Here is a 57,671-nt window from a genome sequence, read left to right on the forward strand (position 1 = left end):
TTTATAATTTTGTTGAAGTATAGAAAATAGAAGTTGATTGGACTTTGTCCGACAACTTCTATTTTTTTGGTCTTATAACACAAAAAAAATATAATTTATGTCTCTTTTTTATCTTACAAGACATATGTTTAGAAAATTCTAACAATTAAAATTGTAGTAATAATAACTTAATTCGAGGTGAGCATTATGAATAAAACAGTCATCGAAAAAATTACGCATATTGTTGGTGAAAAATACGTTAAAAGCTCAACTGCGCAGCTCTTAGCTTATTCCTATGATGCAACAGCAAACTTCCAGCGCTTACCTGATCTTGTTATTTCACCAGGGAATGCAGAGGAAATTGCAGAGGTTTTAAAAGTATGTAGTGAATATAAAATTTCAATTATTCCTCGTGGCTCTGGGACGAACCTTGCTGCAGGAACGGTACCTTATGAGGGGGGGATAGTGATTTTATTTAATAGAATGGATCAAATTTTAAATTTTGATAAGGAAAATTTAACGATTACAGTACAGCCAGGTATTATATCCGAAAATCTTTGTACATTTGTGGAATCACATGGTTTATTTTACCCTCCTGATCCAAGCTCAATGAGAATTTCTACAATTGGTGGCAATGTCAGTGAAAACTCGGGTGGCTTGCGGGGCTTAAAATACGGTGTAACAAAGGATTATGTTAAAGGTCTACAAGTTGTTTTGCCGAACGGGGATATTTTAGAAACAGGTGGCAAACTAGCAAAGGATGTAGCAGGCTATGACCTCACATCATTATTTGTTGGAGCAGAGGGAACATTAGGTGTTGTAACAGCGATTACATTAAAGCTTATCCCGTTGCCACAATATAAAATGACGAGCATTGCATACTTTGAATCTTTGGAGGATGCAGCTCGTACAGTCTCGTCCATTATAGCCAATAAAATTATTCCCGTAACACTAGAATTCCTTGATAAAAAAACCATTATCGCTGTCGAGCAATATATGAGAATAGGTCTTTCAACAGATGTAGAAGCAATGCTATTACTCGAGCAGGATGGTGAAATGTATCAAGTAGAACAGGATGTCAATGAAATGGTACGAATCGCAAAAGACAATGGTGCACTTTTTACACAAATTGCAAAAGATGCGCAGGAGGCGGAGCAAATTAAAATAGCAAGACGTGTAGCTTTATCTGCCTTGGCGAAATTAAAACCGACAGTTATTTTAGAGGATGCAACAGTACCACGATCAGAGCTAGCAAAAATGGTCATGAGTATTAATGATATTTCCGAAAAGTACATGGTCAATATTGCCACATTCGGTCATGCCGGAGACGGAAATTTACACCCTACCTGCTTAACAGACCTACGAGATGAAGATGAAATGCAGCGTGTGGAAGCGGCATTTGAGGAAATTTTTGAGGCAGCATTGACGTTAGGCGGCACGATTACAGGAGAGCACGGTGTAGGTGAAATGAAAGCACCTTATTTAGAATGGAAGATTGGTCCTGTTGGTATCACTGTAATGAAAAACATTAAGCAAGCCTTCGATCCAAACAATATTATGAATCCTGGCAAAGTCTTTGCAAAAGAAACGAAGAAAAGAGTGGTGGTAGATGGTGGTAACTAACATGCAGCAGCAAATGCAACAATCCTTCGAGACAAATGTCGATGAAAATTTATTACTCGACTGTATGAGATGCGGCTTCTGTTTGCCAAGCTGCCCGACATATCTTCATACAGAGCAGGATGAGGCACAATCACCTCGTGGGCGTATTGCTTTAATGAAGGCAGTACGTGATGGAATAGTACCTTTCGATGCATCCGTAGAGAAATCATTCGATTTATGTTTAGGATGTCGCGCATGTGAGCCAGCATGCCCAGCTGGAGTACAGTATGGTGCTTTAATCGAGCAAACTCGTGAGGCGGTACAAGAAGTGAAGCACTCATCCTTCTTAGAAAAAACAACACGCACAATTGTTTTTAATAATCTTTTCGTTAAGCAAAAAAATATGGAGCATGCAGTCAGTCTACTGCATTTTTATCAAAAAACAGGAATGCAAAAAGCTGTTCGAAAAATTGGCTTTTTAAATTTATTCCCAAAGCATTTAAAAACAATGGAGGCATCTTTACCACCTGTTGCAAAAAAGATACAGCCGTTAAAACAGGTAAAAACAGCTGCGATGAAGGTTGCCTTTTTTACAGGTTGTCTAATGGATACACTTTATAAGGAAACAAATGATAAAACTGTATCCTTGCTACAAATGCTTGGTGTGGATGTTATCATTCCAGATAATCAAAATTGCTGTGGGGCTCTGCATGGACATAGTGGAGAGCTAAAGCGTGGTAAGCAAAACTTAATTCTTAATGTTGAGCTATTTGATTCAGATGACTACACTTATATTGTCAATAATGCTGGTGGCTGTGGAGCTTTCTTAAAGGAGTATGAAAAGCATTTACATAGTGATGAACGGTATCGTGAAAAAGCAATTCGATTTTCAAAGAAGACAATTGATATTTCAAGTCTGCTTGTCAAAGCTGGTCTACTAGATTATTTAGCAACCTTGCCACAGCAAGCAAACCAAACGCTTGTGACGTATCAGGATTCCTGCCATTTACGCAATGTCAATAAAGTCTTCAATGAGCCAAGAATGATATTACAGGCGCTACCGAACGTCCACTTTAAAGAGCTACAAAACGCCCATACATGTTGTGGTTCAGCAGGGATATATAATTTGTTGCAGCCTGCATTAGCAGGGGACATTTTGGACGCAAAGATGGCAACGATTAAGGCGCTACAACCGACAGTTATCGTCACAGCCAATCCTGGTTGCTTACTGCAAATTCAAGCGGGTATCCATAAAGCGAAGCTAGAAGTCAGCATGCGAGCCACACATATTGTTGATTTTATCTACAATAGCATAGCAAAATACAGTAAAATATCATGAATATACCGAAAATTCTATATAATCGGTATATTATTCTGCTATGGGGGTGGCACAATGTTTGATTTGCAAATAATTGGAACGAAAATTGTAAGAGAGCTTGGTGAATTGATTGACCAGAATGTTGTTGTAATCGATCATAATGGATTTATTATCGCCAGCACGGACATGTCTAGGGTGAACCAATTTCATGAGGGTGCATTAATAGCCATGAAGAAAAAAGAAGTCATGCATATGACAAAGGAGCTGTCAGTCCAATTAAAGGGTGTGCGTGAGGGGCTTGTTATGCCATTAGTTATTGAAGATACATCGATTGGAGTAATTGGTGTTACTGGACAACCTGTTGAAATAGAAAAGTATGGGAAGCTTGTTCAGAAAATCACACAGTTTTTTGTGGAAGATTTTTTAACGCACCGTAAAAAAGAACGAGAGACCAAAATGTTTGAGCTCTTCCTGCTTGATTTATTAAATGGCCAGGTAAATCAATTGTTGCTAGAACAACGGGCAGAAATGCTAAATATTGATACGGAACTCTACAACCGAATTATTATTATTCAATTGAATAGGAGAATTGATGAGAAGGGGGTGGATTATTTGCGTGCAATTCAAATAATCCATCCTCAATTACATATTTTTCAATGGAGCTTTGATAAGCTAGTGCTGCTTGTCCCGAAAATAACGCGTATTGATTTAGAGCAAACACTTTATTCCTTTAACCGCAAACTTATTAAGCTATATGATGACGATATATTTATAGGCGTCGGCAATTCACATTCCTTCTTTGAGCTAAATGAATCTTATAATGAAGCAAATATAGCGTTAACAGTTGCTATTGAAAATAGACGAATAGTATTTGAAGAGGATTTGAAATTAGAGTTACTATTGTCCGATCTTGATGAACAAAAGGTTGGTAATTTCATCGGAAGAACAATTGGCTCTTTAATAGAGGAAGAAGAATTAATATACAATCTAGAAATGTGGCTAAAAAGTAAAGGGGGCTTACAGGAAATTGCTGATGCCCTTCATATCCATAAAAACACATTAAAATATCGCTTAAAAAAAATAGAAAAGCTTTTAAATATTGATATTAATAATAATGAAAATAAATTGGAATTAATGATTGCTATTTTACTGTTTCGGAAAAGAAAAAGTGTTTAATTAAATAGTTAAAAATGCTGTTATTTGAATAATTTTTATATGTTAGAGACAAAAATCAATCAATTATTTTATAATTTTTTATCCTCTAAGAATATATATTTAGATTTTTCGGAATTATAAAATAATTATTAAGTCTAACATAAAAAGAGTAGGGGGATATTTTATGAAGAAATTTTTTAAAGGGAGAAATCTTCTCTTGGCAATGCTCTTGATAGTTTCAGCAATACTAGCTGCCTGTGGTGGTAGCGGTGGTGGGGATGCTGATGGTAAAGAAAAGTCATATAAATTAAAAATGTCTGTCACTGTATCAGATTCATCAACATGGTATGAGGCAGCAAAAAAACTGGCAGATGATATGGATAAAGAAACAGATGGTCGCATTAAAATTGAAGTATTCACAAATGAACAATTATCTGGGGGAGATTCTGGAAAGGCTGTTGAAGGCTTAGCAAAAGGTTCAATCGATTTAACATTTAACTCTACTATTATTTATTCGATTTTAGATCAACGTTTTGGTGTGGCAAGTGCACCTTTTTTACTTAAGGATCATTCAGAGGTTGATAAAGTGTTTAATGGAGAAGGGGGAGAAAAGCTTAAAGAACTTTTAGCTGAAAAGGGTGTACAAGCTTTAGGCTATGGCGAAAATGGTTTCCGTCAAATAACGAACAGTAAGCATGAAATTAAACTACCAAAAGACTTAAGTGGATTAAAGATTCGTATACCTGGTATTACCATGTACACAGATTTATACCGTTCATTAGGAACAGACCCTGCAACAATGACATTCTCAGAAGTGTTTACAGCGTTACAGCAAGGTACAATTGATGGTCAAGAAAATCCTATTGATGTTATTGCTTCGTCAAAGTTAGAGGAAGTTCAAGATTATTTAACATTGTGGAACTATTCATATGATCCATTAGTGTTAGGTATGAATAAAAAGCTGTATGGTTCTTTAAGTGATGCAGACCGTGAATTATTTGATCGACTAGGAAAAGAGGCAGCTGCTTATCAAGTGAAAATTGCACGCGAAAAAGAAGCATCACAAATTGAAGATTTAAAAGCTAAAGGAATGAATGTTTATATGCCAACAGATGCAGAATTGGGAGCATTTAAAAAAGCTGTTCAGCCTATTTATGATAAATATACTGATATTTGGGGAGAAGATTTACTGAAAGCGTTTACGCCATAAGGGGGAAACATATGAAATTCTTAGACTACTTTGAAGAAATTATATTAAGCGTTTCATTTGCAGCAATTACATTTATAACATTTGTAAACATCGTTTCTCGCAATTTAGTCAATTTATCCCTTTCTTTTACAGAAGAAATCACAGTTAATTTGTTAGTATTGCTGACATTTGTCGGTACAGCCTTAGGTGTGCGTAGATACGCACACCTTGGTTTTACCTTATTGTTCGATAAAGGGAATAAGCTGACAAAAAAGGTGATTGTAATTATTTCATCAGTAGCGAGTGGTGTATTGTTTGCTGTATTACTTTATTACGGCATTGATATGGTATTGTTCCAAATGCAAATTAATCAAACGACACCAGCCTTAGGGATGCCGCAGTGGATTTTATCTTCTGCATTACCACTAGGTGCATTGTTGTGCTTAATTCGTACAGTTCAAGCAATGATAGAAGAATATAAAGCGGTGAGTAAAGAAGGTAATGGAGCGAAAGGAGATGAGGTAGTATGACAGCATTATTACTTTTTGGCTCCTTTATATTGCTCGTATTTTTAAGGGTACCGATCGCTGCTTCCTTAGCAGTAGCTTCAATGGTAGTACTATTTACATCTCAAGGGCTATCAGGGTTTGAGGCATTAACAGATATTATGTATACGAGTGTGGCAAAGTTTACGCTATTAGCGATTCCATTCTTTATTTTAGCTGGTGTCATTATGGATCATATCGGAATCTCTAAGCGTTTAATTGACTTTGCACAAACATTAGTAGGACATCGTAAAGGTGGCATTGTACTTGTAACGGTAATAGTAGCAATTTTCTTTGCTGCTATTTCAGGATCTGGTCCCGCGACAGTTGCAGCAATTGGAGGTATTCTAATTCCGGCAATGGTGAAAAACGGCTACCGCAAAGAAACTGCTGGAGGATTAGTGGCGAGTGCGGGTGCGATAGGCATTATTATTCCCCCATCGATTGCCTTCATTATTTTTGCAGTAGTAGCAGGAGATCAAATCCCGATTACGATTAATCGTCTTTTTATGGCTGGGGTTATACCGGGTATTTTAGTTGGGATCGGTTTATTTATTGCTGGGATGTATGTTCGCAAACGTGACATTAAAAAGGGTATTTTTAACGACTCTGTGGAAGCAGCTAGGCAAAAAAGTACAGGAAAAGAACGTTGGGATGCATTTATTAAGGCACTTCCAGGATTAATGATTCCTGTCATTATTTTAGGTGGAATCTATGGAGGGTTTTTTACACCAACAGAAGCGGCAGTTATTGCGGTTGTATATGGACTGGTTGTAGGACTGTTCATTCATCGAAAAGGCTACATAAAAATGATGTATCGTATTTTTATTGAGTCGGCGTTACAAACAGCTGTTGTTATGATCATCGTAAGTGCGGCATCTGTCTTTGCCTATATTGTAACAACAGAACAAATTGCCTCAACTATTTCAAATACTGTTTTAGGTTTAACTGATAATAAAATCATTATTTTACTACTCGTAAATATTATTTTATTAATTGCGGGTGCATTTATCGATGCCATTTCAGCGTTTTATATTTTCGTACCGATATTACTTCCGATTATGTTAATGCTCGATGTAGACCCAGCTGTATTTGGCGTGTTTATGACGATTAACTTAGCAATCGGCTTATTTACACCACCTGTTGGCTTAAATTTATATGTTGCAGCCAGTATGTCAAAGGCTAATATCATTCAAATTTCAAAAGGGGTTGTACCATTTATTGTTGCTTCTATTATCGTCTTATTACTTGTAACATATATACCTTCTCTATCAACATTTTTACCAGATTTATTAAATATTAAATAGCAAAGGGGAAAACTATTATGACATTAAAAGATGATGTAGCGATTGTTACAGGAGCGGCAAGTGGTATTGGACAAGCAGTTGCGGTCCAGCTTTCAAAGGAAGGGGTACATGTTGTTTTAGTTGACTTAAATTCATGTGAGAAGACAATTGAAAAACTAGCACATGACAGCTATTTAGAGTGCTTAGGAGATATTCGTGATGCAGAGTTTGTGAAAGCAACAGTTAATCGCACAGTTGAAAAATATGGAGAGATTCATATTTTGGTGAATAATGCTGGTACATGTAGTAGAAAAAATATTGAAACGATAACGTTCGACGATTGGTCACGTGATCTTGATACGAACTTAAAAGCAGCATTTATGTTTACACAGGCATGTGTTTACCCACATATGAAGGATGCCCAATATGGTCGGATTATTAATATAAGCTCAGTATCAGGTTTAAACGGTGGTGTTACATCTGGAGAAGATGGTACAGGGCGCTCAGGTCCAGCTTATGCTGCATCAAAAGGAGGGGTAATTGCTCTTACGAAATGGGTAGCAAAAGAGCTTGGCCCATTAAATATTACTTGTAACTCTGTGGCACCAGGTGCAACCTTAACAGGTATTACGACAGGGGTTCCATACAATTTAGATCAGCAGGTCATTAAGCGTATTGGCACACCTGATGATATTGCAAGTGCTGTTTTATACTTTGCATCTAGGGAGGCTAGCTATACAACTGCCCAGGTGTTGAAGGTAGATGGAGGGATTAGTATTGGATAATTCTAGTTGGCAAGCTTTGTATGACCGACCTACGGATAGAATTATCGGGAGATTGAAAGCAGGAACGGATTTATTTACTGGGATTAAAGAGGTTTGTTACCACTTTGGTGTAATGGGAGGGCAATTTCAATGCATGGGATCCTTAAAGCAGGCTACCTATGTCCAAGTTCAAAGAGGTGAAAAGAAAGGGACCATCGTTTATTCCCAAAAACGGCAAACTACCTCCCCGGTTGAACTTATTTCCGGTTTAGGCTTTATTGGGGTAGATATAGAAACGAATGATTTAGATATTCATTTCCACGGATCTTTTGTTGATTGTGATCAAAACTTTTCTGGCGGTCATTTTCTTGAAGGAGAAAATGAAATCGCCATTACAGTCGAATTCATACTCTATCCATTAAAAGAGGCTATACCGAAAAGACGTAAGGATGACCAATTCGGGGTTCTAATTTTTCACTTTGAAGAATAGGGGGAAGATAGATGAGTACAATCGGCCAATTAGCATTGAAATCAGCTCGCGCATATCCAGATAAAATAGCAGTTAAATTTAAAGACCGTACTATTTCCTATGCTCAATTAATAGAGCGTGCCTATGCACTAACAGCCTATTTTAAAAGTCTGAACTTACAAAAGGGAGAACGCGTAGGTATCTTAATGTCTAATCGATTAGAGCATATTGAACTTGATGTAGCCGTTTCTTTATATGGTCTAGTTAAAGTACCACTTAATTACCGCTTGCATCCGAAAGAACATGATTATCAGGTTAATGATTCAGCTATGAGCCTAATTATTGGTGAAAAGCCATTGATAGATCCGCTGCAAATTGACTTCCCAATTATTTATTGCGGAGAACCGTATGAGCAAATGGTTAAACAATTTAAAGGACAGGCCCATGTAAATGAAGTAGACGAGAATGATACGATGGCCATTATGTATACTTCGGGAACGACAGGCAATCCAAAGGGCGTAATGCTATCACATCGCAATATGGTCAGTGGAGCTCTTTCATTAGCAATGGCATGTGAAGTTGACTATAAGGATATGCTCGGTCATGTTGCACCTTTAACGCACGGGGCAAATTTCTTAAGTCATGTGGCATGGCTCTATGGCTTAACACAAGTCGTATACGATAAATTTGAGCCAGAGCACTTTGTTGATTTATTAGAGCGGGACCGTATTTCAATCATTTTCCTAGTACCAACGATGGTTAACTTAATGATTCAGCACGAGCAGTTCAACCCGCAAAAACTAAGTAACATTAAATCGATTAATATGGCAGGCTCACCCATTGCCGCTGCTAAGTTGCAAGAGGCACTAGTCAAAGTAGGCACAAAATTTGTAGAAACATATGGTCAAGTAGAAGGACCCATGTGTATTTCAATAATGCCACGCGAGGATTTGCCATCTCGGCTTGATTCGTGTGGAAGAGTTGGACCATTTGTTGATGTGAAAATTATTGATGCTGAAGGCAATGAATGTTCAGTAGGTGAAATTGGAGAAATCACAGCAAAGGGCCCACTTATTATGCAAGGCTATTGGAATAATGAAAAGGCTACGGCCGAAACATTGCGTGACGGTTGGCTTCATACAGGCGATTTAGGCAGACTAGATGAGCATGGCTACCTTTATATTGTTGACCGTAAAAAGGAGGTCATCATTTCAGGTGGCGTCAATATTTATCCTCGAGAAGTAGAGGAAGTGTTGAACAAGCATGAATTCGTCAAGGAAACATGTGTGATTGGTATTCCAGATGAAAAATGGGGCGAATCCATCGTCGCATATGTAGTGCCAAACGGGCGTGGACAAATTGAGAAGAATGCATTAATCGAGCTTTGTCAGGAACATTTAGCGAGCTTTAAAAAGCCAAAAGAAATTTACGTAGTTGAGGCGCTACCAAAAAGCTCCTATGGGAAAATTTTAAAACGCGAGCTAGTAAAACAGCATATGGAGGTGACACAATGAGTGTATATGTTCATAGTGTAAGTATGACGAAGTTCGGAAACAGTGAAAATACTTCATTAAAGGATTTAATGCTCGCTGCTAGTCGAGAGGCGTTAGAAGAAGCAAGAGAGTTAAAAATCGATGCAGTTTTTGTTGGTAACTATATGGGTGGTAGCTTAGCCAATCAAGAAATTCTAGGCGCGATTGTAGCCAATGACTTGGGGCTCGGTCCTATTCCTACGGCCAAATTAGAGGGAGCCTGTGCATCAGGTGGTATCGCATTACGCCAAGGTATTCTAGGTATTTTAAGTGGTGAATATGAAAGCGTTTTAGTTGTCGGTGTGGAAAAGATGAAGCATGCATCTACGGCTACTGTAACGCAATTTATTAACTCTGCAATGGATCAGACGACTAACGAACGCTATGCTGGTCTAACTTTCCCAGGATTTTTTGGTGTAGTGGCGAATCGCTATTTCTATGAAACAGGTGCAAATAAATCCCATTTAGCGAAATTAGCGTTAAAAAACCGTGAAAATGCATTACAAAATCCACTAGCTCAATTCCGAAAACCAGCAACACTAGAAGAAATTATGAACGCACGCATGATTACAGATCCACTTGGCTTATTCGATTGTTCACCGATTACGGATGGAGCAGCAGCAGTTGTTTTATCTCGTAAGCCATCTGATATTAAAATATTGGCATCAGCGCAGGCTTCAGGTCCGACGATGATGCAGGATGCCATCGATTTATTATCATTACCAGCAATTCGTATATCAGGTCAGCAAGCCTATGAAAAAGCAGGTGTTAGTCCTGAGGATATCGATGTAGTTGAAATTCACGATTGCTTTTCAATGACTGAAATGCTGGCCATTGAAGAGCTCGGTTTTTTCCCGAAATTAGAAGGTTGGCTAGCCATTGAGCAAGGAAAAACGTGCGTGAACGGAGAAAAGCCTGTTAATACAAGCGGAGGTCTTTTATCCAGAGGACATCCTATTGGCGCAACAGGTGTGGCACAGTTTTACCAATTAGTGCTCCAATTGCGTGGACATGCACCAAACCAGCTAGAAAAACAACCACGATTAGCACTTGCACAAAATTTAGGTGGCACTGGTTCATATTCAGTTGTCCACATATTAGAAAGGGTGTAGCAGATGAAGGTTTATGAATGCTGTGGTGTGGAGTCAGTGACGAAAAAAGTGTATTGCAGCACCTGCCGCCAAGAAATCAAAAACGAACGAGAAGTCCCAGATGAGGGAACCGTTTATAGCTATACAGTCATTCATATTGCACCAGCAGATTACGCCCATTTGGCACCGTATACCGTTGCTCTAGTGCAGCTAAAGGATTCAACTGCCAAACTAACGGTGCGCATTCAAGAAAGTGTGCAAATCGGTGACCCCGTACAGCTTGATCAAATTGCAGATGGAACATACATTTATCAAAAGGTTAGGACTGCTTAAAGAAGGGTATGAAGTATGGTAGGCTGTTTGGAAGGCTATATCTTTCCTGACAGCCTACTTTCTTATGAAAAGCCAATGAATCTTTGGAAAGATTTATAAAAGAAGGGGATTTCAATTTAGATCCTGCTCAGGTGCTAGGCTGTTGTCCCGATAGCCAAAAATGCGGAAATCCTGACAGTAGTTTATTTTGCGAGATTTCTTCTTGCGATTGAATAAAACATGAGGTGATGACTTGGCAAATACAAAGGTTTATTCCATTTTAGTATTCGTTATGTTTCTTTGGGGCATGAATGTTACTTGGCTGAAAGTAATTGTTTCCAATGGAGATCCATTAACGATCCAAACAGCACGCATTTTTCTAGCAGCTATTACAATTTTTATTATTTTAAAGCTAACGAAGCAGCCGCTCTATGTAAAAGGAATGCCATTTAAGTACATATTAATCGGTTGCTTTTTCGGCGTCATTTGTCACCATGTCTTTTTAGCGTATGGTATTGTTCGAACAACTGCCATGAAAACAGCCATTATTAGTGGTTTAAGTCCACTCTTCACAGCACTTATTGCAGTATTATTTAAAGACACTGTTATGACGAAAACAAAATTAATTGGCTTTACACTTGGAGGAGTTGGCGTGCTATTCGCAGTTGTGGACGACATTAACGAGCTGACAAATCTACAGCTAGGTGATTTTCTCGTGTTTATGTCATTCTTTTTACAGGCCTTTAGCTTTATCGCAATTCGTCGAGCAACTAAAATCATTTCTCCCATGCTAATGACAGGCTGGATGCTTCTCATTGGTTCATCACTATTACTTGTTTTTACATTTATTACAAGCTTCAGAAGCTACGGAGCATTTTTATCCTTCAGTTCATTCATATGGCTCGTATTTTTCATGTCGGCTATTTTAGCTACTTCTATCGGACATACATTATATAATTTATGTATAAAACACATTGGTGCAGCGGAATCCGCTATTTTTGTGAATTTCAATACCATATTCGCATTAATTGGAGCGGCACTATTTTTACATGAAATCATTACACTGCAGCAATTTATCGGCAGTTTAATTATTACTTTAGGTGTCATCATCGGCACGAGCAATTTAGAAGAAAGATTTCTTCAAAGGAAAAAAATCGCGATAAACAAGAGTGTTTAGAAAAGTAGGGTAGCTCAACATTTACTGGTCGCGTAAGCTTGTAGCGCTCTGCCTCTACGTAGGGCCAACTTTAGTGGGAACAGTCGATGGCGCCATCTGGGTTTCAAGGTTAGCGTACAGGACGCCTGTTTGTCGGCATAATGTTACGTGAATCGTAAATAGGTAAACTACACGCTTAGAAGCTTATGTATTGCCGTCTCCATACATAAAGTGGCTGTAAATGCAGTCATATCAACGATTAACAGACTTGGGATATTTAACGGGAGTTGAACTCTTGGGCAATATCCCTTTTCCTACACACGGTCTCACCTTAAATCCCAAATCTCTCGCAAATTGCGCGTACTTCGTATTCACTTTTCCTGCAAATTGTTCTGTTCGTGCTTCATTCATCACAGTTTTCATATTGTCAGTGATGGGTTCTTCAGGTACACCGCCCATTTTTTCAAACGTGTCGGTTAAGAAAGAAAATAAAGCTGCTTGCGATTTGGAAATACTCATATAAAAGAATCGCATTCGAGAGTGGCTCAGCACTAACACAGATACATTAATTTCCACCTGTTCTCCTTCACTTGTTTCATAAAGAATACTTTCTTTCCAAACTAGCTGTGCTTGTTTTCCCATACGTGTTTCATAACGGATACCGCCATTCAAAGAAGATACGCGCATCTTTCTCAAAGTCAGCCTTAAATTCTGGCGTATTGGCAATATAGTTATGGAATGTAGATTGTCCACACTTTAAACCATGGTTGTCTTTTAAATACTGCCAAAGATTGCGTCGATAATAAAATACCTGCTTAGAATCTTCTGATAAGAGGCTGGCAATAATCAGGTAGAACTCATCAATTTTAGAAGGCTTATTACGCTTTGTTTTTTGTATAAAGCCATTTAAATATTTATCAATTGTTCGTCGGTCTACGCCCATATCCCTCGCTAATTTACTTTTGTTAATTTTAAATCTGTCTCCTCAAACTCTAATTGAATATGTATACTAACACCTCGGTATTAGTATGAAATGGAAGAGCATTTTTGTACATCATTATTCAAGCAGGAATGTACATATTTAAATTAGCATTTATACCAAACCTTTTTGAATAGTGATACCTAATTTGATACTGAAATTCACAAAATAAGTAAAAAAATATAAATAAATTAATCCTTAATATTTAGTTAGTGTTATATTATGGTATTAAAAGAAGGGAGTTTTAATGGTAAAGATTATGGTTAATAAATTAGTTGATACTGACAAAAAAACGTGGGAAAAGAGGATAAATAAATGTTAAATATTGATTTAATGATTGATCACAGCACTTGGATAGGTAAAACGGTTCCTCCACAATTAGCGTCATTATCTAGTTCTTTAAGCTTTAATTTAATAGAATTGTTACTACATGTAGCTGATGCTACAAAGAATCCCAATTACTTAGGACGTTCTTTAAATGATTTTTGGGCATTTTTAAGATATTCAAGGTGTTTCGAGGCTTCAGGTAATTTGAGGCTTGTAAGAGAATTTAATGATATAGACGCACATCAAAAAACTATCTTGAGTGATGATATAGGGATGGGGATATCTTCTTTAGTAATGGATAGAACTTTTGGGGTTAAAGCGTTAACGGATACGAGTTTCTTTTTGAAATATTTAACATCTCTTTCGACAATATCTACAGGTAAGAAAGGGCCAAATAAATCACCAGATTTTTTAGTGTTAGACAGTCGATCTGATATACATATATTAGAGTGTAAAGGAACTCAAAATGGTATTAGTAATAGTGATGCACAAATTGAGAAAGGGAAAAGTCAAAAAAGGAGTCTACAAGATCCTAATTCAATTATTAGTGAAAAGTTAGTTATGGGAACATTTATAGCGAAATCAACAGGGATCAATAATTCTAGGCTTAAGATAATTGACCCTGATTTTAAATATGATTTTTCAAAATTAACAAAAGAAGAAATGAAATATTTACTTTTATTTAGTCAATTAATTAAAGAGCTCAGTTTTGTTGAAAATGAGAATTATTTAACATTTTTCCCTAAAGAAGTTTTACCGCAAAACATCCTAGAAGGAAAGGAATATTTCGAAAAGTTTAAATCGAATTTTTTAGATAATCAATTGACGAGAAGGAATTTTAGAGATGCTGAGAAATATAGAGATATAGAAATCGAGAAAGTTTATAATTTTGATTTTGTGAAAGATAACTTAATACAATCTCGAGATTTAAAAATGTTTTTAGATAATTTTATAGAAGAGGAGAGAAAGATTGATGAGGGAAGGTATAAGGGGGTATTTGGATTAGAGCTAGTGATATCAGGAATCTAATACTCTCTTTATATGATATCACTTTAGCTACCAATTTAAATTTGTTAATAAATAAAACATAAAGAATATTGATACAACAAGTGTTTTAGTTTCAAAAGGTGCCAACTTTCTTGATTTTAACAAGAGTTTGGCACTTTTTTTTGACTAAAAGTATAGTTTAGACGAACGATGCAATGACGTTTGGAGAAGCTGCTAAACGTTATGAAGTTTCAATTGATAGAAAATAACTTTCTCAAACCATCAAAAAGCAGAGGATTCATTCGCTTATACATTCAAAAATATTTAAAAGTATCCTAACAAGTGGTTTATTCTTTCTTTTAAATGAGAATGTTACCTCAAGAGGGCCAGAGTAATTAAAAAAATTTAATGTTTGATTAGGAGACAAATAGGGTAATGGTTAATGGCAAGGATCATCACCATGACGTGTAGTTGATTTCCGTTCTGACTAGGCGCTTTCTTGGCGTTTAGTCGGAACGGAAATCAACTTATATAGGGCATTCATCCGCAACTTTTGGTGATGAGTCAATGACAAAATACGCTTCCAATTGTACAAACATTTATAGGTGTGATTGGTATAGTGAACTTTTTAAGCTAGTACCATAAATATGACTTCATAGATCGAAAGGATGACGCACTATGCTAAAAAACACAAAAAATAATAGAGAAGTTAATGATACTGTAATTATTTTAGAAAAGTACAAGAAAGACATAGAGTTAATTCAAAAATCATTAAAACAACTTGAGATAGAACTTAGTAAATTGCAGGGTGAAGGACTAGTTGAAGTAGAAAAGTTGGTCAATAATGTGAGTATGTTACAGAAGCTTTCAACAAGTGTAGAATTTAAAGCAAAAAATCTTATCTGCAATAATAATACAATTGAGACATCACTGCCTGAAGAATAAATATAAAACTACATAGAAGGTAAGTGACATTAGGTAATAAATTTTTCAGAGAGAAATGAGGTTGGAGATGCATCAATTATATTTGTTATTAAATGAGGCAGGCTTGATGTTTAAGGGTCAATCAGATCAGGGAGAGGTAGATTTCATTCTTCTTGAAACCTATGAAGATGGAACAACACATTCAGTAGATGTACATACATTTGAAACGCTTTTCAAGGATGTGATGGGGAATCCAACCTATGAAGCACTGTCAGGATCTCATACTTTTAAATGGGGAGATACGCAATGCACGATGACTGCTGAGGAAATGGGCTATCAAAAGTATTTTGGGCAATGGAAGGAGCGAGGGTTTATTTAAAACTCAGTTAAGTAATTTTTAACCGTTTTATTGTTTTGGCTTTTAAAACTTATATTAATTTATAAAGAAATCCTCAATGAAAAATGGGTAAAAATCCCGAAATATACAGTATGTTATATTAATTTATAAAAGGATTGTTGGGGGCTTTTTCTGTGGATCATTTGAACGTGTTTAATTCATATAAAAATAAGGCGCATCATCATGAGGATGAACTGACTAGAACGTTTTTGATATTAGTAAAAAATATCCCGTCAGTACAAATTATGTTTTTAGAGTTGGTTCGTCAGGAGTTATTAAATTTTGATTTAAAAAGAGATGAGCAAATAGAGTCGATTGCTACCGGTGATTTAAGTGTTGAGTTAGTAAGTACACAGCTAGGTCATACGAATGAATTATTTAAAGGTACAGCTACTGAAGGTCGTAAAGTAGTTTCAATTATTATTTCTGATGACAAACTTGATATGAAAACTAAAGTCGAAAATGATAGTCGTGGTGCCCGATACGATGGCGTTATTTTTGCTGATCCAGGATGGCTGTTCATCGTTGAAAATAAACCACTTCGCGAAAATATTTGGTTACGTCAGCTTAACCCTTCATTTTTGGAAGAAGTGGGCGTGAAAATAGTAGAGCAAGTTTGTGCTTTATCTTGGCGTACAGTCATAGAGAAACTTAATACGATAGTACAAAATGAGATGGTTTCTGGCCTAGAAAAACAACTTATAGAAGATTTCATCGAGTATATCGATCATGAATTTTCTTATTTAAACCCTTATACGCAATTTGCAGTATGTAAAGGGAATCAATATCTATTAAATAAACGTTGTGTGGCTTTATTAGAAGCGATGAAGATTGACGGGGAAAATGCAATTGTAGACTATCATCGAGGATGGAAGAATTATGCGCAAAGTAAGAAAGATACGGTGAAGCAAATTGCCCTTGATTCTAGTGTTGAAGGAGATAGCTGGAGTATTCATTTATGGCTTTATGCTGGAGATACAATGCATGGTGCTAAGAGTACATATTCAAACTTAGATGTTGAAAAGTTAAATAATTTAATGAATATAGGATTTAAACTTTCAAGTAATTTTCATGTATCTTATCGCTCAAGCAACCTGTTGTGGTTTAAGGGAAAATTAACTTTTGAAGAATATATTCAATATCGCCGACCTTACGTCAGTCGAAAAGAGAAGAATTTGACGATTTATTCCAATCATTCGAAAACAGCGGAATGATTTTACCTGAAGATCAACATCTAATACAAGAAAAGATTTTATGTAAGAATTATGACCGTCTAAATATTTGTCCAGGTTTTGTCATGAAATATACGTGGACAAGTGAAGAAGCTAGTAAACTAGATCAACGAAATCAGTTTTTAGAAGATTTAATAGAAAAAATTAAAATTGCTTTTGAAGCAATTGGTGATGAGATCGATCTTTCGTAGTAAAGTAAATGCTGGTGTTAAATACACTGTATATAACGTCAAAACCATTATAGCTATGGTTTTGGCGTTTTTGTATTGATTGTAGAAACCATTAATAGAGCCTGATTATAAGTGATTCATCATTTTTACCTGTTAATGAATTTTTTGACATTATAGTAATCGTAAATTATAGTGAAAATACAATTTTAAAATAATATTAAATACTAAACGGATAGTTATTGGTCTATTAAGGGTGGATTTATGAGTAATTTTATAGTCATGCAAAATGCTACACATGAAGAAGAAATCAGTGGGGGATATATGTGGTCCCCGCAAAAAGATAAAAGTGGAAATCGTAATCATGCGTATGAACGAATGGCTACAATTAAGGCTGGTAATAAAATTTACAGTTGTTATGATAAAGCAATTCGCGCGGTAGGTATAGCAACTTCAGATTGTTATATGGCAGAACAACCACATGAACTACAGGAGAAAAATCTATGGTCAGATGAAGGGTATAAGGTAGATGTAGAATATACAATTTTAGAACATCCAATTACGATTAGAGATATTTGGGGAGAAATGGAATCTGATCGTCCTAAAAAATATTCAGCCTTTCAAAAAAATGGACGAGGCAATCAAGCTTATTTATTTCCCTGTCCTGAAGCTTGGGCTAGTTTGTTTGATAGCTTTCTTAATGTAGATAGCCTAGAAGCAGAAGCAGAAGCAGAAGAGAAGCAGAAGCAGAAGCAGAAGCAGAAGCAGAAGCAGAAGCAGAAGCAGAAGCAGAACTAATAGAAGATGGCGAAATTAAAGAGGAAACGTTTGCGAGTTCTAGTTACGAGCAGGGAGAGTCTAGGGTTAGTAATAAGGTTGCGGGTAATGCAAACAAACGTGGCCGAGTAGTAAGTCAACAACAGCTACAAAAAGACTTGAAAAAGCGTAAAAAAATTGGTGATCTTGCAGAACAAAAAGTATTTGAATATGTTAAAAAGAAAGTAATAGAAGTATTCGGTGAAGAATACGGGAAACAAGTAGAGCATGTAGCGCAAACACAGGGTGACGGATTAGGATACGATATTACAGCATTTGATTATTTACAGCCACAGTTTCCTCCAAAACCAATAAAAATAGAAGTGAAGGGGACAACATCAACAAGTACAAACGCGATTTATTCAATCTCTTACCCTGAATTAGAAAAATTCATTCAGTATAAGGATGAAATGTGGCTAGTACGTGTATATGGTGTAGGCAAGAATCGAGAAATGAAAATGGAAATAGATAATGACTTTAGTAGTTATGATTCAGTAAGTGATTTATTGACACGTAAGTATGCATATATTCCTTCAACAATTGATGTTTATGGTACACGAGTGGAAAAGAAATAAAATGAATTAAAAATATTAATTCTTTACTTAAGATAAACAGCGGTATTATCGAAATAAGGGGAATTACAAAATTCCATTAAGCAAAACAGACGGTCTAAAAAATGCAGCAATCTTCAAATGAAGCTCGCTGCATTTCTTGTTATCAACCTTCCTCAAAAAAATCTAAATCCATCCGCTTTATCGTAAAGGCTTGAACGTTCGATACACCCACATTGTATAAAAACATTAACTCAGTAAGTTTCATTCCATCCATTAAAATTAATGATTTATCAATGCTTTCGGCATAGGTAATGGCTTCTTTTGTAAAGCGAGAGGTAGTGATAAATATCCCTTTGTTCTGTATTTGGAGAGTTGACAAGATATAGCAAGAAAAGTATATTTCATATATGAAATATTTTTCCGTATCAAGGATATGTTTAAAACCCTATATGTATTATTTAGCGTAAAAAGATTAAAGAGAGGGTGTTTTTCTATGCAAATAGCGGCAAGGGAATTGTACAGTGTTATTAGAGATGTGTATCATCAATTGCAGAACAATCTTGAAACAGAATTAGAACAGTTCAACATTAGCACTGTACAATTTGGGGTAATGCAAATATTATCTGAAACAGAAAAGGCTTCTATGTCTGATCTAAAGCAGAAAATTGGATGCGCTCCTAGTAATGTCACTACTATGATTCAGAGGATGAAGCGGGATGGTTTTGTTGTAACTACTAAAAATCCATCTGATCAAAGAGAGACCTTAGTATATTTAACTGAAAAAGGACAAGAAACTCAAGAAAAAGTGGCTATTCAATATCAAACATTTCTTCAAGAGAATTTTTCCTATTTTGATGAAGAAAGCTTTAATTCTTTATTAGAAATGCTCAATGGCTATAAGCATTTTTTATCAGGTCATAAAAGGGGATAATCAAAATGTAACGACTTGTTACATTTTTGTTTATAAATATACTTCATATATGAAGTAATGTGATTAATTATTTCATATATGAAATAATTTTAAGGAAAAGGGGAGATTGAAGATGAATGACAGAGGAATGAAAACTATGATATTTACACTGGCAATTGTAGCGTTCTTTATTGGGATGGATTCATTAGTAGTATCACCATTGATTCCTGATATTGCAAAAGCAACAGCTACACCAATTGAAAAAGGAGGGTGGCTCATTACCTCTTACGCTTTATTTTATGGACTAACAGCACCGCTGTTCGGACCTATCTCAGATAAAATTGGACGAAAACAAATGATTGTAACTGGAATGTTTATTTTTTCAGTTGGAACATTTTGTACTGGTCTGACACAAGATTTTACTACCGTTTTGATCTTTCGGGCTTTAACTGGTTTATCTGGGGCTATGGTGATGCCAAGTGTTTTTGCATTGATAGGAGATAACGTACCTTATAAAATGCGGGGAATGGCCATGGGGATGATCATGGGGGCAATGGTTGGATCCACTGTATTAGGTGTACCTATAGGAGCATTCTTAACTTCTATTGGAAGTTGGCAATGGACATTTTATGGTATAGGAATTTTATCGCTTTTAGTCACATTGATCACATTAGGTTCCTTACCAAAAACACCGGCCACAAACCAAATACCAGTATCAGCGCCAGTTGCAATGGCTTCCGCTATTAAGACAGCCTTTACTAATCAATCTATATTTTTTGCGTTATTATCTACGTTTTTATGGACAATCGGACTACAAGGTATGTTTTCGTATATCGGAGTATACTACAAAGAAAATTTTGATTACAGTGTAGAAAAAGTTGGGATAGTTATTTTTTTAGCGGGTGTTGGCAGTATTATCGGTAATGTGATTGGCGGTAAATTATCTGACAAAATCGGTAAAAAAGCTGTTGTATCTATAGCAGCGGTTATTGCTGCCATCGGGGTTATTAGTTTTTCATTGCTAACGGAAAATGTTGCACCGGCCATTATTGTTCATGTTTTATGGAGCGCATCTATCGGCTTAGGTCAATCATCGTTAACAGCTTTAATATCAGAATTGAGTCCGAAGATTAGGGGAACCGTAATGGCGCTGAACAGTTCGGCAATGTATATCGGGATGATGTTTGCGTCGGCCGGTGCTTCTTGGCTATTAGTTGGTGAGAAAACATTCTTAGCAATTGGTATACTATGTGCAATCGCTAGTTTCTTAGTCTTACCGATTGTTCATTACTGTATCAAAGAAGAGACTGCTACAACTCTAAATGGGAAATAAGTACATGTAAAATAAGACTTCTATCTTATAAATTTAAAGCTCACTAGACGTGGTAGAGATGACCATGTATTATTGAGCTTTTTGTATTTCAATTACTCTTTTCTAAGATGTATCTTATGTTCTTTATATATTAGATAGAAAGATTGATTTTTTACTAAACAGTATATATTAAGATCGCCCTATAGATTTGGAGAGGTTCTATATCAGTGTCATAGGAATTTTCGTCAGTACAATAGAGGGCTGTTACTAGAACAACGCTTAGGTGTTTTGAACGGCGGGTATTGAGGGATGTGACAATTGGTGTAAAATGGATTTTGAAGTATTGCAGAACGGATAGGTTGTTAGTAAAGTGAATAGAGAGTGGCTCACTTTGAGATTGCTATTAAATTAAGTTTTCAATGAAGAGATGGAGCAAGTGATTATCGCACTTGTATATGAAAGTAGATTAGCCGTAGCTACGTCAGCAACACTATAACAAGTAGAAGATGGAGGTTTTAAATTATGATGCTACAGTTGCATATTGAAAGTAAGGAAAAACCAGAAATATATCGAAAGTTATTGTTACCGAAGAACAGTAGTTTTTCTTTGCTAGATGAAATGATATTCCTAAGTTTTGATTTGGATGGTTCGGACTTTTTTGATTTTGAAATGGTTAAAAAAGATGGGCGAGTATCGAAAGAAAAGATTTGTTTTTTACCTGAAAATGATACGGATTTTGATACCGATGAAGAGTTGGTCGATGAATGGCTTCGAAATCCTGGTGATGAAGCCTTTGCACATATCATTGATCATAGTGAATCATTTATTATTCGATTAGAGAGCAATAAGGATGTATCGATGAACGCTGAAACTCCTGTATGTATTGCTGGAGCAGGCAATATTTATACTGGCACAATGGATCAGATCGATTTGGAGGAAATTAATGAACTGCTACGTGAGAATGTAGAGGTAGATAGTTTACTAGAAGACTTGGAGCCAGATTATTTTTCTTTATTGGAGCTTACGAATGATCTGAAAAAATTAAAGCCATGGCAATATTTAAGGGATGATGAAGTTGTTGTCATTCACTTTGAAGATACCGATCAAAAAGTACTTGTTTCTGTTATGGGAGCAGGCGGTGAAGAGTTTGGATTAATGATTTTTGACATGGAGCTTGGTTATACTAGCTTATCGAAAATTCTTTTTGAGAGAAATGTATCGAGCGATGTTTCCTATAGTTTAAATGCGTTAACTGTGAATTTTGTTGATAGAGAAGAGTTAGACCCTGCAGATTATCAGTTAATTAAAGATTGTGGGCTATCGTATAGAGGGAAGAAGAACTGGATTCAATTCAGGAGCTATTTAGAGGGAACGCATCCCGAAAGACCAGATTATCTAGAGGTAGAGCTATTAATTGATGTTATTAGTAGGATGATTAATATTACTGAAGCTCGAAAGGTTGGCTGGGAGTATCCGGAGGTAGCACCACATCAATATCCAGTATTTAAAGTGCAAATGGATGGTGAGTTACAAGAGATTTATATTTTGCAAATAAATATGACAAAGCCAACGTATGAGTGCTATGAGGAAATTTCGATGTTTGAAAAAGCAAAATATAAGAAAAAGCCTAAAAGCGCGTTACAAGTTGAATATGATTTATTTTACATGCCTTTTGGTGTAGAAGGCGAAGAAACGGACCGCACTGTTTATCCGATTGCAGGTATGCTTGTTGACCGAGGAAGTAATTTTGTTATTGAACATGAAATGCTCCCTATGCATAAAACGGCACAAATTGCACAAAGTCTTTTATGGGCATTTTTGCAAAACCTAGATGTAAGGCCGAGCAAACTATTTGTCTCTAAAGAGTTAAGACCGATTCTTCAGCCACTAGCCAAAATAATAGGGATAGAGCTTGTAGAAAGTGAACTCCCTGCTATTCGAGAAGTGAGAGAGTTTATGAAAACTGCGCCAATGGATTTATTGGATGAATAGGAATAACCAATCATACAAAATCCCACGGAGAGATTGAAGACTTTTCCGTGGGATTTTCTTTTAAAAGATGCCCTATCCTCGATAAACACTTTCACATGTATCAGGTGCTGGCTCATAGAAGCAATGATTTTTAAATTGGCCAGTAAAAGGTTGACCGTACCATGTTGGAGGACATGGTGCGTATGGATTGAAATACCAAAGTGCAAATTTCGCTGGATGTTCTCGCCAATAATCCAGCGTCAGTTTTGCTAATCTTCTTTCGTTAGGTCGTGCTCTTTGGTAAAACATATTCCCTTTTTGCACAGCTTCAAAAGAATAATTTCCTCCCTGTACCTGATAAATGACATCATTAATGGTTCTTAAATCTTTAAAATCGGGACACTCTGCTATAACACGATTCACAATGACATTGCCAACATATAGCATTCCTTGATTTCCTTCACCTACCGCTTCCGCTCTCATCATCCTTGCCACTAAATCAACGTCTGAATTTATATATTTTACTCTTGGCATTTTTTCACCTCCACCATATAGTATGAAAAAGAGCCATCATTATTGTCATTTGAAATTCTAAATGTAACGACAACAAAAAACACACCCTCTATGCTGCTGACAAAACGGCAAGATGGCGTGTTTAGTTTGTATTAAAAGTTCTTTTTGAAGTACGGTGTTTTTTTCATGACGATGCATACTGGAATCGCGATTAGTAAACCGATAACGTTTTGGATGATGTCTCCTGGAATGGATGCCATAGGAGCAACCCAGTTTTTGAACATAATGGCTTGCCCGATATAGTAGACGGCCATCATTACGGGCATAGCAACAACTGCTGCTAAAATGTTTAGTCGGACGTCGTCGCCTCTATGTCCTTTTGACCAAGCGATTTTCCCAACGATGGCGCCTTGTATTGCGCGGGAGATGATTGTAGTTGGCGCCCAAATTAACCAACCACCGACGATATCGAATAAGCCCATTCCGATAGCTCCTGCAAGTGCTCCCTTTTTAGGGCCGAATAAAATCGACGTAATCAAAAGCATGGATGTCCCTAAGTGAATAAGTCCACCTTGCCCGAATGGTAGCCTAAAATTAATAAACATTGTGGCAACGAAAACAAGTGCTGCTAAAATGGATGTCATCACCAAATCAAATGTATTCGTGCGTGGTTTTGTATAGGATTGACGGTGTATATTTTGCATCTGCGTATCCTCACTTAGATGAATTTTTAGATAATTTTAACTTTAACAAAGGACTGACTATTGTAAAAGTGCCAATTTGATAAAAATATTAAAGGTCAGTTTGTTTTTATATAAGAGTACGCATTTTCGCATCTTTCTAAGTATGATACGATGAAGAGAAGACAAGCAAGACAGTTAGGTGGGGAGTTTGATGAAAAAAGTTGCTGTAATTCAGGATATGTCATCCTTTGGGAAGTGCTCGTTAACGGCTGCGATGCCTGTGCTGTCAGTGATGGGGGTTCAGGCGGTACCATTACCAACTGCAATTTTAACGGCGCAAACCGGGTATTCGAGTTTTTATTGTGAGGATTTGACGTCAAAGATGGACTATTTTGTGGATGAGTGGAGCAAACTTGGCGCGACCTTTGATGGCATACATACTGGCTTTGTGACAGGCAAGGAGCAAATCGATAATATTTTTCGATTTTTAAATGTGTTTCATTCGAGTGAAACGACGTTGCTTGTCGATCCGGTCATGGGCGATTTGGGCGAAGTCTATAAAATGTATACAGGCGAGTTGCTTGATCGTATGAAAGCGCTCGTGAAGTGTGCAGATATTATTACACCCAATATTACAGAATGCTGTCTGCTTACAGGTTTGTCCTATGAGAAGCTACAAAGCTATCAAGACGATGCAGATTATATAAAGGCGTTAGAGGAAGCGGGCCATCAGCTACAGCAGACAACTGGTGCGAACGTCATTATTACCGGTTTGAATCCGCCGCCAGCAGATGCAAGCAAGCGTTATGTAGGCAATATGTATGTCGATGCACAACGTTCATTTTCAAGCATTCGGGAATACAACGGCGAGAGCTATTCGGGCACAGGTGATTTGTTTGCATCCGTTATCATGGGTGGCATGATGCGCGGTCAGGATTTAGTTGAATCAATGAAACTTGCGGAAGCATTTTTAGCCGCTTCGATTGAAGCTACATCGAAAGAACAAATTCCACGCGAAGCAGGCGTGAATTTTGAAATGTTTTTACGAATGCTACTTTAGGAATCTTTAACAAGAGTATTCATCCGCTTTTTAAGGATATAATGAACATCATGAATTGGGGAGGTGTATAATGGATTCAATTAGATATTACGTAGTGCAAGTAGATAATCGCTATTACCAGGGAGAAGTTGACCTTCAACCATTCACAGATGATGAAGAACAGGCCTTTGCGTTTACGGATATTGTGACTGCAAACCAATTGGCGAATGAGGTCAATGGAATCGTTCTGGCAAGAGAAGTCAGTTATCAGGAGCTAGAAGACTTTTCGGCACAATATCTGGTTGAGTACGATGCATTGCCAAAAAAAGAGCGTGACACGATAGAATCATTTTGTAGGGAACTCCATTTAGGAATATATGAATAAACACTGAATCGAATCTTTTCGGTTCTTTTTTATGTAGTTTTCGACGCTGCTAAATCAATATTTCTGTGTAGACTCCACACTTCTTCTACAAAATGTCCAACTCCTTGTTATTTTTGTATAATAGAGGTAGATAGAATTTGGAAGTTGGTGAATTATGAAGAACTGTAGTCAGATTAAGCAGGATCGTGCTCGTGAAACGCGTAATACATTGATAGAGGCAGGCAAGAGGGTATTTTTTGAACAGGGCTTTCAGAAGTCGACGATGAAGCAAATTATTAAAGAAGCTGGAGTGGGGCATGGTACGGCCTATGTATATTTTTCGAATAAGGATGCACTTTTAATAGAGATTATCGATTCACTGCTTGAGAAAATGTACAATATTGCGATGCTGAGCTTTGTTCCGAAATCGAAGGAAGAGGCAAGGGAGCAAATTATATATCAGGTAAAGGCTTTCAATAAGCAAGGCATTGAAAATGAAAAACTAATGAGGTTAGTGCTTGAGGCGATTGGTGTTTCAGAGGAGGTTCGAGAAAAATGGTCTCTTGTTCAGCAGCATTTTATTGATCATATTGAGAAGGATATTTTATATGTGCAAAATAATAATATTGCGAAGCACCATCTTAATGCCAAGGATGTTGCACATATGTGGTATCACATTAATGAGAATTTACTATGGCGTTGCCTGCAAGATCCAAACGTTTCCATTGAACAGAATGTAGATTTAATCGTCCATTTTTATATTGAAGGTCTTTATACAGATTAACCTCCTTTGTTGGAGGTTTTTTCTGTTTTGTGCCTCAAAAACTATATTTAGAGTACGGAAATTCTTTTGTTAAAAATATTGACACTGTGTCACTTTTTGATAAGATGGGTATAAGGTAGTAAAAAGTTACGATGCTGCCATCATTTCAAAAGAGGGGTGTTTATAATGGAATTTAATCCAACAAGAGAATACGCAACTTTTTTAGACAAAAATGATGATTTAAAACAATTTAGAGAGCAATTTTATATTCAGCCAGAAAAGATCTATTTCGATGGTAACTCATTAGGGCTATTATCGAAGAGGGCAGAGGCAAGTTTGCTAACACTTTTAGAAACTTGGAAGCAGCATGGCATTGATGGATGGACACAAGGAGAGAATCCTTGGTTTTATTTGTCGGAGCAGGTGGGCGTACAGCTTTCAAAGATCGTTGGTGCGAAGCCCGAAGAGGTCATTGCTACAGGCTCAACTACTGTAAATCTGCATCAAATGATTGCAACGTTTTATAAGCCAACAGGCAAAAAAACGAAAATAGTAATAGATGAATTGAATTTTCCAACAGACTTATATGCAGTGCAAAGTCAGCTGGGGATGCACTATGAAAATATCGAGGATCATATTCAATATGTACGTAGTCAGGACGGGCACTGTTATACGCATGAGGATATTGTTGCAGCGATGACTGATGATGTGGCATTGATCATCCTGCCGGGGGTGTTATATCGTAGTGGTCAAATACTTGATTTGAAAGCGCTAACAAAAGAGGCGCATAAGCGTGGTATTGTAATCGGCTTTGACCTGTGCCACTCAGTTGGTTCAGTTGAGCACTCACTACATGACTGGGATGTTGACTTTGCCTTTTGGTGTAACTATAAGCATTTAAACGGTGGCCCAGGTGCTGTTGCTGGTTTATTCGTGCACGAAAAGCATTTTGGTACGAAGCCAGGGCTAGCAGGTTGGTTCAGCTCTGATAAAGAGAAGCAATTTGATATGGAAACGAGTCTTATACAAGCAAATAATGTGAGCGCCTATCAAATGGGTACACCGCATGTATTAAGCTTAGCACCGCTTCTAGGTGCGCTTGAAGTCTTTAATGAAGCGGGGATTCACCGTATTCGGGAGAAATCGATCCAGCTAACAGGGTACTTCATTCAGCTATACAAGCAATATTTAAGTGAATACGATTTTGAATTAAATTGCCCGGTGAGCAATGAACTACGCGGCGGTCATGTCTTTATTACACATGCGGATTCGGCTCGTATTTGTAAGGCTTTGAAGATGAAGGGAGTTATTCCTGATTTTAGAGCGCCGAATGGCATTCGTATTGCGCCGGTAGCGCTTTATAACACATTTGAGGAAGTATATGAAGTTGTTCAAATTTTAAAAGCAATTATGGATGAAAAATTATATGAGCAATTCAAAAACGAACGTGAAGTGGTAGCATAACGAGAAAGTGTAAAGAAATTAAGGAAGTAAAACGATGTTATTTTAATAGGACGAATCTTTAGGCATGAGTCTTGTGAGGCTCATGCTTTTCCGCGTACAAGAAGTGCTAGCTATGGAAAAGCATTTTTAAGGTTTTCTATCGAGAAGACAGTCGCTAAAAAATACCTTCAAGTTTGACTTAAAGTGTTCAAACTTGAAGGTATTTTTTATCTAAGTCATTTTTACTTGCTCTTCTTCCGGCTCATTAGCCATTAAACGACTCTTCGCTTCGGTTACTCTTTTCCAAACAATGTAGCCGATGGAAATAACGAGGAGACTTGGGAAGCCAACGAGCAGGGTTGGCCTAAAGTCTGGTGAGAACCATGTTGATAGTACAACAGAAGCTAATAGAACGGCACCTAGGATTGTTAAATAAGGATACCCAATCATTCGTACCGGCAGTTTTTCGCCATCGACCGCTTTATATTTTTTACGGAAAAATAGATGAGTAATAAAAATCATAAACCATGCGAACATTGCTCCAAAGCTTGATATAGAAATCATTAGTGACAAGGCTGATTCGGGCTTAAAAATCGAAAATGCAGCGGCGATCACAATACCGATAACTGATGCAAATAATGCCTTCGTGGGTACTTGTCTTTTGTTTAGCTCGCCTAGTTTCTTTGGTGCAAAGCCACCACGTGAGAGCGAGAACACCATACGTGTTGAGATGTACAACTGACTATTCATAGCAGAAAGTGCGGCGATTAAAACGACAAAATTCATGACAGATGCTGCCCCTGGAATATTTAATATTTCCATTACTTTCACGAATGGGCTCTTGTCTGTCCCTGCCATTCCCCAAGGAACGATCATTAGCATAAGTGCAAGCGTAAGGATATAGAACAAAATCAGACGAATGATAGCTGATTTTAACGCGATTGGAACAGCCTTCTTTGGATCTTCAGCTTCACCAGCGCTAACGGCTATCATTTCAATGCTTAAATAACTAAATAAAGAAACAAAAATCCCCATCCACATACCCCAGAAACCATTTGGGAAAAATCCGCGATCATTGACATAGTTTTGGATGCCGATATTTGATGAGGCATCTGCACCGAAAATAACGAAAGAAGCTAATATGATAAAACCAACAATCGCAACGATTTTAACAACAGAGAACCAATATTCTACGACACCAAATAATTTAACAGTGGTAGCGTTTACATAAAGCAGTATAGCAGCAAACAATATAATCCAAACAGCATTTGGTACGCTTGGGAACCAGTAATTCATGTAAAGTGCAACGGCCGTAACCTCTGTTCCAATTGAACAGATTAACGAAAACCAATAAGCATATCGAATAGTAAAGCCAGCCCATGAATTCACATATTTTTCAGCATATGCACCGAAGGATCCTGTTGTAGGATGAGCTACCGTCATTTCTGCAAGACAGCCCATCAATAATAATGCGATAACAGCACCGACTGAATAGCTAAGAATAACACTTGGACCAGCAAGACCAATTGCTAAGCTACTACCTAGAAATAAACCAGTTCCGATTGCTCCACCGATGGCTATCATCGTAATTTGCTTCGTGGATAGTCCTTTATTCAGACCTTGCTCCCGTTCCATGATGTCATCCATATTATGATTGTTATTAACCATTTTTTCAGCCCCTTTGTTTAAATAGTGCGTTCCATCAATCAACTTCTTTCTAGTATTTATAAAACTTTGAATATAAGCCTATACTAAAATAAAAGTGACACTGAGTCAATAATCAATGTCAGAATTTGCTGACAATTGTTATCTTTTTCTGTTTCAGGTAGTTATTCTTTATGTGAGAGTTCCGCGTTCTAAATCATTTATCCTTGATATTTAAGGAGTTTCTTATCGTTTTTAACTAATGTATCGACTTTTGTAGATAACTGACATACTATCAATATTTTGGTGTTGAAATTAGATGTAGATGTTTTCGAGACTAACAAACTATAAAAAGAAAAAACCTTGAAGAAACTAGCTCTTCAAAGGCTTTTTTAAACACTTTATTTAATTAAGGATATGATGAATGAACATATAATTAAAAACTACATGTAGAATTCTTATACGACCCAAAGTATATATGAAAATGCTTACTGCAATTTGGATTAAAAAGAGTATGACAATGCTTACATGTTGAGCTATTTATATATTCATGAATGGTTAAAATATTTTTACATACACCACAAAAAATGGCCTTTTCATCAAAATCCTCTTGCTTCCAGGGCTGAATGTTATGATCTGTATTTTCTTCATGACATTTATAGCAAGGGTAATACTCTCCACAACATTTAAACTTAATGGAAATAGTATCTTGTTTAGTAGAATAGTGTTTACATCTACCTTGATCATCCACAACATTTCCTAAAATAATCATATTTCTAACCTCTTTTCCTAAATAAAATCTTCTAATTGCAATATCGTTTAGATTAAAACTTCGCCAGTGGCAATTAATTCATTATATTGCTCCTCTATTATTCTAAAATGATGCTTTTCGTGAATAGCAAGTAGCTGGATAGATTGTATAAGGTTGGGATAGTGCGCGATAGGATCTGGGAAGACAATATGCCCGGCAATATCCTCCTCGATATTTTTTACTAATTTTTGCATGGCGTTCGTTTCGTTTACTAGTATTTGTTCAATTTCGTCGCTGCTCAGCGTAAAACGTATGTTGGAGGGAGGCACTAATATTCCTGGTGCTCTCATGCCTCGTCCCTTTTTCTTTTTATATTCCTCGTAAATATCATGTATTTCAGTAGCGAATGGTTTGTTTCTTCGCATTTTAGCGTAAGGCGTCAGTAGTAAGGATAACTTTGTTGCATTTTTAAGCATTTTGAGGATTAGATAAAGGTGAAAGAAGTGTTCACCGATAGACCATTTCCCTTCTTTCTCACGATGCCATAGTTGTTCCTGCGAGAGTGAATGAATGCGAGGTAGGTAGTGAGCTCGCTGCTCCTGTAATGTATGAAAATGATGCGCTATACTGTTAGATTTCATATTTTAGATTCTCCTTTATGCTGTTATTCCTATTTTAGGAAACTTTGTGTTGAAAGTACATGAAAGTCTTTTTATAATTGTCTGAAAAGTATTGTAGGGGGGGAATACATGAATAGTAGACTTTTAACAGCTGCAGATGCTGAAGCCTATCGAAATTTAAGATTAGAAGCACTACAAAATAGTCCTGAGGCATTTGGCTCCAGCTTTGAGGAGGTAAAGGATAATCCGATTGAGTTTTTTGCCAGCAGGTTTGAATCTTCTTATACACTAGGGGTATTTGATCATGAAGAATTAGTGGGCGTTGCGACGTTAGTGCAGGAAAGCAAGCTTAAGTTAAAGCACAAAGCCGCCATCTTTGCTGTTTATGTTTCTCCGAAAAAGCGTGGACTTGGCATTGGCAAGCGTTTAATGGTTGAAGCCATTAACAAGGCGAGAGAGTTAAAGGGAGTGGAGCAGCTTACTCTATCGGTTGTATCCACGAATGCTTCAGCAAAAGGTCTGTATTGTTCTTTAGGTTTTGAGGTTTTTGGAACGGAGAAGAGGGCATTAAAAATAGATCAGCAATATTTTGATGAAGATTATATGGTGTTATTTCTTTAAAATGAAAAACTCCAAATAGCATGTTAACCTCTATTTGGAGTCTTGTATTTATGGCGATCGCCACCATCATAAACGTGACGAAGCTATTAGCGTTTGCTCGTTTTATGTTTCAGTAGCTTTACACTCAGGACGATATTGATGATTGATAATGGACATGCTAGCCATAACCCTAAAATACCTAAGCGTTCAATTTGAATGGGTGATTGATTGTAAAAATAATGAAAAGTAATACCTAGAACAAGTAAAATTGACAACACAATATTGGTCGATGCAATTTTATTGCTGCTAGTCATAATTGCCTCCAATCGATCCTTTTATTGATGTATAGTATGCTTGAAATAAAAATTTGATAAAGACCTTAGAAAATGAATGGGATCAATTGGAACAAAGTTCATTTTGATTTGGAATATTCAGTTAATTAAAAGGGTGAATTTTTAATTTCTAGGGCCTATTCTGCCACCTTTCGTTAACCAGCTCCAACATACCTCGAAAAACCTAAACTTTTCTTGTAATAAATAAGGAAAACCAATAAAAAACCAATACAAAAAAGCAAGAATCAATACACCAGTTAATATACTGTTCATCTGTGTGGCAATAAAAATGCTCAAGAACATAATAAGAAAATATAGTACAGCAATTCTCCTGTAGGCTATCATAAAATTTCCCCGTTGCCAAAACCTTATAAAAATCTATAAAGTATGTTTATTTCCCTGTTCTACGTGTCCGATTTTGCCGAAGCTACTCTCGTTTGGTATAACACTCCGAGGGCGTAAATTCCGATACAACGAATCGTACATATTAACAGTGTCTTGAAAATGGTTAAACTGTTAATTTTCCATAGTTTGCTAGATTTAATGATGCATTTAAATCCCTATCCATCACATGACCGCAAGAACACTTATATACTCGGTCAGATAGTTTTAAGTCTTTCTTAATTGTTCCACAACTTGAACATGTTTTAGATGATGGGAAGAAGCGATGCACTTGTACGAACTCAATACCATATTTCTCACATTTATATTTCATTTGGCGAATGAATTCATACAATTTTTGATTAGCAAGAGCTTTGGATAAATGACGATTTTTCAACATACCTCTTACATTTAAATTTTCCATCACAACTTTGCTAGGCTTGGTTTTCACGATAGTGTTAGTTGTTTGATGAATGTGATTTTTACGTATATTTTGTAATCGTCTGTGTAGATGTTGTATCTGACTTTCGATTTTTATAATGTTGCTTGTTTTGACGAAACGGCTTCCCTCCTTATTCATTTGATATTTTCTAGAAACTTGACGCTGCAACCGACGAAGGCGTTTCTCTGCCTTTTTTACTGCTTTTGTTTTGTTAGTATTTTTAAACTTTCTACCATCTGAGCATACCGCTAATTCTTTCACGCCAACATCAATTCCTAGTGAAACATCCGTTAATGCCGTTGTCTTTGTCGCTTCTTCAATCCCCACAGACAGATACCAGTACTTACTATCAGAGGTGATTCTTGGATTGAAGTACTTTACACCCATTGGTATTTGTTCAGATGTTTGAACCCAACCAACTTTTTCAATCAAGACTTCATTCTTTCTAACTTTGAGTTTGACGTGATCATTGTAAAAAGACGGTTTTGATTTCTTCTTGCTTTTAAAACGTGGTTTATCTGCTTGTTTCTTAAAGAATTTCTTATACGCATCACAAGCATCTTTGACCGCTTGCTTTGTAATATTATTTGATACATCATACAACCAAGCATACTCTTCCGTTTGTTTCATAACAGTCAATTCTTTACGAAGGATGCCATCAGATATAAATTTACCGCCGTTTTTGTGATTTTCTTCTTGTTTTCCTAATGTCCAGTTATATGCCCACCGCGCTGTTCCAACAGATTTCCAAAGCTGAGATTCCTGTTCTTTAGTTGGCTTTATCCTCACTTTCTTCGCAAGTATCATTTTCCATCAACTCCTTCATCATCTTCTTGGCTTTATTTGCACTTTTCCCTTGAAGTCTACAACTAAAAACGGTTACGATTTGGATTGATTTTCAACTTCAGAATTAGTAACTTTGTCTATTAGTTTGTTTAATCCTTTTTTATTGTAGTTAATCCCACTGCCAATTTTTGTGATGATTTCAAATTGATAACCTTAGTAAGCATATATATTTTTACGTTATCAATTTGTCTTTCTAAGTCACCTTTTTGCTTGTGTGAACCAACTCTACAATATCCTATTACCATTTTATTTAATTGAGCTTCACTTTTAATGCCTAAGAAGTGATGGAGTTGTTCTTGAGAGTAATATCTATAACCACTATCAGCCACATGATGTGGCTTAAAAACCCTTGTTTATCCCAATTTCTTAAGGTTTGCGTTGTTTTCCCTATCAATTCGGAAAATTCGCCTATTGAATAGTATCTTATATACATCACCTTTTTGTTTTATTATAAAACAAAGAGGTGATGTATATGATAGGGTTTTATAAACTTTTGTAAATATATTCCAACTTTTACTTCTCTCATATATTTACAATCATACTGAAAAGATAAACTTTTTAGCAATAAATTACAACAAAATCACCCACCTTTTTTGAAATGAAGAGATTTTATCACTTCGGATAACTCCATGATGACAGATTCTAATTTATCTATTTTCCGTTCAAATCGAATGAACAGATAAACTGTTAAGGCAATTGGAAACCCAAAATTTCCTATTAAGCTAATCCACATTGAAACATTCTCTGGTACTATCATGTAAATCAACCTCCTCTGATAATCCCTTATTGCTTGGTACGAACACCAACATTTAAACACTATAAAATGTAAAGAGATGTCTTTCTATAGAAACACAACTTAACTGTTAAAAAATATTATTTTGTCCCGGTTTCATGTCTATTGTTGAATCACCTTTTTGTCTATAAAGGTGATTTTTTTATCTTTGAATAGGAACATTTGTTCTTATTTTGGTTTATAATATAGATAGTACATTCACTTTATATAGAAAGAAGGCGGATATATAGGAGGGTTTATTACATGGAGAAAGATAATCAAAAAATAGAGGAATTCTTCTATAGGAATAATGAACAGGTCAATAATCCGATTATTAAAAGCTTTTTGTCGGATTCTAAAAATCTGTATTTGGTGCAAAAGGCGATCTTATGTCCAACTGATAGTAATAAAAAACGCGTTGATGAATCTTTCCAATCTCACTATATAAATGTTAGGAAAATCAAATACGTTAGTAATTTAATTTATTTCTTTAGTTTAGATTTTGATAAAAAAAGGAGAAAGCTGCAAAAGCATACTTTATTAATATTAGATAAGGGCTTATCTGAAGAAGGTGGAACGACTGCAATCGAGCAAATAGAAGATACAAGCCATGAAAAAGAGCTTGATCATATAGTTGGGAAAGGGCTATTAGACCATATTGAGGATGAACAACTTTTAAAATCCTTACAAAAACTAACGGTTAGACAGCTCCAAATTTTAGAGATGATTTATGTAAAAGAGCTTTCTATAAAAGAAATAGCCCAAACATTACAAACAACTCCACAAAATATATCAAACCTTCACAGGAAGGCTTTAAATAAACTCAGGTAATACACTCAAATAAAGGGGGACTAACCTATGGCATATTTAGAAAACCAACATAACGAAGAGACTCTAACAATTATAGAGAATTTCATACCTAAAATTAAACATTGTTTACACAATACAGATTATCAAGAAAGGGAAGACTTGGAGCAGGAAATTAAATTAAAAATTATAGAAAAGCTTGCTACAGTAAAATTTCAAGATGCGCCTAGTTTTTGGGACTTTTTCTCGTGAACTGTCTACGTAGATGAATCGAGCTGGCAACCTAATTAATTAATAGCGAGCCGATCACATTTGCAGCGAACCCGAGCGGATGAAGTAGTGACCCGATCACATTTGCGTCCAACCCGAGCGGATTGAGGCACGACCCGATCACATTCGCGACCAACCCGAGCTGATGAAAAGCCACTCGATCACTTTAAATCGCAACCGATGTCGACACCTTGAAAAAATAAAAAACGATGTACATAGCGAAAACACTATGCACATCGTTTTTTGATTGATTAGCCTTTTAGGAAATCAGGTTTTGCGAAGTTTGGATTTGGATATTTATAGAAGCCTTCACCTGTTGCGCGGCCTAGTTTGCCTTTTTCGATATACTCTGTTTTTAAAAAGTTGGCTAATTTTTTATAGTTTTCTTCACCAGTAGCAGCGGCTTTCGCTTCTATAATGTTGAGAGCAGTAGTAATACCGATAATATCAAGGATGGCAAATGGACCTAGTGGTGCACCTGTTCCGATCATCCATGTTTTGTCGATCGTTTCTGGGTCTGCTACTTCTTTTACTAATAGTGATTCAGCAGCATCTAAAAATGGCACTAGTAATGTATTTAAAATATAGCCTGGTTGTTCTTTATATAATGGAAGTGGAACCATGCCGATTGCACGTGCAAATTCTACGATCTCATCGAAGACTTTCATATCAGTGCCTGGGTGTTTCATAATTTCGGCTGTGTTGTTTTTCCAAATCGTATTTGCAAAGTGAAGTGCTAAAAACTTCTCTGGACGGCCAGTTGCTTCTGCAAATTGGCTTGGTAATAACGTTGATGAGTTTGTCGCAAAGATTGTTTTAGCAGGGGCCACTTTGCCAAGATTTGTGTAAAATTCTGTTTTAATTTTAACAACTTCAGGAATCGCCTCAATCACAAGATCAGCATTTGCAACCGCTTCCGATAAATCACTATTAAATGATAAACGTGCATATGCAGCATCCACTTCTTCTTGAGTCGCACCTAAATCTTGTTGATATAATGGTTTTAAATTTGAAATACGATCTTGTGCATTTTTTAATGCCTCATCATTAATGTCGTAAACGGTTACATTAAATCCTTTAAAAGCTGATTGATAAGCAATTTGACTACCAAGAACACCGCTACCTGCAACTGTAATATTTTGATAATTCATCCTAAATTCCTCCTTTGAAATTGTTACACTAATATAATTATATGGATATTTGATGTATCCCTTATCACAACTCCATACTACTGCTTTCAACATTGGAAAATCAAATGAAAGCCTCAATTATTATAATGCTATAAAAATTTACGCTGATGCAAATTACATAATCATTCAAGTATGGCCTAATAACAATAAAAAAATGCCACTCGAGAAAGTGACATTTCATCCCTTAAAAGATAATTAGTGTTTTGATAGAATCCAAAGGCAAAATCGTAAATGTGGAGTATCCCTATATCCTATGCAAATATGAGTTGTAGAGCATGAATGGGCGTTTGCTAGTATCACTTTATACCTACTAATAGAAAAATAGATTTACTATTTTTCCTAGACAAATAAAGATAGGATGTTTATTCAAAATGAAGAATATTGATACATTTCAGTAGAATTGTTGAGGAAATTAACCGATTCACTGTAGAAATTATGTCATAAATTATTTTAAGTTTACTTGTGATTTAGTAACTTTTTATTTTATGAAAAATAGGACTTTTTTATAATTTTGAATAATTTACATATTTTTATAGATTTACTAATGATTATTTTAGTAAACTGAATTTATGAATTGAAAGGGGAAAGAATGATGAAGAAAACATTTTTAGCTGGAGCGCTTAGTATTGCATGTTTGACAGGAGGTTTTGGGTTACAAGCAAATGCACAAGAAACTGTAGATGTTGCTAGCTTTATCCACCCTAAACAGGCAGTTGCAGCGACTAAACAAGTGCAATCAATGACTTACCAAGATCTTTATAAAACACTAGTAATCGCTAAATTAGCATATGAAGATAAAGAAATGTCAGTAGTCGCGACGAAAAATAGTATAACATTAAAGCTTTCGTTACAAGGACTATTGAAAACGAATAAAATGACTGCACAGGAGCAAAAAGAATTTAAAGAGCTTTTTGGTGAAGTTATTCAAATGAAATTTACTCCATCTGGAAATACATTTAAGGCAGAGGTTTATGCTGAAGGAAAATGGCAAGCTTTAAGTGATAAAGATTTGAATGCATTTGTAGGATCAATGCAGGAAGATGATTTCAAGTTAAAACCAGGCGGTTACTTCACGGATACTATTGGACATTGGGCTGAGGGCTATATCCAATTACTGTTCCAAGCAGACATTATAAAGGGTACAACTTCTTCAACATTTAATCCGAATGGACAAGTAACACGTGGACAATTAGCTTCTATGATTTTCCGTGCTTCTGGGTTAGATGTGAATAAAGATTATGAAGGTCCTGCTACATATAAAGATTTGGCAAAATACCCGGGTGCGAAGGAAGTAGCGATTTTAGAGGAATATGGCTTAATCGATATTTTTGATGGCGCTAAATTTGAACCATATAAACCTGTTACGCGTGAGGAAATGGCATATGTAACAGCAAGTTATTTAGAAGCAATGGAATATGATGTAAGTAAGGTTAGCAAAAATAACCCATTTACAGACAAAAACAAAATGCGTAAGGAAACGGTTGAAGCAATCGGATTATTAAAGCAATTAGGTGTTGTTGATGGAACAAACGGTCAATTTAATCCAAAAGGTAACCTTACACGTGCACAATTCTCTAAAATCCTAACACTAACATTAATGTTAGTTGGTGACGACGAATAATAAAAAAGAAGCAATCCACAATATTGGGTGGATTGCTTTTTTATTCGACCAGCATATGAAATACGTGGCTTAATAAATATCCTAATAAAACGTATGCTATAAGGGATTTCAGCGTAACTGAACGAATATGATGCAAAATAAATTCCGAAATACTGGCGGTTGCGATTAACCCAATTGATACGCCCATTAGTACTCCCTGTGCTTTATCAGATAACTCCCAATATTGGCCGATCTGTATAAAAGTACTAAAGAAAATCGAAAATGCTATAAAATAAATAAAGAGTCTCCAAAGCCTTTCTCCTTGTGATAGTAATGCTGTTGAAAGTGCAAAACCTTCTGGTAGATGATGTAGAATAATAGAAGCTGTTAGCGTAATACTTAATGCGGCATTCCCTAATAACTGTCCGATCGTAAGACTCATTGGAATAGTGTGGATAATGATAGCGATTGCTAGTAGTGATACTGAGGGATTTTGAGTATGGGAAGTGTGAAATAAACTATTAAGTACTTCAAACATTAAATAGCCCAACAAAATGCCAAGTAAAAGGCCGAGTGATTGGTATAGTTGGAAAGAAGAAGGAATAACGTCTACTACAAGTAAGCCAACTAAAAATCCCCCACATAGTAATGATAATCCATGGGTTGTATGTTGGAATAGCCTAGAGAATATCCAAGCTAGAGCTCCTCCTATGCTAGCGCTAAAAAAAAGAAAACCACCAAGTATCATTGCACTCAACTGCAAAATTCCTCCACCCTATATATTCTTTATGCCGAGGCATAATTGATAAAATATATGCTAAGTAGAAACGAATATGATAATGGGAGGTTATAGAATAAGGTTCAAGTTATGAATGACTAAAAAATAAAAAGACTATTTTATCGATCAATCTATTTTTAAGGGGTTTATTAGCGAAATTAATCGAGCAGGAATAGAAAAGGTATGTAAAAAATCCCCTGCGTCAATGCAATGACGCGGGGATTTTGTGACACCTACTAAAAGTGTATTCCTGGTTTATCAGTTAGTTTGCAGCCTGTACCATATTTCGCTTTTAAGGCACCTTTAAAATTTGTTTGTTCAAGCTCTGGGTACGCTTGCTTCCAAAGTTCAAATACATTGTGACTTGATACAGTACCTTCTTTTGTTAGTCGAACAATATGGAAACCATATTCATCGTTGCATCGAGCTAATGGACGATTTTCGCGCACTGTAATGATTCGACCGCTCGCTGTTACATCATATAAGCCTTCGTAACCTGAAATGGCACGTCTTTCTTCATCAAAGTCAGCTGTTTTTTCTACTTTTTCTTTTTTGGCTTCTTTGACTGCCTTTTTTTCTACAGGCTTTGCAGCTTCTTTCACTTCATGTTTCTCTACAGGTTGAGCTACTTCTTTGACTTCATCTTTTACAACAGATTTAGCCTCTTCTTTATTTTGAGTAGAAAGCTGCTCCACAATGACGAAATCTTTATTAGAAGCTTTGTCGCTCATTGTCGCCATCACGTTCATAATAGAACCTACATAACGCACTGGTTTATCTTTGTCTTCTTCAAATACAAAAATATTATAATCGGTTTTATTCATCTTTTTCATAATGATATTTCCTGTTTTAGTAGTAAAACCGATAAATTTGTTCTTTTTAAGTGCTTGTACTGCTTGTTGCTTTGTTAAAATCATTTTTAAATCTCCTAAAGAATTGTTTTTTCTATTTTACCATAAAATCAGTTTTCCTGTTTTCTTTACTATTGGATGTTGCATTAGTGCCTTGCAAAACGATTAGGTAGGTACTAGAATTGGTCGGGTAATCAAGAAAAGTGATCAGGTAGAGCGCAGAATTGCATATAATGAAAAGGAGGATTTCATATGGTTCAACATCTATTTAATATGAATTTACAATGGTCGGAGGGGAGAAATGGGACGGGCACTATTGCTGCAGACAATCTACATACGAAAATTTCTATTCCGAAAGAAATGAATGGACCAGGGATTGGGACGAATCCTGATGAAATGTTGCTTGGAGCGGCAGCAACGTGCTATTTAATTACACTGGCTGCGTTACTTGAAAATTCAAAGATTACTGTGTTGGATTTGTCTATGCAAGCTGAAGGTTTTGTGGATGTCACGAACGGTGTTTTTACGTATGAGAAAATCATACATAAGCCAAGGATTGTTGTACAAAATGCAACTGAGCAAGAACAAAAGAGAATTCATCGATTAGCAGAGAAAGCAGAGCAAACATGTATGATTAGTAAGGCGTTAAAAGGAAATGTTGAAATTACATGCGAGGCACAGATTATACAAGGGTGAATATACATGAATGAATGTTAGGGGTTATTCAAAAATAATTTTGAAATAACTCCTTTTTTCATTTTATTATCAAATTGCTTGTTCAAAAGTAGTTCTATAAATATCCAAAATGAATATATAAAGTTAAGTGCTAAAAAAATGCAAAGGATGATGAATTGCACGGGCAGTCAGCTCAGGCTATTAATTTTTATAGTCAGTACGGAAAGCGAATTTTTGATATTGCGGGGGCACTCCTATTACTTTTCATAACCATTCCTCTCATGTTAGTAGTATTCCTCATTCTACTTGTGAAAACAGGCCGCCCTGTTTTTTTTAAACAAATCCGTACCGGACAGAATCATCAGCGCTTTGTTATTTGGAAGCTGCGGACAATGACCATTCAGGCAATTCCAGTCAAAATGCCTACTATGTGTGCGGACGGAATCCCGGATGATTATTTTTTTAAAACTGAACAGGATGCGCGAATCACGAAGGTTGGGGCAATTCTTCGGAAGTTAAGTATTGATGAAATTCCACAGCTCATTAATGTTTTAAAAGGAGATATGAGTATGGTTGGACCACGACCAGAAGTTCCGACCATCACAAATGCCTATAACCCGATACAGGCACGACGTTTAGAAGTAAAGCCAGGTATAACAGGGCTTGCTCAAATTAACGGCCGCTCTACTATTTCTCACGGACAAAAAATTTTATATGACCTAGAATACGTTGATCATCATTCTTTTTGGATGGATTTTAAAATTATCATCAAAACACTTTACGTAGTTTTAGCGAGAACAGGTGCTTATTAAAAATGAAGGAGTGTTTACTTCTGAAGATCGTTCAACTTATTTTACGTATGGATAAGATTGGAAAAGCTCAAAAGCAGCGATCAAGCTAAAAAAGGATTTACAAACCTTTTTGCAAGAAAGAGCAATATTTAAAAAATACAGCTAGATATTATTGCGGCACATTCATCGCAGGCGGGCGCCAATGGTCGTGTAGTCGGTAGGCTTTTGCGCATAAAAAAGGTGATGTATGTTCAACAGCGAAAATTATTACGGTATCTGAAAAAATTGCTCCGGCTCATAAAATGCTGACGATTCATAATGAAATCGACTAAGAAGCGAGAAGCACCTATGAAAAAGAATGAGGAGCATCCATTAATCGTCATGGTTGCTCGTTTTGAAGTGCCAAAAAGACAGGATTTATTGCTCGAGACATTAGCAGAGTTTTTTTATACCCCTTGGCGTCTCCAATTCATAGATGACGGCTCGCTCCGTCCTAGATTAGAAAAATTCATTACCGACAAAGGCTTAATGGAGCGTGTCTCATTTTTAGTCAATCAATTAGATGTCACATCTTTACAAGGGTACCTAGTGAACGTCGCTTTTTACGTTTCTACCAATGTTTCGGAAAATGCTATTTGTCTCGAACAAGCTGTATTAAAGTCGGCTAAGAAAGGTGATTAGTTTGCAATTAATTCGCATTCGAACTGATGTTGAGCTTATGTGGTACAAGGATATTTGGGATGAAATTTTAGCAACGGAGGACAATGATAATCCATTTATAGAATTTGCTTGGTTTTATAACTGGTGGCAAATTGTTGGGCGAAGAGAGCGTGTTGAGCTCTATGCCGTTGAAGAAAATGGTGCGATCATTGCCTTTTTCCCCTTCTTAGTTCGACTTCGATGGGGAGTGCGGATTTATGCTTTTGTTGGTGAAAATATGGCGAATTATTCAGGTATCGTAGCGAAAAAAGAATGGCTGTTGCCCGCTACGTCCTTTGTATTTGATCAGCTCATTGAAAAGTATAAACATCTACTATTCTCATTTCATGGATTATTGGAAAGTAAAGACTCTACAAAGGTACTGGAACAATATTTTATTGAAAGGCAATTACGCCCTCGTATTTTTCGTGTGGTGACGCCGTATCTTGCTTTTCACGAAGTAGATTTTTCTAATTATTTAAATCAACGTAGAAAAATGCATGGTATGGATAGAAGAGAACAGAAGCTACGTAGATTAGGATCATTAAAGAGAAAAATCCCTTCGCGAAACGAGCTTTGGCAAATGTTTCGATTATTTGATCGACGATGGGCAAAAAAAATAGCAAGTGATTTTACAAAAGGGAAGAAAAAGGATTTTTTCGAACGGTTAGCGTTTCTAAAAGGGGAGGCATTACAAGTCGAGGTAGACGCACTTGTGTTTGAAGACCAGTGGATTGCCTTCACCTACGGAATTTGCTGTCGTGGACGGTATGTAACTTACGCACTAGCACATGAGCCGACATTTAATCTATTTGAGCCTGGTAGATTAGTGAATCAGGAAACGATTAAGCGAACCCATTCTGAAAACTATCACTTGTTTGATATGAGTATTGGCTACGAGCCGTATAAATTCGATTGGCGCTCAAATATTGATTTTACAAGGCGTATGCTTGTAAGCAATGGGACGAAACGAGCAAAGCTATTAGCGTACAGTTTTACGCTAAAGGAACGACTCAAGGAATTTTTAAAAGGCAATCATCGTGTCATGGAATGGAAACTCAATAGGCTTGGTCAATTACGTTACTTAGTAAAGTATGGGAAAGTAAAAGATTGGCTAGAATATGGACAACTGTTCGTAGAAAAATTTATTCGTTTTAAGCAAGTGGATTTGTATGAATTATCCCCATCAGATAGTGTTGTACCGCATAGACCTGTAGGCGTTTTGTTTGAGGAGTTGTCGATACAGGAGGCGATGCAACTCGATGATGAAGAAATTATTTCTCTATTTTACAAGGGATACACCATTTATAAAGATTCTTTTGCAGACACGAATAAGCCTGCGTTTGCGTTGCATGCAATGAACTGGCGTGTAGATGCATTGCAAATTGTTGAAGCATTGCCAAAGCAGACATATTTTTTAACCTATGATGTTTATAAAAATATCGATATTATCACAGCCTTTTTTCAAAAAATGAAACCTGCACAAACACTATGGGTTACTGCAAGTTTGTGGCAATGGCGAAAGCGTAAACAATTATTGCGGCTAGGCTATAAACGTATTTCTCGAATGAAGCATTTTAAATGTGCTCGCTATGAGCGAAATCATGCAGAAAAATACACAGAGAGTGGGGGCGATGTTCATTCTGTCCATTAAAAGTAAGCGATGGAATATCGCAATGCAGCATTTTTATTTTGTAGAAAAGCCAGCCAATGTAAGAAAATCAATGAAGGTTATTGGCTATACTAATTCACTTGTACCGAGTCGTAAGCTTGTGAAAAGTGAGACGGTTCATATTCACCTTACTGATAGTGAGTCATCCATGTATCTTGCTCTTTCAGAAAGTAATCGAAAAATTCTTCGCCGTGCAGAAAAAGAGTCCTATCAAGTTTTTATTTATAAAGAGCCATCGGATGGAAATTTACGAGCCTTTCAACAGTTTTATAATAACTTCGCCAAAAGGAAAAAACTCGAGCTAATTAGTAAGTCTCAAATGGAAGCTATTACGCTCTTAAAAAATAAAGGGGCGCTATGGTTGTCTGAAATTCGAAGTATTTGTGGACAAACATTGTGCTATAGACTCGATATTGTGTACGCTAAAAAAGCGATGTCCTATTATGTAGCGACTTGTCATCCACAATCGATGCCAGATCATTTAAAAAGACCAATTCGTTATGCAAATCGGTTCTTACTTTGGCATAATATATTGCATTTAAAGGAGCAAGACTTTGTTTTATATGATATGGGAAAGCTGACAGATGATCAAAATGTTCGTGCATTTAAGCTAGGCTTCGGTGGACAAGTCGTCGATGTATACTCTGGCTACATTACCCAATCCAAAATACGTGCACTGTTACTGGGCGTGCAAAAATGGAGGAAGTAGTAATTGAAGTAAATCGTGGAGGTCTTGTCATATCATTGGATTTTGAGCTAAATTGGGGTGTCCACGATGTTTGTAAGTACGGACAATATAATAAAAATTTATATGGCGTTCGTGAAGCATTGCCTAAAATACTCGAGTTGTTTGAACAGTATGGCATTCATGCGACTTGGGCAACAGTGGGACTATTGTTTGCAGAGACAAAAGCTGAAATGGCTCATTACTTAAGAGGTATTCCCGTAAAATATAAAAACATGCGCTATGCAGCACATACACAACTTGCAAAAGTAGGAGAAAATGAGCAAGAGGATCTTTTACATTTCGGCAAATCCTTAATTGAGAAGATTAAACGTACGCCACATCAAGAAATAGCAAGTCATACATTTTCACATTTTTATTGTTTAGAAAATGGACAAACTGAAGCAGATTTTCGGGCAGATCTACATGCTACTGCCATGATTTGCGAAGAAAATATCGGCCTGATGAAATCGATTGTATTTCCGCGTAATCAAGTGAATGAAGCCTATTTCCCAGCCTGCCAGGAAGTGGGGTTTGTATGCTATCGAGGAAATGAAAATCATCCGCTATACAATCCACAAAAATTTACGAAAAAAAGGCGACTATTAGGTGCGAAAAAATGGCTGGATAGCTATGTTAATGTAACAGGAAATCATCTAGTAACGCTAGAAGAAATGCTGCAGGATTCCTTTATTAACATTCGTTCAAGTGCATTTTTAAGACCTTATTGTAGCCCTTTACGATTTTTGGAAGACTTAAAGATCAAGCGTATTAAAGAAGGTATGCATGCTGCCGCAATGTCTAAGGCTTTTTATCATTTATGGTGGCATCCTCATAATTTTGGCAAGAACATTGAAAAAAATTTAGCGATGCTTGAGGAGATTTTACAGTATTATCGAGAATTGCATAATCGATATAGCTTTCAAAGCTATACGATGCAAGAGGTCGCAGAGCTTTGCCAAACTGTATCCCGCAAAAGCGCAATAGGTGAAGACTAATGATCAGCAGGGTGAAAAACCTGAAAAAGTAGCAAACTGGAAAAATGGCCTAGTTTGCTACTTTTTGTGATTAAAGGGGTAAATGGAGTATGTAGATTTTTTAAGAAAGTAAGAGGGAAAATACCGAGCTTTGACGAAATTATATGTACTAATGGTACTATGGATGTTGAAAGTAATTATTTAGGTATATTTGTGGGGACAGCAAAGTGGCATAGGGCAATTGACTTCAATTTGGCTCATCACCAAAATCGGAGATAACAATTTGTTAAAACATTGTCACGCATGGAAGTTGATTGGAGTGGAGGCTGGGCGACACCTTGGGGATTAGCGTTACAGATGGGACCCTGGAGCGAGCAAAGCGAGTGAAGCGGCTCATCGAACGCCCCCAGGAAGCTTTGCTCTGTGCGAAAGCGAAGCGTCAGCGATTGTTTTATCTGTGCGAAAGCGTAGCGACAGCAACAACAAAGCGCCCAGCCGGAACGGAAATCAACCCAACGCTAAGTTATAGAAAATAGCATGAAGGTGGTCGTTAAGATGTTTATTCAACCAGAATGGCAGTATAAGCAAGAAAATGGTTCAGCAATGCATCAATGGATTAAGCAAAAGGAAAATCCGATTCCAAGTGATGTAGATATTATTTTATACGGTGCTTTATTATCGTACGCTAGTAAATCCTCTCAAAAAGCATTGTATCCAACAGCATTTCGAAAGGCTTGGCCAAGCTTTCAATCTTATAATTTAGATGAGCAAGTAGATTTGCGCTCATTGGCAGTTGTTGATGTAGGCGATGTGGCCATCCACGAGACTGATAGAATGCTTTCAGAGTCAGCTATCGAAGCTGCGGCAGAAAGCTTAAGCACTGCCTATGCTAAAAGTTTCACGTGTCTTATTGGTGGAGATCATGCGATTACAGCGTGCTCTCTTAGAGGAATAAAGAATGCTTTTCCAAAGGATCGCATAGGGATTATTCAAATTGACACGCATTTGGATGCCCGGAATCAGGAGGAAATTGGCTTAGCTATGGATTCTCCAATACAGAAGCTCATTGCAGCAGGCGTTGTAGAGGGCAAACATGTTTATAATGTCGGGTTACACGGCTTTTTTAATTCACCTGAAATGATTCACTACGCGAAAGAACAAGGAATACATATGATTACGTTAAAGCAAATGCGCCGTGACGGCATACAATTAACGATTCGCGAAATGCTTCGTCAGCTTATGTATGAGGTGGATCGTATTTATGTCTCTGTAGATTTGGATGCACTCGATATTACATTCGCCCCAGATGTACCTGCAGCAACACCAGGTGGTTTAACGGCCTATGAATTATTCGATATCCTAAAGCTCATTGGAGAAAATGAAGGAGTCCGCCATATTGACTTTGTCTATGCAGATCCAAAAGAGGGGGAACTACGCTCAGAAACAGTAAAGATGGGTGTGACAGCATTTTTACAATGGTTAACAGGTATTCGACTGGATTCCCGTAATCGTATTCAAAAAAATAATTCCAAGATTTTAAGTAAATAAACTAGTAAAAGTAGATTTCCTATGTAGTGGAGTTACCTCTACATTATTGTATTAAAAAGCTATCGTTTTGAAGATTGACCAAGACGATAGCTTCTTTTATTTTAAAAACTCTTAATTATAAAAAGATAAATTTCCTACCCGTTATTTATGTTTACTGCATAAAATTAACATCATTCTTTATTTAGTGATGTTCCCTGGTAGTTTGCTATAATAGAACAATGCTTAATAATGAATTACTACAATCATTGTATTGTTATAGAGAGGACTATTTATCATGACAACAAAACCAAAACTATTAATTGTTGACGGTATGGCGCTATTATTCCGTTCATTTTTTGCGTCGGCTGCAATGGGGCATTATATTCGCCTTGCAGATGGTACACCTTCTAATGGCGCCCAAGGATTTGTGCGTCATGTATTAACGGCACAGTCTATTATGAAGCCGACACACCTAGCTGTTTGTTGGGATATGGGTGCACACACATTCCGTAATGAATTATTTGATGGCTATAAGGCTAATCGTCCATCACCACCAGAGGAAATGCTACCGCAATTTGATATGGCGAAAAATTTATCGCAACAAATCGGCTGGCAAAACTTCGGTGTTAAAGGAATGGAGGCAGATGATTTAATTGGCTCAATGATTACAAAATTTCAGGATGAGGCTGACATTACGGTAATTAGTGGAGACAAGGATTTACTGCAGCTTTTAAGACCATCAACAGAAATTGCTTTTACGAAAAAAGGCTATACAGAGTACGACGTTTATACGCATTCACGCTTCCAAGAAGAGTATGGGATTGAACCTATTCAATTTGCACAGGTCAAGGCCTTTATGGGGGATACGAGTGACGGTTACCCAGGCGTTAAGGGAATTGGACCAAAGCAGGCACTGACGTTAATTCAAACGTATGGCTCTATCGAAAATGTTCTTAAGTCCATAGACGAATTAAAGCCTGGTCAACGCACGAAAATTCAAGAGAATCTAGAGATGCTAAAACTGTCACACGAACTTGCAACCATTCAAACAGACGTACCAATCGAGGCAGATTTGGCAACTTTAGAGTTACCTAATTACGAGCCTCAAATGTTCAAAGAAATAGAACAACGCGGCTACACATTAATCGCCAAGCAAGCACGCTCACTGTATTCACTTATTTAATAACATACATCATGGTTATCAACGCAGAGTATAGAAATATGCTCTGCTTTTTTTATGGCTCATCACCAAATATTGAGACTGACATTTGGTGAAACATATAACCATGTGCATAGGTTGAAGTGGGGGGGATAGATAATACGCTGGAAGAAACGTATAGAACAATGGATGTTTTTGCACAAGTTCTAAAAGAAATTCTTGAGAAGAATAAATAAGCCTTGCATAATAAATGAAAAAAGAGCGTGTCTAAACATCGCAGGCACGCTGTCACTTAGTTCGGTGTAATTTTTACAAAGCTCAATACTTTTTCATTATCTTTAAATGGAGCCATTCGAATTTTACTCTCACGATCAGGACCGCCATTATCATGGAATATTAACCATAGCTCATCATTGCGTATTTCATAGCCAATAAGAGGAACCCAATGATAGGCGAAAGCAGATTTTTTATCGCACCAATTTAAGCTAAAATAGCGGTCAAAGCGTATGGCGACAGGGCGACCTTCATCGATTTCCTGCATGGCTTCCTTTAACGTACAATCACGAATATCCCATGTTGGACGGAGCCGGCGAAGATTACGAATTAAACGCCATTTAAATAACCCGATTTTTGTGCCACCCAGAAGTTTATAAAGCTCATTTACCGAAGGGGCTTGATTTTCTAAATAGTGTAAGATGACGTGTACAGTTGTAGGACCACAGGCAGAATTATGATAGTTTGATGCAATGGATGCATCATATTGAGACTTTCCGAGTAGCGACAATTGCTGGCGCATCTTAATCTCCTTTCTAAAAAGAGCCGCATTTCAAAAAGAAATGCAGCTCATTTTTCCATTATTGTTGTGCAGATAAGAATTCTGTAACTTGCGGCTGGTGCTTCGCTTTCGCCACAGACTAGTAGCTCTTCTACATTATTATAACGTTTTTAGCCCAGTTAATTATTGTTGTGCAGATAAGAATTCTGTTACTTGCTGAGGTGTTTTAGCGTTAGCACTATGTAAGTGTGCTAATTTTTCGCCGTTTTGGAAAATTAATAGGCTTGGAATACCCATTACGTCATATTTGTCCGCGATTTCTGGAAGTTCATCACGGTTAAGTTCATACCAGTCAAATTGGTTGTACTCTTCGATAATTGGATCGATGAACATATTCATACGTGTGCAATCTGGGCACCATCCAGCGTAAAATTTCACTAGAACTTTTTGATCACCTGAGATCAGTTCATTAAATTGTTCAATAGTTGTAATTGTTTTCATTAGTATTTCACTCTCCTTGCTTTCCATTCTACACATTTTTTCCGCAACCTGAAAGTTTTCTGTTTGGCATAATCGATATCTACTTATTGTTCTGTTTTCGCTCGTAAAAAACAAAAAAAGTTGTATATTGCAAAAATAATTGGAGAAAAATGATTGCTAAATTAAACAAAATAATCTAAACTAAAAACAGAAAAAGTAGTTTTATCTTTATTCAGCAGAAGATATTTACCGCTAAATCAGAATGGTAGCTGAACGAAGATAAGCCTCAGTTGTATGTCACAGATTACGCCTGAAATAATCTGGACAAAAATACACTAAGGCAAACTTGATATTTTTTTGATCAAAAAATGAATGGCTATTCATTCAATGGGAGAATAAGGGGGAATTGCTAGTGACTTACAACATTAAAAAAGCAGCTGTTCTAGGTTCTGGGGTAATGGGCTCTGGAATTGCAGCACATTTAGCAAACATCGGTATTCCAACACTATTATTAGACATTGCGCCGAAGGAACTAACAAAAGAGGAAGAAGCGAAAGGTCTTTCCTTAGAGCATCCTGCAGTAAGAAATCGAATCGTTAACGGATCTCTTCAAAAGTTATTAAAGCAAAAGCCAGCACCACTTACTTCTAAGAAAAATTTATCACTACTAACGGTTGGGAATTTTGAAGACGATTTAGAGAAATTAAAAGATGTAGATTGGATTATTGAAGTAGTCGTTGAAAATTTAGCAATTAAACAAAGCCTATATGAAAAAGTTGATGCTGTACGTAAGCCTGGCACAATTATTAGTTCAAATACATCTGGCATAAGTATTGATGCAATGGCAGAAGGGCGCTCTGAAGATTTTAAAAAGCATTTCCTAGGAACTCACTTCTTCAATCCGCCACGCTATTTAAAATTACTCGAAGTCATTCCGGCAAACACAACAGCGCCAGAGGTTGTTAACTTTATGAAAACATTTGGCGAAGATGTGCTTGGGAAAGGTGTCGTACTTGCTAAGGATACACCGAACTTCATTGCCAACCGTATCGGAACGTACGGTTTACTAATTACTTTACAAGAAATGATGAAGGGTAGCTATTCAGTTGGTGAAGTGGATTCTGTAACAGGCCCATTAATTGGTCGTCCCAAATCTGCAACATTCCGAACGTTGGATGTTGTTGGTTTAGATACATTTATCCATGTAGCGAAAAACGTCTATGATCAAACAACTGGTGAAGAGCAGCAAATATTCGCAGTACCTCAATTCTTACAAAAAATGGTCGAAAACGGCTGGCTAGGAGCAAAATCAGGTCAAGGGTTCTTCTTAAAGCAAGGTAAAGAGATCCTTGAAATTGATCCAAACACACTAGAATATAGCCCAGCCAAAAAATTAAAAACACCTTCTATCGAGATGGCAAAACAAACGCGTGGATTGGCCAATAAAGTGAAGGCATTAACGTATGCTAAGGATCGAACTGGAGAGCTATTATGGGGTATCTTCGCTCCAACGCTAATTTACTCTGCGCAGCTACATGGTGAAATTGCTGATGATCTTGTTGCTATTGACAATGCCATGAAATGGGGCTTCGGCTGGCAGCAAGGTCCATTTGAAATATGGGATGCAATTGGCGTGAAAGAGTCGGTAGCAAAAATGGAAGCTGAGGGTCGTGAAGTGCCTGCATTCGTCAAAGATATGTTAGCAAGCGGCTTTGACACTTTCTATTCAGAAATTGACGGTGACCTAGCGTATTATAATGGCTCTGAATACGTAAAAGTACCAGTTAATGAAAAAGAAATTAACTTAAAACGCTATAAGAAAAAACATGGCGTTATTAAATCAAATACAGGTGCTAGCTTAATAGATTTAGGTGATGGAATAGCATTACTTGAATTCCATTCCCAATCGAATGCAATTGGCTTAGATATTATTCAAATGATTAACTTTGCAATCGATGAAGTAGAAGCTAACTTTAAAGGCTTAGTCATCGGTAACCAAGGGAAAAACTTCTGTGTTGGTGCGAATCTAGGAATGATTTTAGTAGAAGCACAGGATGATAATATTTTTGAGCTAGATTTCGTTATTAAAGCATTCCAAGATGCGATGCAAAAGATTAAGTATTCCCGCAAGCCTGTTGTGGCAGCGCCTTTTGCGATGACACTTGGGGGCGGAGCAGAGGTTTGCTTACCAGCTGCACATATCCAAGCAACAATGGAAACGTATATGGGCTTAGTAGAAGTCGGTGTAGGCTTAATTCCTGGCGGTGGCGGTAATAAAGCACTTTACCAAAAATTCCTTAAAGGGTTACCAAATGGCGTTGAAGTAGACTATCAACATATTGCTAATAAAGTATTTGAAACAATTGCGATGGCACAAGTTTCGACATCTGGTGAAGAAGCACGCGATAATAACTTCTTAAACTTTGCTGATGGGATTTCTGTTAATGCAGATCACCAACTACATGATGCAAAACAAGCTGCACTAGCGCTTTATGAGGCAGGCTATCAACCACCTGTACCTGCAAAAGTTCCTGTAGTCGGTGCATCAGGCTACGGCACGCTACTAATCGGTGCGCAAGGAATGTATGAATCAGGCTATATTAGCGAACACGATTTAAAGATTGCTAAAAAATTAGCGTATGTCATTGCTGGTGGTAAAGTTCCTTATGGCACATTAGTAGATGAACAGTACTTATTAAACCTTGAGCGTGAGGCGTTCCTAAGCTTAGTTGCTGATCCGTTATCTCAACAAAGAATGCAGCACATGCTTTTAAAAGGAAAACCATTGCGCAACTAATTTCAAGACTGTAACCATACTTGCACATGAAACAAAGGGGGATTAATACGATGCGTGAAGCCGTTATTGTAGCAGGAGCACGAACTCCAATTGGAAAAGCGAAGAAGGGTTCTTTAGCAACGGTTAGACCGGATGATTTTGGAGCGGTTGTTGTCAAAGAAACATTAAAAAGAGCGGGCTATGAAGGCCCGATTGACGATTTAATTTTAGGATGCGCAATGCCTGAAGCTGAGCAGGGCATGAACGTAGCACGTAATATAGGAGCGCTTGCCGGGTTACCAGATACAACACCAGCGCTGACAATTAATAGATTTTGTTCATCAGGTTTACAGGCAATTGCTTTTGCAGCAGAGCGTATCATGCTAGGTCATTCTAAGGCAATTCTAGCTGGTGGAGTCGAGTCTATGAGTATGGTACCTATGGTAGGTAATACACCTCGCTTAAATCCAGCTTTAGCAGAAACTGCTCCGCAATATTATATGGGAATGGGGCATACAGCTGAGGAAGTGGCACGTCAATACAATGTAAGTAGAGAAGATCAGGATGCATTTGCTGTTCGTTCTCATGAGCTTGCAGAAAAAGCGATTAAAGAAGGTAAATTCAATGATGAAATCGTACCAATCGAAGTGGAGCAGCATTATGTAGATGACAACAATAAGCCACAGGTGAAAAAATTCACTTTTAGCATGGATGAAGGTGTACGTCCAGGTACATCTGTAGAAGGTTTAGCGAAGCTTCGCCCAGCCTTCCATGTAAAAGGTAGTGTTACAGCTGGTAATGCTTCTCAAACTTCGGACGGTGCGGCAGCAGTACTTGTGATGGACCGCGAGGAAGCAGAGAAGCAAGGGCTTACGCCAATGGCGAAGTTTTTAGGCTTTGCAGTTGGCGGTGTACCTCCTGAGGTAATGGGTATTGGCCCAACCGTGGCAGTACCTAAAGCTCTTGAAATTGCTGGGTTATCAATTGATGACATTGATTTATGGGAAATTAACGAAGCATTTGCATCTCAAGCCTTACAGGTCGTACGTCATTTAGGCATCGACCAAAACAAAGTAAACGTCAACGGTGGAGCAATTGCCGTAGGTCACCCACTTGGCGCAACTGGAGCTATTTTAACGTTAAAGCTTATTCATGAATTGAAGCGTCAGGGTAAGAAATATGGTGTCGTGACTATGTGTATTGGCGGCGGTATGGGTGCTGCGGGAGTGTTTGAACTTCTATAATTTTTGCTAGATCAGCTTGGGGTGCAGCGTTTCCGGTTGCCTCCGAACACCGTGCTTCAAGCTTTTCTATATATTGGGGATAAAAACTATTAAAAATAGATATATATAGGGAGGAATTTAGAATGACAGAAAAAACAACGGATTTCATTAAAGGCGGCGGATTTATTATTGAAGATGTGGAATTAGATCGTGTATTTACACCAGAAGATTTCACAGATGAACATAAGATGATTGCTAAAACTACTGAAGAGTATGTAGCAAATGAAGTATTACCAGTCGTTGAAAATTTAGAAAACCATGAATTTGAGCATTCGGTTCGTCTATTAAAAAGCGCAGGTGATCTCGGCTTACTAAGCGCAGATGTACCTGAAGAATATGAGGGTCTAGGATTAGACAAAGTTTCTTCTGCATTAATCGCAGAAAAAATGTCAGTTGCTGGCGGCTTCTCTATTACGCACGGTGCGCACGTAGGTATTGGTTCTTTACCAATTGTACTTTTCGGAAATGAAGAGCAAAAGCAAAAGTATTTACCAAAGCTTGCGACAGGTGAATTAATTGCTGCCTACGCATTAACTGAGCCAGGTTCAGGTTCTGATGCATTAGGTGCTAAAACAACTGCAAAGTTAAACGATGCAGGAACACATTATATTTTAAATGGTGAAAAGCAATGGATTACAAATGCAGGCTTTGCAGATGTATTTGTTGTCTATGCAAAAATCGATGGTGATAAATTCACAGCATTTATCGTAGAACGTGCCTTCAATGGCGTTTCGGTCGGTGCAGAAGAGAAGAAAATGGGGATCAAATCTTCATCGACACGTACATTAATCCTTGAAGATGCAGAAGTACCTGTAGAAAACCTTTTAGGTGAAGTAGGTCGCGGACACGTAATTGCCTTCAATATTTTAAATATCGGTCGCTATAAATTAGGAGTTGGAACAATTGGTGGCTCGAAGCGTGCATTAGAGCTTGCCATTCAATATACAAACCAACGTCAGCAGTTCAAAACGAAGCTGTCTGATTTCAATCTAACAAAAGAAAAATTAGCAACAATGGCTTCGCAATTATATGCATCTGAGTCATTAAACTATCGTACAGTAGGTTTATTTGAGGACCGTTTAAGTCAGCTAAGCCCAGATGAGCAAAAGCAAGGGAAAGTGATTGCTGGTGCAATTGCTGAGTATGCTATTGAATGTTCTATTGCTAAAGTATTTGGTTCAGAGACTTTAGATTACATTGCAGATGAAGCGCTTCAATTACACGGTGGTTACGGCTTTATGGCTGAATACGAGGTAGAACGTATTTACCGTGACTCTCGTATTAATCGTATTTTCGAAGGTACAAATGAAATTAACCGCATGATTGTACCAGGTACATTTATGAAAAAGGCAATAAAAGGCGAATTACCATTACTACAAGTCGCTCAAAATTTACAACAAGAGCTTCTTATGTTAATGCCTGAGGATGTAGGCACAGAGCCGCTAGCACAGGAAAAATACCTAGTGAAAAATGCGAAGAAAATTGCTGTATTAGCAGCAGGTTTAGCGGCACAACGTTTCGGCGCGAAGCTTGATCAAGAGCAAGAGGTTTTAGTAAAAATTGCAAATATCGCAAACCAACTATTCGCGATGGAATCAGCTGTATTACGTACAGAAAAAGCAATTGCTCGTGACGGTGCTGAAAAGGCTCATCAAAAATTACTATACACTCAAATCTTCAGCCAAGAAGCATTTGCGGAAATTGAAAAAGAAGCAAAAGATACGATTCTTGCTTCAGCAGACGGCGACGCTGCACGCATGACATTGTCTGCGTTACGTAAATTAACTCGCAACAACCCATACAACTTAATCGCGAAGAAACGCGAAGCTTCTGTTAAATTAATTGAAGCAGAAAAATTTGTAGTTTAATAAAGCGAACTTAACCTAGCTATCCAAGGTGTGATAGCTAGGTTTTTTGTTGAAAAAATCTTCGCCAAAGTGAGGAGTTGATTTCCGTTCCGGCTGGGGCGCTTTGCCGCTGCCGTTTCGCTTTCGCGCAGATAAAACATTTGTAGCTGCCGCTTTGCTTTCGCGCGGATAAACACATGACATATGTTTCAAAGATGTCATCCAACTTTTGAGTTTGGAGCCACTTTCACGTTTTATCGACTAACTTTTGAATTTTATCTACTAACTTTTACGATTTATCGCCCAACTTTTGAATTTTATCGACTAACTTTCACGTTTTATCACCCAACTTCTGAATTTTATCGACATCTACCTGCCAAAGAGCAAAAAGGATTTATACAGTAATACATGTTTATTAGCTTGAAATCGGACCGCTCCAAAACGCCAACCGCTGATAAATGCCGAGCATCGCTGATAACATCATAAGTCGTGCCAGCATGGAACTCCAATCACCCCCACGCTTAGCACGAAGAGTTTCATTTTGGTTCATAACGATTAAGATGGTATACTACAGGAAATGAGGGAGACACTGAAAATGTAGTGTCCCAAAATGATAGTAGAGGAGCCTATAAATGACGATTCAACTTATTCAATATCCGAAATGTACTACATGTAAAAAAGCTCAAAAATGGCTGAATGACAATGGAGTTTCATATGAAGAGGTACATATTGTCGAGCAAACACCTTCAAAGGACGAATTAACAAGCTTATGGCAAGCAAGTGAACTACCTTTAAAGAAATTTTTTAATACTTCTGGTATGAAATATCGCGAGCTTGGCTTGAAGGATAAGCTTGCTGAAATGACTGAAGAGCAGCAGCTGGAACTGCTTGCTTCAGATGGTATGTTGATTAAACGTCCAATTGTAACCGATGGAAAAAAAGTTACTTTAGGGTTTAAAGAATCAGATTTTGAGCAAACTTGGAAATAACTGCTTTTACCTTCTATCAGCAAGGGCAAATTCGATTCCGGACGCAATTATACTGAGGCATAATTGATTCTTGTTTTTATGGTAGAAGTATGGCAAACTGAAAGTGAATATATTACATATTTATGGAGGGGTTTTTTGCATGAGCACACCTAAAGACTTACGATACTCTGAAGAGCATGAATGGGTAAAAGTAGAAGATGGTAAAGTACGTATCGGTATTTCTCACTTCGCACAAGCTGAACTAGGAGATATCGTTTTCGTTGAACTTCCACAAGTTGGCGACGAAATCAAAACTGATGATCCATTCGGTAGCGTAGAATCTGTAAAAACAGTTTCTGAATTATACGCACCAATCTCAGGTACAGTAGTTGAAGTAAATGCAGATTTAGAAGATAGCCCAGAATTCGTTAATGAATCACCATATGAAAAAGCATGGATGATCGTTGTAGAGCCTGCTGATGCATCAGAAGTTGAAAAGCTTATGACAGCTGAGCAATACGAAGAAATGATTGCAGAATAAGACAAGCCTGAAACAGAAAAACGTCGGAAACTACCGGCGTTTTTTATTATCTTCATTCATCCTACACAATAATTGGTGAGGAAATGCAAGTATATTCCCTTATCAATAGGTGTCTAACTGTATCAACGACAAAGTTTATTGATATAATGAGTTATAAGGGATATGTCTAAATGGGGGTGGCGTGATGTTCGAGGGGAAATGCGTAATTGTCGAAGGTCGTTCGGATAAGCTTCAAATTGAACCTATTTTAAATGAAGATGTAAAAATACTTTGCACGAATGGTACAATTGGTGTGCATCAATTAGAAGAACTCCTCGATCCATATGAGGGTTGTGAGCTTTATACATTTTTTGATGCAGATACATCGGGTGATAAGTTACGAGCATTAATGGACAGACATTATCCAGAGGCTGAACATTTACGTACGATGCCAACATATAAGGAAGTTGAGACAACTCCGAGGAAAGTGTTAGCGGCAATATTGCTTCGTGCACATTTCTCAATCCATAATGAATATATTTTATAAGGTTGCGTGAAAAAAGATGGAAGAATGGTCAAAAGAGCAGTGGGACGGGGTTATCCAGTCCGGTGAAAAGGCTGCCTTTTATTTATATACGCCAATGTGTGGAACGTGTGCAGTTGCATCGAAAATGATGACGGTTGTTGAGCAATTGCTGCCGCAGCTACAGGTCGGTAAAGCGAATATTAATTTTATAGAGCAAATAGCCTATGATCATAAAATTGAAAGTGTACCATGTTTACTCATATGTGAGGGCGGAAAAGTGACAGAAAAGGTTTATGCTTTTCAATCTGTACCATATTTATACGAATTGTTAAAAAACTAATTGACTGAATATTACTTGCGTGGTAAAGTAACAAATATATTAAAAAAACAATAAATATATCGAACTCTTATAAAGAGCGGCGGAGGGAAGTGCCCTATGAAGCCCGGCAACCATCACAAAGTGAAAAGGTGCCAAATCACACAAAGATTTTATCTTTGAAAGATGAGAGAACGGTTCAACGTATTAGTTACGTGACCCCTTCTACTTGTCTATAAGTGAAGGGGTTTTTTATTTCAAACATCCGCTGAAATATTGAACGCAATTATGCC

At 37.1% G+C, this 57,671-nt stretch carries 59 protein-coding genes, 2 pseudogenes and 1 riboswitch; of the genes and pseudogenes, 45 read left to right on the top strand and 16 right to left on the bottom strand.

Annotated features, from left to right (window positions below):
• Window positions 1-186 precede the first annotated feature (186 nt).
• The 12 genes from MOK21_RS16035 (at window position 187) to MOK21_RS16090 (ending at window position 12,419) form a co-directional block, all read left to right on the top strand.
• Window positions 187-1,602, top strand: a complete 1,416-nt coding sequence (locus MOK21_RS16035; RefSeq protein WP_249074997.1) for an FAD-linked oxidase C-terminal domain-containing protein — start codon at window positions 187-189, stop codon at window positions 1,600-1,602.
• Window positions 1,589-2,920 (top strand): (Fe-S)-binding protein, encoded by a 1,332-nt coding sequence (locus MOK21_RS16040; RefSeq protein WP_249074998.1) that lies wholly within the window; start codon window positions 1,589-1,591, stop codon window positions 2,918-2,920. The genes MOK21_RS16035 and MOK21_RS16040 overlap by 14 nt, the downstream gene beginning before the upstream one ends.
• Before the next feature lie 54 nt (window positions 2,921-2,974).
• On the top strand, window positions 2,975-4,075 hold the full coding sequence (locus tag MOK21_RS16045; protein WP_249074999.1) for a CdaR family transcriptional regulator: 1,101 nt from the start codon (window positions 2,975-2,977) through the stop codon (window positions 4,073-4,075).
• A gap of 163 nt (window positions 4,076-4,238) precedes the next feature.
• The gene (locus MOK21_RS16050; protein WP_249075000.1) at window positions 4,239-5,264 is read left to right on the top strand and encodes a DctP family TRAP transporter solute-binding subunit; all 1,026 of its coding nucleotides are present in this window, start codon (window positions 4,239-4,241) and stop codon (window positions 5,262-5,264) included.
• Between the two features lie 11 nt (window positions 5,265-5,275).
• Window positions 5,276-5,773 (top strand): TRAP transporter small permease, encoded by a 498-nt coding sequence (locus tag MOK21_RS16055; protein WP_249075001.1) that lies wholly within the window; start codon window positions 5,276-5,278, stop codon window positions 5,771-5,773.
• Complete coding sequence (locus tag MOK21_RS16060; RefSeq protein WP_249075002.1) at window positions 5,770-7,095, top strand: TRAP transporter large permease; 1,326 nt, start codon at window positions 5,770-5,772, stop codon at window positions 7,093-7,095. Before MOK21_RS16055 ends, MOK21_RS16060 begins: the two co-directional genes overlap by 4 nt.
• Window positions 7,096-7,112: 17 nt before the next feature.
• A complete protein-coding gene (locus MOK21_RS16065) occupies window positions 7,113-7,859 on the top strand; it encodes an SDR family NAD(P)-dependent oxidoreductase (protein WP_249075003.1) in 747 nt (248 codons plus the stop codon).
• On the top strand, window positions 7,852-8,328 hold the full coding sequence (locus tag MOK21_RS16070; protein WP_249075004.1) for a PCC domain-containing protein: 477 nt from the start codon (window positions 7,852-7,854) through the stop codon (window positions 8,326-8,328). The genes MOK21_RS16065 and MOK21_RS16070 overlap by 8 nt, the downstream gene beginning before the upstream one ends.
• 11 nt (window positions 8,329-8,339) lie before the next feature.
• Window positions 8,340-9,821 (top strand): class I adenylate-forming enzyme family protein, encoded by a 1,482-nt coding sequence (locus tag MOK21_RS16075; protein ID WP_249075005.1) that lies wholly within the window; start codon window positions 8,340-8,342, stop codon window positions 9,819-9,821.
• Complete coding sequence (locus MOK21_RS16080; RefSeq protein WP_249075006.1) at window positions 9,818-10,951, top strand: thiolase C-terminal domain-containing protein; 1,134 nt, start codon at window positions 9,818-9,820, stop codon at window positions 10,949-10,951. Before MOK21_RS16075 ends, MOK21_RS16080 begins: the two co-directional genes overlap by 4 nt.
• A gap of 3 nt (window positions 10,952-10,954) precedes the next feature.
• On the top strand, window positions 10,955-11,263 hold the full coding sequence (locus MOK21_RS16085) for a Zn-ribbon domain-containing OB-fold protein (protein ID WP_249075007.1): 309 nt from the start codon (window positions 10,955-10,957) through the stop codon (window positions 11,261-11,263).
• 232 nt (window positions 11,264-11,495) lie between these two features.
• Window positions 11,496-12,419 carry a DMT family transporter gene (locus MOK21_RS16090; RefSeq protein WP_249075008.1) on the top strand — a complete coding sequence of 308 codons (924 nt, stop codon included), beginning with the start codon at window positions 11,496-11,498 and terminating at the stop codon, window positions 12,417-12,419.
• 294 nt (window positions 12,420-12,713) lie between these two features.
• On the opposite strand, the pseudogene MOK21_RS16095 reads toward MOK21_RS16090, so the two are convergent.
• Window positions 12,714-13,377, bottom strand: a pseudogene (locus tag MOK21_RS16095) (transposase); the annotation flags it as partial.
• Between the two features lie 315 nt (window positions 13,378-13,692).
• Between MOK21_RS16095 and MOK21_RS16100 the strand changes: the two are divergent.
• The 7 genes from MOK21_RS16100 (at window position 13,693) to MOK21_RS16125 (ending at window position 18,802) form a co-directional block, all read left to right on the top strand.
• Window positions 13,693-14,733, top strand: a complete 1,041-nt coding sequence (locus tag MOK21_RS16100) for a hypothetical protein (protein ID WP_249075009.1) — start codon at window positions 13,693-13,695, stop codon at window positions 14,731-14,733.
• Window positions 14,734-15,369: 636 nt separating this feature from the next.
• Entirely contained in the window at window positions 15,370-15,636 is a 267-nt protein-coding gene (locus MOK21_RS16105; protein ID WP_249075010.1) for a hypothetical protein, read from the top strand.
• Between the two features lie 67 nt (window positions 15,637-15,703).
• Window positions 15,704-15,994 (top strand): hypothetical protein, encoded by a 291-nt coding sequence (locus tag MOK21_RS16110; RefSeq protein ID WP_249075011.1) that lies wholly within the window; start codon window positions 15,704-15,706, stop codon window positions 15,992-15,994.
• Window positions 15,995-16,146: 152 nt separating this feature from the next.
• A complete protein-coding gene (locus tag MOK21_RS16115; RefSeq protein ID WP_249075012.1) occupies window positions 16,147-17,226 on the top strand; it encodes a hypothetical protein in 1,080 nt (359 codons plus the stop codon).
• 83 nt (window positions 17,227-17,309) lie between these two features.
• Window positions 17,310-17,435 (top strand): hypothetical protein, encoded by a 126-nt coding sequence (locus MOK21_RS23810; RefSeq protein ID WP_283164737.1) that lies wholly within the window; start codon window positions 17,310-17,312, stop codon window positions 17,433-17,435.
• A gap of 240 nt (window positions 17,436-17,675) precedes the next feature.
• The gene (locus MOK21_RS16120; RefSeq protein WP_249075013.1) at window positions 17,676-18,209 is read left to right on the top strand and encodes a hypothetical protein; all 534 of its coding nucleotides are present in this window, start codon (window positions 17,676-17,678) and stop codon (window positions 18,207-18,209) included.
• Between the two features lie 137 nt (window positions 18,210-18,346).
• A complete protein-coding gene (locus tag MOK21_RS16125) occupies window positions 18,347-18,802 on the top strand; it encodes a protein NO VEIN domain-containing protein (protein ID WP_249075014.1) in 456 nt (151 codons plus the stop codon).
• Between the two features lie 142 nt (window positions 18,803-18,944).
• On the opposite strand, the gene MOK21_RS16130 is transcribed toward MOK21_RS16125, so the two are convergent.
• The gene (locus MOK21_RS16130) at window positions 18,945-19,160 is read right to left on the bottom strand and encodes a restriction endonuclease (protein ID WP_249075015.1); all 216 of its coding nucleotides are present in this window, start codon (window positions 19,158-19,160) and stop codon (window positions 18,945-18,947) included.
• 114 nt (window positions 19,161-19,274) lie between these two features.
• On the opposite strand from MOK21_RS16130, the gene MOK21_RS16135 reads away from it, so the two are divergent.
• From MOK21_RS16135 to MOK21_RS16145, 3 genes are all read left to right on the top strand, one after another.
• Window positions 19,275-19,712 carry a MarR family winged helix-turn-helix transcriptional regulator gene (locus MOK21_RS16135; protein ID WP_249075016.1) on the top strand — a complete coding sequence of 146 codons (438 nt, stop codon included), beginning with the start codon at window positions 19,275-19,277 and terminating at the stop codon, window positions 19,710-19,712.
• Window positions 19,713-19,824: 112 nt separating this feature from the next.
• On the top strand, window positions 19,825-21,024 hold the full coding sequence (locus MOK21_RS16140) for an MFS transporter (protein WP_249075017.1): 1,200 nt from the start codon (window positions 19,825-19,827) through the stop codon (window positions 21,022-21,024).
• A gap of 501 nt (window positions 21,025-21,525) precedes the next feature.
• Window positions 21,526-22,995 carry a plasmid pRiA4b ORF-3 family protein gene (locus tag MOK21_RS16145; protein WP_249075018.1) on the top strand — a complete coding sequence of 490 codons (1,470 nt, stop codon included), beginning with the start codon at window positions 21,526-21,528 and terminating at the stop codon, window positions 22,993-22,995.
• 72 nt (window positions 22,996-23,067) lie between these two features.
• On the opposite strand, the gene MOK21_RS16150 is transcribed toward MOK21_RS16145, so the two are convergent.
• Window positions 23,068-23,508: a cell wall hydrolase gene (locus MOK21_RS16150; protein ID WP_249075019.1), complete on the bottom strand. Its 441-nt coding sequence runs from the start codon at window positions 23,506-23,508 to the stop codon at window positions 23,068-23,070.
• Between the two features lie 131 nt (window positions 23,509-23,639).
• On the bottom strand, window positions 23,640-24,191 hold the full coding sequence (locus tag MOK21_RS16155) for an ECF transporter S component (protein ID WP_249075020.1): 552 nt from the start codon (window positions 24,189-24,191) through the stop codon (window positions 23,640-23,642).
• Between the two features lie 190 nt (window positions 24,192-24,381).
• On the opposite strand from MOK21_RS16155, the gene MOK21_RS16160 reads away from it, so the two are divergent.
• From MOK21_RS16160 to kynU, 4 genes are all read left to right on the top strand, one after another.
• Window positions 24,382-25,230, top strand: a complete 849-nt coding sequence (locus MOK21_RS16160) for a pyridoxamine kinase (RefSeq protein ID WP_249075021.1) — start codon at window positions 24,382-24,384, stop codon at window positions 25,228-25,230.
• 70 nt (window positions 25,231-25,300) lie between these two features.
• Window positions 25,301-25,594: a hypothetical protein gene (locus MOK21_RS16165; RefSeq protein WP_249075022.1), complete on the top strand. Its 294-nt coding sequence runs from the start codon at window positions 25,301-25,303 to the stop codon at window positions 25,592-25,594.
• A gap of 154 nt (window positions 25,595-25,748) precedes the next feature.
• Window positions 25,749-26,357 carry a TetR/AcrR family transcriptional regulator gene (locus MOK21_RS16170; protein ID WP_249075023.1) on the top strand — a complete coding sequence of 203 codons (609 nt, stop codon included), beginning with the start codon at window positions 25,749-25,751 and terminating at the stop codon, window positions 26,355-26,357.
• 156 nt (window positions 26,358-26,513) lie between these two features.
• A complete protein-coding gene (gene kynU, locus MOK21_RS16175; RefSeq protein WP_249075024.1) occupies window positions 26,514-27,800 on the top strand; it encodes a kynureninase in 1,287 nt (428 codons plus the stop codon).
• A 210-nt stretch (window positions 27,801-28,010) separates the two neighbouring features.
• On the opposite strand, the gene MOK21_RS16180 is transcribed toward kynU, so the two are convergent.
• The 3 genes from MOK21_RS16180 to MOK21_RS16190 form a co-directional block, all read right to left on the bottom strand.
• Complete coding sequence (locus MOK21_RS16180; protein ID WP_249075025.1) at window positions 28,011-29,447, bottom strand: amino acid permease; 1,437 nt, start codon at window positions 29,445-29,447, stop codon at window positions 28,011-28,013.
• Between the two features lie 412 nt (window positions 29,448-29,859).
• Complete coding sequence (locus MOK21_RS16185; RefSeq protein WP_249075026.1) at window positions 29,860-30,195, bottom strand: CHY zinc finger protein; 336 nt, start codon at window positions 30,193-30,195, stop codon at window positions 29,860-29,862.
• A 47-nt stretch (window positions 30,196-30,242) separates the two neighbouring features.
• Complete coding sequence (locus MOK21_RS16190; RefSeq protein WP_249075027.1) at window positions 30,243-30,815, bottom strand: DinB family protein; 573 nt, start codon at window positions 30,813-30,815, stop codon at window positions 30,243-30,245.
• A 108-nt stretch (window positions 30,816-30,923) separates the two neighbouring features.
• Here MOK21_RS16190 and MOK21_RS16195 point away from each other — a divergent pair, with 108 nt between their 5' ends.
• A complete protein-coding gene (locus tag MOK21_RS16195) occupies window positions 30,924-31,415 on the top strand; it encodes a GNAT family N-acetyltransferase (protein WP_249075028.1) in 492 nt (163 codons plus the stop codon).
• 86 nt (window positions 31,416-31,501) lie between these two features.
• On the opposite strand, the gene MOK21_RS16200 is transcribed toward MOK21_RS16195, so the two are convergent.
• From MOK21_RS16200 to MOK21_RS16215, 4 genes and pseudogenes are all read right to left on the bottom strand, one after another.
• Window positions 31,502-31,708 carry a hypothetical protein gene (locus MOK21_RS16200; RefSeq protein ID WP_249075029.1) on the bottom strand — a complete coding sequence of 69 codons (207 nt, stop codon included), beginning with the start codon at window positions 31,706-31,708 and terminating at the stop codon, window positions 31,502-31,504.
• Between the two features lie 526 nt (window positions 31,709-32,234).
• Window positions 32,235-33,356 carry an RNA-guided endonuclease InsQ/TnpB family protein gene (locus MOK21_RS16205; RefSeq protein ID WP_249075030.1) on the bottom strand — a complete coding sequence of 374 codons (1,122 nt, stop codon included), beginning with the start codon at window positions 33,354-33,356 and terminating at the stop codon, window positions 32,235-32,237.
• Window positions 33,319-33,822, bottom strand: a pseudogene (locus MOK21_RS16210) (IS607 family transposase). The gene MOK21_RS16205 and the pseudogene MOK21_RS16210 overlap by 38 nt, the downstream one beginning before the upstream one ends.
• Window positions 33,823-33,975: 153 nt before the next feature.
• Window positions 33,976-34,152, bottom strand: coding sequence for a YvrJ family protein (locus MOK21_RS16215; protein ID WP_249075031.1), 177 nt, complete (start codon window positions 34,150-34,152; stop codon window positions 33,976-33,978).
• 279 nt (window positions 34,153-34,431) lie between these two features.
• Here MOK21_RS16215 and MOK21_RS16220 point away from each other — a divergent pair, with 279 nt between their 5' ends.
• Together MOK21_RS16220 and MOK21_RS16225 are read left to right on the top strand one after the other, a co-directional pair.
• Window positions 34,432-34,998, top strand: a complete 567-nt coding sequence (locus MOK21_RS16220) for a sigma-70 family RNA polymerase sigma factor (protein ID WP_249075032.1) — start codon at window positions 34,432-34,434, stop codon at window positions 34,996-34,998.
• A 27-nt stretch (window positions 34,999-35,025) separates the two neighbouring features.
• On the top strand, window positions 35,026-35,226 hold the full coding sequence (locus tag MOK21_RS16225) for a hypothetical protein (protein ID WP_249075033.1): 201 nt from the start codon (window positions 35,026-35,028) through the stop codon (window positions 35,224-35,226).
• Between the two features lie 269 nt (window positions 35,227-35,495).
• Here the strand turns inward: MOK21_RS16225 and MOK21_RS16230 are convergent, their stop codons facing one another.
• Window positions 35,496-36,395 carry a 3-hydroxyacyl-CoA dehydrogenase gene (locus MOK21_RS16230; RefSeq protein WP_249075034.1) on the bottom strand — a complete coding sequence of 300 codons (900 nt, stop codon included), beginning with the start codon at window positions 36,393-36,395 and terminating at the stop codon, window positions 35,496-35,498.
• A gap of 631 nt (window positions 36,396-37,026) precedes the next feature.
• Here MOK21_RS16230 and MOK21_RS16235 point away from each other — a divergent pair.
• Window positions 37,027-38,055 (top strand): S-layer homology domain-containing protein, encoded by a 1,029-nt coding sequence (locus MOK21_RS16235; protein WP_249075035.1) that lies wholly within the window; start codon window positions 37,027-37,029, stop codon window positions 38,053-38,055.
• A 40-nt stretch (window positions 38,056-38,095) separates the two neighbouring features.
• On the opposite strand, the gene MOK21_RS16240 is transcribed toward MOK21_RS16235, so the two are convergent.
• The gene (locus tag MOK21_RS16240) at window positions 38,096-38,782 is read right to left on the bottom strand and encodes a ZIP family metal transporter (RefSeq protein ID WP_249075128.1); all 687 of its coding nucleotides are present in this window, start codon (window positions 38,780-38,782) and stop codon (window positions 38,096-38,098) included.
• 266 nt (window positions 38,783-39,048) lie between these two features.
• Window positions 39,049-39,729, bottom strand: coding sequence for an NUMOD4 domain-containing protein (locus MOK21_RS16245; protein ID WP_249075036.1), 681 nt, complete (start codon window positions 39,727-39,729; stop codon window positions 39,049-39,051).
• A 186-nt stretch (window positions 39,730-39,915) separates the two neighbouring features.
• Here MOK21_RS16245 and MOK21_RS16250 point away from each other — a divergent pair, with 186 nt between their 5' ends.
• The 8 genes from MOK21_RS16250 to MOK21_RS16285 all read left to right on the top strand — a co-directional run bounded on the left by MOK21_RS16250 (window position 39,916) and on the right by MOK21_RS16285 (window position 47,911).
• Window positions 39,916-40,359 carry an SACOL1771 family peroxiredoxin gene (locus MOK21_RS16250; RefSeq protein WP_249075037.1) on the top strand — a complete coding sequence of 148 codons (444 nt, stop codon included), beginning with the start codon at window positions 39,916-39,918 and terminating at the stop codon, window positions 40,357-40,359.
• Between the two features lie 155 nt (window positions 40,360-40,514).
• The gene (locus MOK21_RS16255; protein ID WP_283164741.1) at window positions 40,515-41,150 is read left to right on the top strand and encodes a sugar transferase; all 636 of its coding nucleotides are present in this window, start codon (window positions 40,515-40,517) and stop codon (window positions 41,148-41,150) included.
• A 327-nt stretch (window positions 41,151-41,477) separates the two neighbouring features.
• Window positions 41,478-41,810, top strand: coding sequence for a hypothetical protein (locus MOK21_RS16260; protein WP_249075038.1), 333 nt, complete (start codon window positions 41,478-41,480; stop codon window positions 41,808-41,810).
• Window positions 41,803-43,482 (top strand): GNAT family N-acetyltransferase, encoded by a 1,680-nt coding sequence (locus MOK21_RS16265; RefSeq protein ID WP_249075039.1) that lies wholly within the window; start codon window positions 41,803-41,805, stop codon window positions 43,480-43,482. The genes MOK21_RS16260 and MOK21_RS16265 overlap by 8 nt, the downstream gene beginning before the upstream one ends.
• Window positions 43,463-44,209, top strand: a complete 747-nt coding sequence (locus tag MOK21_RS16270; RefSeq protein ID WP_249075040.1) for a hypothetical protein — start codon at window positions 43,463-43,465, stop codon at window positions 44,207-44,209. Before MOK21_RS16265 ends, MOK21_RS16270 begins: the two co-directional genes overlap by 20 nt.
• Window positions 44,197-45,222: a polysaccharide deacetylase family protein gene (locus MOK21_RS16275; RefSeq protein ID WP_249075041.1), complete on the top strand. Its 1,026-nt coding sequence runs from the start codon at window positions 44,197-44,199 to the stop codon at window positions 45,220-45,222. The genes MOK21_RS16270 and MOK21_RS16275 overlap by 13 nt, the downstream gene beginning before the upstream one ends.
• 534 nt (window positions 45,223-45,756) lie before the next feature.
• A complete protein-coding gene (locus MOK21_RS16280; protein ID WP_249075042.1) occupies window positions 45,757-46,749 on the top strand; it encodes an agmatinase family protein in 993 nt (330 codons plus the stop codon).
• Between the two features lie 274 nt (window positions 46,750-47,023).
• Entirely contained in the window at window positions 47,024-47,911 is an 888-nt protein-coding gene (locus MOK21_RS16285; RefSeq protein WP_249075043.1) for a 5'-3' exonuclease, read from the top strand.
• 268 nt (window positions 47,912-48,179) lie between these two features.
• Here the strand turns inward: MOK21_RS16285 and MOK21_RS16290 are convergent, their stop codons facing one another.
• Window positions 48,180-48,683 carry a C39 family peptidase gene (locus tag MOK21_RS16290; RefSeq protein WP_249075044.1) on the bottom strand — a complete coding sequence of 168 codons (504 nt, stop codon included), beginning with the start codon at window positions 48,681-48,683 and terminating at the stop codon, window positions 48,180-48,182.
• A gap of 162 nt (window positions 48,684-48,845) precedes the next feature.
• Window positions 48,846-49,199 (bottom strand): thioredoxin family protein, encoded by a 354-nt coding sequence (locus tag MOK21_RS16295; RefSeq protein ID WP_349294154.1) that lies wholly within the window; start codon window positions 49,197-49,199, stop codon window positions 48,846-48,848.
• Window positions 49,200-49,554: 355 nt separating this feature from the next.
• Here MOK21_RS16295 and MOK21_RS16300 point away from each other — a divergent pair, with 355 nt between their 5' ends.
• From MOK21_RS16300 to MOK21_RS16330, 7 genes are all read left to right on the top strand, one after another.
• Window positions 49,555-51,939 carry a 3-hydroxyacyl-CoA dehydrogenase/enoyl-CoA hydratase family protein gene (locus tag MOK21_RS16300; RefSeq protein WP_249075046.1) on the top strand — a complete coding sequence of 795 codons (2,385 nt, stop codon included), beginning with the start codon at window positions 49,555-49,557 and terminating at the stop codon, window positions 51,937-51,939.
• A gap of 50 nt (window positions 51,940-51,989) precedes the next feature.
• Window positions 51,990-53,162 (top strand): acetyl-CoA C-acetyltransferase, encoded by a 1,173-nt coding sequence (locus MOK21_RS16305; RefSeq protein ID WP_249075047.1) that lies wholly within the window; start codon window positions 51,990-51,992, stop codon window positions 53,160-53,162.
• A gap of 122 nt (window positions 53,163-53,284) precedes the next feature.
• Window positions 53,285-55,069, top strand: coding sequence for an acyl-CoA dehydrogenase family protein (locus MOK21_RS16310; RefSeq protein WP_249075048.1), 1,785 nt, complete (start codon window positions 53,285-53,287; stop codon window positions 55,067-55,069).
• A gap of 611 nt (window positions 55,070-55,680) precedes the next feature.
• Window positions 55,681-56,037 (top strand): arsenate reductase family protein, encoded by a 357-nt coding sequence (locus tag MOK21_RS16315; protein WP_249075049.1) that lies wholly within the window; start codon window positions 55,681-55,683, stop codon window positions 56,035-56,037.
• A 139-nt stretch (window positions 56,038-56,176) separates the two neighbouring features.
• Window positions 56,177-56,557, top strand: coding sequence for a glycine cleavage system protein GcvH (gcvH, locus tag MOK21_RS16320; protein ID WP_100544522.1), 381 nt, complete (start codon window positions 56,177-56,179; stop codon window positions 56,555-56,557).
• Between the two features lie 184 nt (window positions 56,558-56,741).
• Complete coding sequence (locus MOK21_RS16325; protein ID WP_249075050.1) at window positions 56,742-57,083, top strand: toprim domain-containing protein; 342 nt, start codon at window positions 56,742-56,744, stop codon at window positions 57,081-57,083.
• Window positions 57,084-57,099: 16 nt separating this feature from the next.
• Window positions 57,100-57,402, top strand: coding sequence for a thioredoxin family protein (locus MOK21_RS16330; RefSeq protein ID WP_249075051.1), 303 nt, complete (start codon window positions 57,100-57,102; stop codon window positions 57,400-57,402).
• Window positions 57,403-57,466: 64 nt separating this feature from the next.
• Window positions 57,467-57,571: riboswitch (SAM riboswitch) on the top strand.
• Window positions 57,572-57,671: the final 100 nt, after the last annotated feature.

Source organism: Lysinibacillus sp. BPa_S21 (genome assembly GCF_023337795.1).
In the GTDB taxonomy this organism is placed as follows: domain Bacteria; phylum Bacillota; class Bacilli; order Bacillales_A; family Planococcaceae; genus Lysinibacillus.

Excerpts from the sequence above, each read along its gene's own strand:
- MOK21_RS16195 (WP_249075028.1), top strand. The coding sequence starts at position 30,924 with ATGAATAGTAGACTTTTAACAGCTGCAGATGCTGAAGCCTATCGAAAT.
- MOK21_RS16245 (WP_249075036.1), bottom strand. The coding sequence starts at position 39,729 with ATGATTTTAACAAAGCAACAAGCAGTACAAGCACTTAAAAAGAACAAA.
- MOK21_RS16305 (WP_249075047.1), top strand. The coding sequence starts at position 51,990 with ATGCGTGAAGCCGTTATTGTAGCAGGAGCACGAACTCCAATTGGAAAA.
- MOK21_RS16170 (WP_249075023.1), top strand. The coding sequence starts at position 25,749 with ATGAAGAACTGTAGTCAGATTAAGCAGGATCGTGCTCGTGAAACGCGT.
- MOK21_RS16160 (WP_249075021.1), top strand. The coding sequence starts at position 24,382 with ATGAAAAAAGTTGCTGTAATTCAGGATATGTCATCCTTTGGGAAGTGC.
- MOK21_RS16165 (WP_249075022.1), top strand. The coding sequence starts at position 25,301 with ATGGATTCAATTAGATATTACGTAGTGCAAGTAGATAATCGCTATTAC.
- MOK21_RS16290 (WP_249075044.1), bottom strand. The coding sequence starts at position 48,683 with ATGCGCCAGCAATTGTCGCTACTCGGAAAGTCTCAATATGATGCATCC.
- MOK21_RS16205 (WP_249075030.1), bottom strand. The coding sequence starts at position 33,356 with ATGATACTTGCGAAGAAAGTGAGGATAAAGCCAACTAAAGAACAGGAA.
- MOK21_RS16110 (WP_249075011.1), top strand. The coding sequence starts at position 15,704 with ATGCATCAATTATATTTGTTATTAAATGAGGCAGGCTTGATGTTTAAG.
- MOK21_RS16275 (WP_249075041.1), top strand. The coding sequence starts at position 44,197 with ATGGAGGAAGTAGTAATTGAAGTAAATCGTGGAGGTCTTGTCATATCA.
- MOK21_RS16135 (WP_249075016.1), top strand. The coding sequence starts at position 19,275 with ATGCAAATAGCGGCAAGGGAATTGTACAGTGTTATTAGAGATGTGTAT.
- MOK21_RS16075 (WP_249075005.1), top strand. The coding sequence starts at position 8,340 with ATGAGTACAATCGGCCAATTAGCATTGAAATCAGCTCGCGCATATCCA.
- MOK21_RS16200 (WP_249075029.1), bottom strand. The coding sequence starts at position 31,708 with ATGACTAGCAGCAATAAAATTGCATCGACCAATATTGTGTTGTCAATT.
- MOK21_RS16240 (WP_249075128.1), bottom strand. The coding sequence starts at position 38,782 with ATGATACTTGGTGGTTTTCTTTTTTTTAGCGCTAGCATAGGAGGAGCT.
- MOK21_RS16035 (WP_249074997.1), top strand. The coding sequence starts at position 187 with ATGAATAAAACAGTCATCGAAAAAATTACGCATATTGTTGGTGAAAAA.
- MOK21_RS16295 (WP_349294154.1), bottom strand. The coding sequence starts at position 49,199 with ATGTGTAGAATGGAAAGCAAGGAGAGTGAAATACTAATGAAAACAATT.
- MOK21_RS16060 (WP_249075002.1), top strand. The coding sequence starts at position 5,770 with ATGACAGCATTATTACTTTTTGGCTCCTTTATATTGCTCGTATTTTTA.
- MOK21_RS16310 (WP_249075048.1), top strand. The coding sequence starts at position 53,285 with ATGACAGAAAAAACAACGGATTTCATTAAAGGCGGCGGATTTATTATT.
- MOK21_RS16315 (WP_249075049.1), top strand. The coding sequence starts at position 55,681 with ATGACGATTCAACTTATTCAATATCCGAAATGTACTACATGTAAAAAA.
- MOK21_RS16185 (WP_249075026.1), bottom strand. The coding sequence starts at position 30,195 with ATGATTATTTTAGGAAATGTTGTGGATGATCAAGGTAGATGTAAACAC.
- MOK21_RS16080 (WP_249075006.1), top strand. The coding sequence starts at position 9,818 with ATGAGTGTATATGTTCATAGTGTAAGTATGACGAAGTTCGGAAACAGT.
- MOK21_RS16065 (WP_249075003.1), top strand. The coding sequence starts at position 7,113 with ATGACATTAAAAGATGATGTAGCGATTGTTACAGGAGCGGCAAGTGGT.
- MOK21_RS16145 (WP_249075018.1), top strand. The coding sequence starts at position 21,526 with ATGATGCTACAGTTGCATATTGAAAGTAAGGAAAAACCAGAAATATAT.
- gcvH (WP_100544522.1), top strand. The coding sequence starts at position 56,177 with ATGAGCACACCTAAAGACTTACGATACTCTGAAGAGCATGAATGGGTA.
- MOK21_RS16140 (WP_249075017.1), top strand. The coding sequence starts at position 19,825 with ATGAATGACAGAGGAATGAAAACTATGATATTTACACTGGCAATTGTA.
- MOK21_RS16050 (WP_249075000.1), top strand. The coding sequence starts at position 4,239 with ATGAAGAAATTTTTTAAAGGGAGAAATCTTCTCTTGGCAATGCTCTTG.
- MOK21_RS16150 (WP_249075019.1), bottom strand. The coding sequence starts at position 23,508 with ATGCCAAGAGTAAAATATATAAATTCAGACGTTGATTTAGTGGCAAGG.
- MOK21_RS16055 (WP_249075001.1), top strand. The coding sequence starts at position 5,276 with ATGAAATTCTTAGACTACTTTGAAGAAATTATATTAAGCGTTTCATTT.
- MOK21_RS16330 (WP_249075051.1), top strand. The coding sequence starts at position 57,100 with ATGGAAGAATGGTCAAAAGAGCAGTGGGACGGGGTTATCCAGTCCGGT.
- MOK21_RS16040 (WP_249074998.1), top strand. The coding sequence starts at position 1,589 with ATGGTGGTAACTAACATGCAGCAGCAAATGCAACAATCCTTCGAGACA.
- MOK21_RS16100 (WP_249075009.1), top strand. The coding sequence starts at position 13,693 with ATGTTAAATATTGATTTAATGATTGATCACAGCACTTGGATAGGTAAA.
- MOK21_RS16235 (WP_249075035.1), top strand. The coding sequence starts at position 37,027 with ATGAAGAAAACATTTTTAGCTGGAGCGCTTAGTATTGCATGTTTGACA.
- MOK21_RS16325 (WP_249075050.1), top strand. The coding sequence starts at position 56,742 with ATGTTCGAGGGGAAATGCGTAATTGTCGAAGGTCGTTCGGATAAGCTT.
- MOK21_RS16045 (WP_249074999.1), top strand. The coding sequence starts at position 2,975 with ATGTTTGATTTGCAAATAATTGGAACGAAAATTGTAAGAGAGCTTGGT.
- MOK21_RS16180 (WP_249075025.1), bottom strand. The coding sequence starts at position 29,447 with ATGGTTAATAACAATCATAATATGGATGACATCATGGAACGGGAGCAA.
- MOK21_RS16250 (WP_249075037.1), top strand. The coding sequence starts at position 39,916 with ATGGTTCAACATCTATTTAATATGAATTTACAATGGTCGGAGGGGAGA.
- MOK21_RS16230 (WP_249075034.1), bottom strand. The coding sequence starts at position 36,395 with ATGAATTATCAAAATATTACAGTTGCAGGTAGCGGTGTTCTTGGTAGT.
- MOK21_RS16225 (WP_249075033.1), top strand. The coding sequence starts at position 35,026 with ATGGCATATTTAGAAAACCAACATAACGAAGAGACTCTAACAATTATA.
- MOK21_RS16260 (WP_249075038.1), top strand. The coding sequence starts at position 41,478 with ATGAAAAAGAATGAGGAGCATCCATTAATCGTCATGGTTGCTCGTTTT.
- MOK21_RS16270 (WP_249075040.1), top strand. The coding sequence starts at position 43,463 with ATGTTCATTCTGTCCATTAAAAGTAAGCGATGGAATATCGCAATGCAG.
- MOK21_RS16105 (WP_249075010.1), top strand. The coding sequence starts at position 15,370 with ATGCTAAAAAACACAAAAAATAATAGAGAAGTTAATGATACTGTAATT.
- MOK21_RS16280 (WP_249075042.1), top strand. The coding sequence starts at position 45,757 with ATGTTTATTCAACCAGAATGGCAGTATAAGCAAGAAAATGGTTCAGCA.
- MOK21_RS16220 (WP_249075032.1), top strand. The coding sequence starts at position 34,432 with ATGGAGAAAGATAATCAAAAAATAGAGGAATTCTTCTATAGGAATAAT.
- MOK21_RS16085 (WP_249075007.1), top strand. The coding sequence starts at position 10,955 with ATGAAGGTTTATGAATGCTGTGGTGTGGAGTCAGTGACGAAAAAAGTG.
- MOK21_RS16190 (WP_249075027.1), bottom strand. The coding sequence starts at position 30,815 with ATGAAATCTAACAGTATAGCGCATCATTTTCATACATTACAGGAGCAG.
- MOK21_RS16155 (WP_249075020.1), bottom strand. The coding sequence starts at position 24,191 with ATGCAAAATATACACCGTCAATCCTATACAAAACCACGCACGAATACA.
- MOK21_RS23810 (WP_283164737.1), top strand. The coding sequence starts at position 17,310 with ATGAAATATACGTGGACAAGTGAAGAAGCTAGTAAACTAGATCAACGA.
- MOK21_RS16215 (WP_249075031.1), bottom strand. The coding sequence starts at position 34,152 with ATGATAGTACCAGAGAATGTTTCAATGTGGATTAGCTTAATAGGAAAT.
- MOK21_RS16120 (WP_249075013.1), top strand. The coding sequence starts at position 17,676 with ATGAGTAATTTTATAGTCATGCAAAATGCTACACATGAAGAAGAAATC.
- MOK21_RS16285 (WP_249075043.1), top strand. The coding sequence starts at position 47,024 with ATGACAACAAAACCAAAACTATTAATTGTTGACGGTATGGCGCTATTA.